Origin of the sequence: Flavobacterium sp. J27, assembly GCF_004303025.1 — a bacterium.
Lineage (GTDB): Bacteria > Bacteroidota > Bacteroidia > Flavobacteriales > Flavobacteriaceae > Flavobacterium.
The window spans coordinates 236,456-294,126 of the sequence record NZ_PJQW01000005.1 but is presented as its reverse complement, the minus strand read 5'-3'; the positions used below and the strand labels follow the sequence as shown (position 1 = coordinate 294,126).

Genomic DNA, 57,671 nt, shown 5'->3' with positions numbered 1-57,671 from the left:
TAAATCTTTTTTATTCTACTTTTTATTTATAAACGGTTCTCGATACATTTTTCACTCCACTTTGTTACGTAAAAACACTCGAACTGACGCTGTTCTATAGGTACTAAAAAGTATTTTTATTATATAATTTTTTATTCAAAGTTTCATTTTGAGAAGGTTTATACTTTTCTCCATAAAAGACTTGTACAATTTTAATTTCTCCAACGATGTTTTCATTGAACGTTTCTAATTCTTCTGATGGAATCCATAATTCGTTATGGTTTTTATCACCTACATTTTGAATTTCGAATTGTTGTAAATACTCACTAACTACTCCAAAAGCCGTTACTATGCCACAATAACTTGAAAATTCATCGGGTGTGTTCCATTCTTTGGCGATTTGTGCTGCATATTCCTGATTCATTACTGGATAAAAAATAGGTTGCCATTCCAAACGAGGTGGAAAAGCTGAGAAATTACTTTCTGCAATTAATTCCATTTCTCTTAAGCCCACTGGTCTGTATAAAGTTGTTGTTTTCATTCAATTCATGTTTTCTATTTAGAGGTCAACGCAATTTTTTTTCCAATTTCATTATCAATAGGATAAACCTTTTCTACAGGTAGAAGCCTTTGTGCTTCAATATATTTCCCATTTTTAATTAGCTCTCTCATTTTTTTTACTAATGGTGTGTAATCTTCAATATCCACAATCCAATCTTCATTATATTCTTGGATTAAAAATCTACTAATTCCTACTTGTATCGATTGATAGTTTAGTTTTACTCCTTTAAAATTTCTTTCTGGATCCCATTGAATATGTGTTTTTGCATTTGCGAACTTTTCTTCCCATTCATAACCTGTCGTGTAAACTTTTGAATCTGGATAAGTTAACACTCCTAAACTAAGAGCTTCTTCCCATTTATTTCGTTTTATTTTAATGGCTAATATATACTCTTGATTTGATTTATTTCCCCAATTACTTCTTTCCATTAACCATAAAAATGAGGGTTTAATCCATGTCATTCTGTTAAAGGAAAATGGTTTTTGGAATTTTTTATTTCTTATTGCTGTTAACGCTATATCCTTCCCATAAGCTTGATAAATTGTAATGGTGTCTTTATTATAAGTTGCTCTAATTTCATTATACGATTTCATTTTAATTCCTCTCTAACCTTCATTAAAATTTTTCCTAATTTATTTTTGCCCTTTCCATTTCCACCGTCTCCCCAGTACGCATCATTTTCAGTATGTTCAACAATAATTGCATTATTAGTTCCAACTAATAAACTTCTTAACTCCTCATGTTGCATAAACTTGGCTTTGATAACCTCATACATGACATTATCTTTCTTTTTATCCCAATTCATTTTTATTTTTTCCTTTCTACTTCTTCCTAATTCTGCAGCTTTCATTGGTGTGAGTGCATTGGCTATCTTATTTTGATACGCTTTATTTTCGAATTTTTGAGCTTGAAAATAATGTTCTGCAGTTTGCCATACCTGACCATTTAGTCTTACAGGATAATTGGCAAAGTTTGAAAATTCACCATAGTATCCTAGTTCACTATAAAACTTTATTTCTTCTTTTGCATTATTCATGATACTATTCTTTCTTCATTTTATACATTACATCGCTACGTATAGCATATTTAAAACCTTTTTCAATTATTTTACCTTCGTGCCTATAAGGATGATAAAAAACTAATGCACTTCCTGTTTTGGGTTGGATAGTAAACAAATCTTCAAATTCGGTTGCTCCACCTTCAAATTCTTCATTGAGATAGATTAGAAAAGTAAAAAAGCTCTTTTCTCTTTCGTTTCTTTTAAAACTTCCGTCTCTATGCATTTTAAAGCGCTGTCCAGGACTGTATTTGTAAAAACGGAACATTTCGTTAAGACCTATTTGATCATAATTCCCAATTTCATTTGATAGAAATGGTAATGCTCTTTGATACAGTTTATTTGCTAGCATCTCATCTTTATATAAAATTCTATCATTGTCCCTAACACTTTTTAATAACGTTTGTGTATTAACTCCAGTTTGAACTTTAGCTTCTTCATATCCTATTGCTTCGCTTTTTTGAATGAGTTCCTCACATTCTTCTTTGGACAAAAAGTTTTCTATTACAAATATGTCTTTGTTGTAAACTATTTTTTTCATTTCCTATCATTCTTAATTCATCCCTTACTTCCATTAAAGCAAAACCTAGTAAATTTAATCCTTTCCATAATTTAGGATTCTTTGAATTTCATGATCAGCTGTTAAACCAATCCCCCAAATTGCATCGACTGGACTGGCTTCTACTAGCACTCTTTCTTTCGTGTTTAATAAAAATTCTTTTAACACTTTATTTTGAGTAAACTTATGAAGATTGCCTTGAATTACTATTTCGCCTCTTTTTTCTAACCATATAGTTTGATTAAAATTATGTACTTGCCTTCCAATTGCTTTAGCTTCTGCAGGTGATTTTGCTTCAATTATTCTTTTGTACTGTTCCAAATCATCGAATAGCATTGCTTTTTGTGCCATCATCCAATGTTCTGCAGAAGGATAAACAACACCTTCAACTTCAAAAGGAGCAATCCACCATTGACTAAAACAACTTGCTGTTATTTCATTATTTTTACTCTTTTGGTGTCCCCAAAAAAAGACATACTTATTTCTTTTTCCTTTTTCAAATTCGGAAATTAATTTTTCAATTGTGTACTTCATATTTCTCACTCATTTGATCACATAAAATTGTGATATCTTCTTTTCTTGCTAAAACGGTTATCCATTCTTGTGGAATACTTTCGTAACCATATAATAATCCAGCTAAACCACCTGCAATAGCAGCTGTAGTATCGGTATCACTTCCTAAATTTACTGCTTTTAAAACTGTTTCAGAATAACTACTAGAGGTAAGCACACACCACAAACTGGCTTCTAAACTATCCAAAACATAACCTCCAGAACTAATCTCTTTTTCTTTTAATTCAGCTAACCAGACTAGTTCATAGTCTCCAATTTGGTTTTCTAAAACTCTATGAAATTTGTCTATTTCTGCTTGCGAACAAATAGGATTATTAAATAGAAAACCATTTACTTTTTCTTTCATTCCTTCGAAAGCTTCTTCTTTATTTTTTCCTTCTAAAAGCAATAAAGCATATTCTATATAGATAAAACAAGCTATTACTGATCTAATGTGAGCATGTGTTATGGAAGAAACTTCTTTTACAGTGTCAAACCTCTTTGTTATACTAAAATCCTTCACATAAAACAACAATGGTAACATTCGCATTAAAGAACCATTACCATTATCTCTTTCCGAAGTTCCTCCTGCTAAAAGAGGTTTTATTCCACTTTCTATTGAATGTATGGCAGAATTTGTTGCTATTCCAATATCAAAAACCCGACCATGTGGTGTCCAAAGCTGTTCTTGGCGCCAAAGCACAAAATTATTGGCAATCTTATTGATATTATACCCATGACATAAACTCTCCGCTAAACAAAACGTTAAGGAACTATCATCGCTCCAAGTTCCAAGAGGTTGATGATGTGTCCCAAATTCTTGCATGTTAATAACAGGATTGTTTTTAAGATACTCCCTAGACTTAAACTCTACTGGAACACCTAAAGCATCTCCTACAGCCACACCAAATAAAGCACTATGTATTGTTGTTGTTTTCATTACATTTCAAATGTTTTTAACAAATCCTCATTCTTAGTATAAATTGCAAAAATGATTTTTTTAAATGCACCCTTGTATTTGCCTCGTAAATGCTCTTTAAATAGTGATGCAATCATTTGAGGTTCATTCCTAAACACACCACAACCCCATGCACCCAAAATCAAGACTTCATTTCCTTTACTTAAGGATAACGCCAACATTTTATCTATTCTTCGCCTCATTACAACTTCAATCTCATTTTCTAATTCAGGTTCTTGCCTTTTAACGACACCAGCATTTACTGCTGCAGAAGTAATGAAATTACAATACATTGGTTGTTTTAATAATTCACCTCTATCCTTTCTAAAAACAGGGGTTTGTGGACTGTAAATCATTCCATCTGTATACATACATGATTTCATATTTCTGTGGGTATCGTAAAAAACTCTTGCTTGTAATTGACTACTATACAATGCAGAAGTTCTAGCTAAACTTTCTTCTTGCGCTTCAGCTCCAGAGATAAAACCACCACCTGGATTCTTTGCTGAGGCAAAATTCAAACACATTACTTTATTTGAACCTTCTGTTTCAACTATTTTTAAAATTGCGGTTAAAGTCGTACTCTTTACTACTTCAAAAACTGTCTCAAATTTCGATTCAATTTCTTGATTTTCTAGAAGTTCCTCTAGTTTATTTGCAGAATAAAAAACCGTATTCTTTAGACAATTATCTAAACTTTTACTTATATTAACTAGGTTTCCTTCTCTATTTTTATATGCTCTTTTTTCTAAAATTGCTAAAGTGTCTTTAGCCATACCTCTATTCGTCATAACATTCTTTCTTTCAAACATTAATTATTATATTCTATTCTGTATTTAATAGGAATTTTTGTTCTAATTTCTCATCCAGTTCCATTAAATACGTTTTTCCAAACTTGCCATTTTCTAATTCGTCAAATAAAAAAGTAGGTAACCTTTTTTCACAATCTTTTTTCTGACTTAAAATGGCCATACACAAAGCTGCCACTGTATCGGTATCTCCACCAAAATCGATTCCATATTTTAAACATTCTTCCATTGAAGTAGCTTCTGACACAATTTTTATTACCGCTTTAGTAGTGGGATAACCGTGCATATCTATTGGCGAAACCACCTCGTAAACTTCATCTTCTTTTAAAGTTTCATTCAAGAAAGAGATTAAATCCGTTTTTTTATCATAATCATATCGATAAAAATGCACGGCTAATGCAATTCTTTTAGCGCATAGAATTCCTTCTTCAGTATTGTGAGATGTTCTTGCTTGAATTTCACAAAAAGATAACATTTTTTCTATATCCTTAATATAACCAATTGGATAAGCTCTCATTGCAGATCCATTACCTGTACTTTGAAAAGTTAGATTACTAATAAACTCATGACCGTTTGTACTCGCATCAAGTGCATTGTAAACCCGATCAGAATACCCTCTTCTCTTGTCTCTATGAAAAGCCGTTACAAACTTATCAGCTACTTTTTCAATACTCCAGTTATCTTCTTCTAGTAACAGTTCTGTAATAGCAATTGCCATTTGAGTATCGTCTGTATACTTTTTATAGATTTCTGAATATAATCCATGTTTATGGTATTGAAGTAATTTGTTGTTTTTTTCAATATAATGTGCGCCTTGAAATTCAAAACCTGCTCCGTAAGCGTCTCCTATTGCTGCTTCTAAAATCATTTTTCCTTTTTTTTATGTGTTCTCGATACATTTTTTACTCCATTTCATTCCATAAAAAACACTCGAACTGACGTGAACTACTATTACTTTACTTCTAATTGAATTACTTCTACTTTTTCGTTTTCGATATCTTTAAAAGAATTGGTTGTAAAAATGCGTTCAAAAACTTGAAGGCTCTCAAAACCTTTATTGAATATCCCATGACTCACTGCTAAGTATAAGCGACCGGCATTTTTATTTTTCAGTTCTTCAGCTAAACCAATAAAAGTGCCTCCACCATCGCATATATCGTCTACAATTAAACAATCTTTCCCTTCCAAATCTTCTGAATACACTTTAAAACCAGATAATTTTCCTGTTTTCACATCTCTACTTTTACTGCATTCCACTACCTCAACACCTCCTAGAAATTCAGATACTTTATAGATTTTCTTTAAAGCGCCACCATCTGGAGAAATCAATAAAACTTCGTTTCCAATTTTCTGAATAACTTCTTGAATAAATTGATAATTAGGAATCACTTTACAGTTGTTTAAAACCGCTGGTGTTACTTCAGAATGAGGATCAAAAACGTGAATACTTTCTAGTTGCAAAGCATTGATAATATCTGCATACACTTTTACAGATAAAGGTTCACCAGGAATCATTACACGATCTTGTCTTGCTGCAGGAAAGTATGGTACTACTGCGGTAATCTTTTGAACACCCATTCTTCGTAAAGCATCTATTGCCAAACAAAACAAACCTAAGTCTGCAAAAGAATTGAGTCTATGCGTAACACAAACGGTTTGCGTAGTGCTAAAATCAGCTGTAATTTTTATATGCGGCTCACCACCAGAAAAAACAAAACTTTGAAATGCAATTGTATTTTGAATGCCAAGTGGTGCAAAATGAGGGTCTAAGTTAAGAATCATAGTATTTGTGTTTATTTTACACAAATGTATGATTTAATTTTTTTCTGACAAAATATTATTTTGTGTTTTTTTTACACTAATTTTATTTCAAAGTGAATTCCCTCTTTTTCAAGGCGTTTATACTCAGAAACATTAAAAGTATATAACTTGGCTGGGCGACCTGTTTTTTTGTTGGCAAATTCATCAGTTTCTATTATAAAACCAAAACTCATCATTTTTTTTCTAAAATTACGACGGTCAATTTCTTTACCAATAATAGTCGTATATAAATTCTCTAGTTGAGAAAATAGAAATTTTTGAGGCAATAAGTCAAAACCAATAGGTTGATAGGTAAGTTTGTTTTTAAGTCTTTGCAAACCCATTTGCACAATTTCGTTATGATCAAAAGCTAAATTAGGCATTTTATCAACTTCCACCCAAGAAACATGATCAGCATCAGTATCGGCAATTAAAGTAAGTTTAGAAGGATCAACCAAAGCAAAATAAGCAACCGAAACAACTCTATTTCTAGGATCGCGAGTTATATCATCACCAAAGGTGTATAATTGTTCCAAATAGTTTACCCCTACATTGGTTTCTTCTTTAAGTTCTCTTTTTACCGCTTCTATAAGCGTTTCATCTTCTTGTACCAAACCTCCTGGCAAAGCCCAATAGGTATTTTGACTCCCAAATTTTTGTTGGATTAATAGTACATATAATTTTGATTTTTGGTAGCCAAAAACAACAGCATCTACTGCTATTCTTATATTTTGATGATTTGCAGACATAAAAACGTGTATATAATACGCAAAGATAGCTTATTTTCTATTTTAAAGTAGTATTTCCGTGTTGGTTTTAGACTTTTATTGAAGATATACTAGAATTTTAATCATATATTATTAGCTATAAGGTTATTATAAAGTTACTATAACCTTACTATAAATTCAACATAAATAAGATATAACTATATTGTATAAATAAAATAAAAACAATTTTAGGTTGTGCTTGTTTCGTTGAAAATGAACGCTATTCTTATTTTTTGATAGCAACCCTGTAGGTAATTAAATAGGCTCTGTTTAATTTAAAATGAAAATCATATTTCCCTTTTAGATGGAAAGTAGTTTTAATTTCCAAAAGGTTTTCTTTTAATCTAGTAACTATAATTTCATTTGATTTTCTATAAGAACCTGAAACTAATTCAGCAGATAATTCATCTGTATTAATAGGTTTATTAGCTTGAAGATAAAAAATCACCTCTTGTCCTTTTTTACATTCCATCTCAAAGGTTTCAGGCTGAACTGGCATTATTCCATAGCGATAAGTACTGTTATAAACTATTGGAGCGCTTAAAAAAAAATCAATTGTAATAGGAGTGTCTAATAATAGCCATTTCTTTTCTAATGGATAATGATCTTTAGCAAAAACTATAGGATCGGATAAAAAATAAGAGTCGTTAAAATCTGAAACAAATTGATTGGTTCCCATGTCATAAAAACCAGCAGACCAAGTGGCGTCGCATAGATACCATTTATCATTTAGAGATACCGCATTCCAAGAGTGATTTGGAACACTTCGCTTTTTAATATTTTTAGTAACGGTCCTTCCGTAACCGTTTATAATTTCGCATTTTAAACCTGCAAATTGGGACATTTCTTTAATAAGATAGGCATAACCTGTACAAACTGTTTTCTTTTTATTTTTTAATTTTTCAAAAGTTTCTTTAGTAAATAATTTATCCCATTTTGCTAATTGTAGACTATCATTATACCATTTCTTCCTTTTACTGCTATTTTTTTCTGACGCATAATAGTCATTTTCAATATTATTACATACCCAAGTATACAACGCTCTAAATTTCTCAACCTCAGTAGTTAAGCTATTGGTTAAGTTATAGGATAAAACAGGCAAACTCTCCAGACTTGCTCCTTGATACTGAGCTGCTACATCATCTGCTTTTGTAAAATCGATAGTTTTAAAATCAGACAACTGCGCAACAAGTATGCAGGGTAGATAAAAAAGAATACCAAACAGCACTTTTTTACTCATTTCTAAACCAGTTACGAATTCTTTGAAAAAAAGAAGGCTTAGAATGGTATTCCCTGGCAACGGCTACTTCACCCATCCAAGCAATTTCTTCATCAAGTAATACAATGGAGAGAGGCTCTTGCGACACCACCACTTCTTTTGTTTTAAATCCAACATAACTTACAATTAAAACATCTCCAATTATTAAAGGTTTTGGAAAAGTAAACTCACCATTAAGGTTTGTTTGAACGCCCTTATATAACCCTTTTACAACAACATTAGCCCCTGGTAAAGGGCCTAACTTATCATAAACAACTCCCCTTACTATTATACCTTCCGTTTGTGGGTTCTGTTTTTGCTGGTTTGGTGTTTGTACGATTTCTGGTTTTCCTTTAGTTTGCGCACTTGCAGTACCAACTGCGAATAAAGACAACAAAGAAAAGCTTGCTAAACCTATATTTAAATAACTTTTTCTCTTAAGTAGCATTTCATTTTTTTCGCGAGAATAGGTTTTCAGTTGGGCTTCTTTAAACAAACCGCAAGTTTTTTGCGTAGTGGTGTTAAAATGATTTGCAATAGCTTCATCAGTCCAATTTCTAAAATCGATTACTTCCTTCTGACAAATAGTACAAAAACCTCCTTTTTCAGTTTGCAAAAAGTTATCGAATTTTTCTACACAAGGAGTATTTATGGAAAGGGTTGTTTTTTGGTGCATAGCAATAGGTCTTATACTATCAAATATAAGGAATTATATTTAAAGACAGTAGTACTTTTCTACTACTATCTTTAAAAAAATATTTTTATCAATAAAATTAGTATATTTGATTTTTGTAAAAAAGAAACTATGAAACACCCCATATCAATAGAAGCATTTTACAACGACATAAATGTAGCCTTACCCCATGATGTTAAGGAAGACATTGGTCATTTTAATGTTTTTGAGATTCCTAAAGTGATGGCCAAATACAAAGAACAAGCTGTTATGCCTTACAATAGAAGATCGTATTATAAAATAAGTTTGATTAGTGGTAAAAACAAGGCTGAATATGCAGATAGAACCTTCAATATAGACACCAACGCTTTGTTGTTTGCAACGCCAAAAATTCCTTATCATTATTATCCATTGGACGAAAATCAAGAAGGTTATTTTTGTGTCTTTACGGAAGATTTTTTGGTTAAAAGCCAAAGTCAGCTTGCTTTGAACAGCTTACCTATTTTTCAACCCAATGGGTATCCAATTTTTGAACTTACAGATGCACAAGTAAAAGAGTTTTCTTATATTTTTGAAAAAATGCAAAAGGAAATCAATTCCGATTATGCCTATAAATATGATTTGTTGCGTATGTATGTGTTAGAATTGATTCATCAAGGTCAGAAATTACAACCTGTAAATGCAACCTATTCGGAAGTGAATGCGACTAGCAGAATTACTTCTCTTTTTATTGAATTATTAGAGCGTCAGTTTCCGATTGAAGCACCGCAGCAACGTTTAGAATTAAAAACTGCCAAAGAATATGCTGATCGATTGTCTATCCATGTGAATCATTTAAACAAAGTACTGAAAGAAAGCACCGGTAAAACTACAACTAGCATCATTAACAATCGCATTCTTAAAGAAGCTAAAATACTCTTGCATCAAACGGATTGGAATATTTCAGATATTTCCTTTGGTTTGGGTTTTGAAGAACTATCTCATTTTTCCAACTTTTTTAAGAAACAAACTTCGCTCACGCCATTAAAATACAGGTCCACCTCAAATTGATTGAAATTTACAATTTTTTACTTGTTAGTTGTAACTCCTAAGGTTTTTCAATAAATACCTTTGTTCCTGTAATCATAATAAGAAATAATCATGAACAAAAACAAAATTGCATTAGTAACAGGTGGTAGCCGTGGTTTAGGAAAAAACATGGTTGTCAGTTTAGCAAAAAAAGGAATCGATGTTATTTTCACCTATCATAGTAATGAAGTAGAAGCTAAAAAAGTAGTTACTGAAATTGAACAATTAGGTCAAAAAGCAGCGAGTATTCAGTTAGACACTTCCAAAAGCAATACTTTTGACACCTTTAAAAACTCTTTGGTTACTGTTTTAAAAGAAAATTTTCAAGCCGAAAAGATTGATTTCTTAATCAATAATGCAGGCATTGGTATACATGCTTCTTTTGAAGAAACAACCGAAGAACAATTTGATTTACTTTTTAATATTCATTTAAAAGGAGTATATTTTCTTTCACAAAAATTAGTTCCAATATTACAAGATGGTGGTGGTATTGTAAATGTTTCAACAGGATTAGCGCGTTTTACCACACCAGGTTATGCAGCATATGCAACCATGAAAGGAGGTATTGAAGTTTTAACACGCTATCAAGCAAAGGAACTTGGAGCGAGAAGAATAAGAGTAAACACAATTGCGCCAGGAGCTATAGAAACCGACTTTGGAGGTGGTGTGGTAAGAGACAATAAAGATTTAAATCAGTTCTTATCCTCTGTAACTGCTCTGGGAAGAGTGGGGCTCCCTGATGATATTGGTGGTATAGTAGCCTTTTTATGTACAGACGAAGCGAGCTGGATTAACGGTCAAAGAATTGAGATTTCTGGTGGTATGATGTTATAAAAATAACTTACCTTATAAAAAAAGAGCCTTTAAAAAGGCTCTTTTTGATTGTTATAAAGTATAAAAATGCATTATTCTATCACTAATTTTGCTGTATACAGTTTTCTAGAATGTATTTTTATGATATAAACTCCTTTAGCTAAATCTTGTGTGATTAAAGAATATTTATTGTTGTTAATATTATTGGTTTTGTATAGCAATTTCCCTTGTAAATCAAACAATTCGATAGCATCTATAGGATAATCACATTGCAAGATGGTTTTATTTTCTTTATTTGTTGGATTAGGAAACATGTTAATACCTTTGTCTATTGCAAATGCTTCTTTATCCAAAGTATCCATCATTTGAAAAGAAACACGATTAGACACTTCGTTGTAAGAATCATTGGTAAACATAACGATATAATAATTTCCAACTGTAGAAGGCATATTTTCAGGTGTAATGGTTGCATTTCCTTCGGCTACACCATTAAAATATTGATAACTTATTAAAGGATCACTATTTGGATCGTCTCCTTCATTATAAATACCCAACCAATCCTTTACAATTCCTGGGGCATCTGTCCAAGAGGCATTAATTTGTTCCCCTAAATCATATACTGGACTATCAATCCATAATTCGGTTACCAAATCACCAACTTTAAAAAAGACTTTTTCTCCAATAGCATTATAGCTATCTTGAATATAATACTGAGCATAATAATACCCTTTTGGTAAATTGGTAAAGGTCTTACTACCATTAGATGTCGTTACATATTGCCAAGCTGCTGAAGGCGCATCACCTGCTTCAATACCCATTTTATAAATAGCAATCCAATCGTTTGCTAGGTTTGGTCCATTGGTAAACGAAATAATAACTTCTTCACCGACAGCATATTCACTTGAATTAGAAGTTAAAACAGGTATAGCTCCTACGTAGAAGTAAACTCTATCGGCCACTTCCGAATAGCCATCATTTTCAAAAACAGCAGCAAAATAACGACCACTTTGCGCTAATCCAGAAGTAAAATTGACAGTACCTGTAGCAGTACCATTAGTATATTGCCATATTTGAGACGCAGGCCCACCTGGTGTTTGACCGTCTTTATATATACCAATCCAAGTATCATTAGCAGCAGGTACATTTACATAATTAACAGCAATTGCTTGATTATTTGCATAGGTAAATGTTGGACTATCGATTGTAATCTCAGGGTTAGCCACATTACTATTAATTACTTCAAAAGATACAACATCACTCCATGAAGACCATTCTAAATTTCTATCACGATAACGAAGTCTTGCGTAGTGTGTTCCATTATCTAAAGAATTTGACACAATATTTATTTTGGTGATATCCACACCTAAATTAACATTTACAGTAGAATCGGTTTGCGTTGCATATTTACCAAACAAATTTTCATAATCGCGGTAGTATTCTTTTTCTAAAGTATTAAAATCATTAAATTTAGATATTTGAAACTGAGAAGTGTTTAATAATTCGTTTTCAGTGGTTGTAAAACTAGTTCCTTCTAATAAAATAGGCAATTCTACAGGTTGAGAAAAAACATTTGTTATCGCAGGTTTTACAGGAGCATTTTTATTTTTATAGCGATGGAACGAATCCATTAACTGATTGTTTTTCCATTTAAAAATACTTCCTATAGAATAACTTTCTACGTCCATTTTTCCATTAACAACATCGATATCTACTATTTGATACATCCAATTGCTGATGGTTTTTTGTACATCTTCAAAATCTTGTTCTGTAGACATAGACCAATATTGATCCCAAGCCGTTCCACCTGAGATAATCTGATAAGCCTGTGCGTTTTTTAATTGCCCTCTATGATACAAATGATGATGTGCACCAATGTGCATGATGTATTTATCCGAAGTAGTTAAAAGAGGTACCGCAGTTTGTCTTACCCAGTTTGAAATATCCCCTACATATTGTTCCGCTTGATATGGACGATGACTTAAAGAAAAGATCCAATCTACGGTCGGGTCATTCTCAGCTGCGGTTAGCACTTGTTGTAACCAAGCATACTGTGCAGAACCAGTATGTTCTGAACTCATACTAATAAACAACACATTTCCTGCTTGTTGCGCATAATAATTCTCGGTATTAGAGGAAATACCTTGATAAGACAATTCACTCATAAAAAAATGGCTATAATAGGAATTCATACCTAATGTTCCATAGGTCTCGTGATTACCAACAGTTGTTTGAATAGGAATATTTCCAGACAACCCCCTATTCTTTTTGAAATGTACATGCTCATAATGGTCTAACGTTCCTACATCTACTTGATCACCCACCATAAATGTCATGGCAATATTATCATCAGGAGATAATGTATTACCCCATTTTTCTTTAATTTTTCTTTTGGCAGCCGATACTAATGAATCATAACGAGGCTCGTTTTTTAATTGGTTATCCCCCATAATTAGGAAACGAATGTGTCCGTCTGCTGTAGCGGCTTCACCAGGATTTGGCAATGTTTTAAAAGAATATACAGCCGACTCGTTTGTTCCAGTTCTAATTTTATAATAATATTTTGTATTAGCTGTTAAATTTGTCAGTTTAGCAGAATGATAATAGTAATTTCCAGGATAGCCAGAATCGGTAAAAATGTTAGTATTTCCAGTTAAAGTAATATTTAAATTACTAGCATCTAGTCCATATTCAACAATAGTTTCAGAGTTGGCATCGGTTTTCCAACTCACATAAATAGAATTAGGAGTCACATTTTGCAGATACGGATACAATATTTGAGAGAACCCTGAAAAAGTGATCAAAAAAAAGAATAAGAAGGTAGTTTTTTTCATAATAGTTTGCTTTTTAGCTATTGCAAAACTAAATCCATCCTTCTTTTTGATTGTTTTTAAAAAGTTATCTAATAATAAAACTTAGATTAGAAAATAGTTAAGATTGTTAAGTGTAAGTTAAACCAAAACTTAAAAAAAAACTTTAATTTCACTTAAGACCTCATCTAAAACACTGTTGAGTGTGTCATTTTTCCGTGACAATAAAAAAACTTTTGTGTTAGGCATCTTAGGACTATTCCAGAGTAATTGTATTTTACCTTCTTCCAAGAATGTTTTGGCATTACTATCCCAAACTACAGCTAAACCAGAATTTTTAGACAAGGTATTAATCATCTCATTTTCGGAAGGAATAATATAATTAGAAATCATGGAAGGTCTTTTCTTATCAAAAACATGAAGCCAAAACAACTTTACATGAGGAATTCTAGCATCGTAACTATACCATTTTTGTTGGTTTAACCAATGTTCTACTGCCATTAAATTCTCATTTTCTATTTCTTTGAGACAATCTGTAATATCCAAATCATTACTCGCTATCATAATTTGTTTGATAGTTCCTACCTCCTTTTGAATGGTATCAAAAGTATCGTATTTACGAGTTACAACGGCAAAATCAATTTTTTTGGAGTCTACCAATTGAAATAGGGTGTCATTTTCGGCAAAGGTAAAATCGATAAAATCAAATTTAGACAATAATAAATTACCAATACTTGAGAATAGATGTTTGGAAATCCCAACAGAAACTAGCTTGTTTGAACTGAAGGCTTTTTCTCTAAATCCGTTTTCAACATTCTCTAAACGATCTAAAGCTTCGATGATTAAATTATTAAGCAATTTAGCATATTCTGTGGGTTCAACTCCTTTTGATTTTCTATTAAATAATTTATAACCTACGTGTGCCTCCAACATACTAATTTGCTGGCTTACAGCCGGCTGACTAATAAACAATTCTTTGGCAGCATTTGAAAAATTGCCATTTTTATAAACTGCTTTAAAAGTGCGATACCATTCTAAATTAACCATATAAATAAATTCTAAAATTAATTTGTGATAAATATATTTATCACAAACATAATTTAAATTATTTTTACTAATACCACATATGTAGTAATTTTGACAAAAAAATAAAATACATGAAACAAATTGCATTCTCACTAGCCCTTATTTTAACGCTCAGTTGTAAAGAAAAAGAAAACACAATGGAAACTACTCCACAAAACGATTCTGAAACTGTTACGGCAACTCCTACAAAAAAAGTCTTATTTGTAGTTACCAGTCATGATCAATTAGGTGATACCAGAGAAAAAACTGGTTTTTGGATTGAAGAATTTGTAGCACCTTATTATGAATTAACGGATCAAGGTGTTCTTATAACTATTGCTTCACCAAAAGGAGGACAACCTCCTATTGACCCTAGAAGTTCAGATCCTTCTAATGCTACAGATGACACCAAACGATTTGATAAAGATATTGCTTTACAAGAAAAATTAGCACACACTATTCCATTAGCTGAAGTAAACCAAAGTGATTATGATGCTGTGTTCTACCCTGGTGGTCACGGACCTTTATGGGATTTAGCTGTAAGTGAGACCTCTCAAAACCTAATTGTTTCATTTTACAATAACAATAAACCTATTGCTTTTGTTTGTCACGCACCAGCAGTTCTAAAAGAGGTAATAATTAATGGTGAGCATTTAGTAAAAGGTAAAAAACTAACTGGTTTTACAAATACTGAAGAAGAAGCGGTAGGTTTAACGAAAGTAGTTCCTTTCCTTTTAGAAGATGCACTTCAAGCAAATGGGGCACAATTTAGCAAAGGAGAAAACTGGGCACCTTACGCAGTAGAAGATGGCTTATTAATTACAGGTCAAAACCCTGCTTCTTCAAAATTAGTGGCGCAAAAATTACTACATCAATTAAATTAATTAGACATGTTAAATTTTGAATTATATAATCCTGTAAATTATGTTTTTGGTAAAGGACAAATTGAAAAGTTAAAAAATTTAGTACCAGAAAACACAAAAATACTTATTGCTTATGGTGGTGGAAGTATTTTTAAAAATGGCGTTTATGATCAGGTAAAAACGGCCTTATTAAAACAGTTTGAATCCAATCAGATTGTTGAATTTGGAGGTATTGAACCCAATCCTAGATATGAAACTTTAATGAAAGCTGTAACCCTCATTAAAGAAGAAAAAATTGGTTTTATTTTAGCTGTAGGTGGAGGAAGTGTTATAGACGGAGTGAAATTTATTTCAGCTGCAGTAAATTATGAAGGAGATGCAGCAGATATTTTAAGAAAACGCATTCTATTTAAAGAGGGGTCCAAAGTGGTTCCATTTGGAACAGTATTAACCTTGCCTGCAACAGGTTCGGAAATGAACTCAGGAGCAGTAGTTACTATTGAAGCAACACAAGAAAAATTAACTTTAGGAGGAAGTGCTTTATTTCCAGTATTTTCTATTGTTGATCCTACAGTAATTATTTCGTTACCAAAAAAACAATTACAAAATGGGGTAATTGATGCTTTTACTCATGTTATGGAACAATATTTAACTTATCCACATGATGCGATGCTTCAAGACCGTATTGCAGAAGGTATTTTACAAACTTTAATAGAAATTGGACCTGACGTGGTTGAAAACCCATCCGACTACAAATTAGCTTCTAATTTTGTATGGAGTGCTACTATGGCATTAAATGGTTTGATTCAAAAAGGTGTCCCTTCGGATTGGGCTACTCATATGATTGGACATGAATTAACCGCTTTATATGAAATAGATCACGCGAGAACATTAGCCATCATTGGTCCTAATTTATATCGTGTGATGTTTGACACTAAAAAAGATAAATTAGCCCAATATGGTAAACGCGTATGGAATCTTACAGGAAATTCAACAGAAGCTATTGCTGAAGAAGCTATTGAAAAGACAGTTGCTTTTTTCCATACTATGGGAATGAAAACTAAAATTTCTGAAAACACCAATAATTATGAAAATACAGCCGATTTTATCGTGAATCGTTTTGAAGAAAGAGGTTGGAAAGCTTTGGGAGAAAAGCAAAATATTACCCCTGAAAAAGTTAGAGAAATTGTAGAAATGAGTTACTAAATAAAATTCTTAATTCGTTAAAAAGCCAGATAAGTTATTTATCTGGCTTTTTATTTCCTAAAAAAACTTAAAAAAATCATAAATACTTAAAAATGAGTATTTTTAAATTAATGTCATTCTTTATATTTGTTTCACGCGATTCAAATTGGTTACCCTTTACAACAAAAAAACAAATAAACAATTATGACAAATTCATTAAGTTATGACAAAACTTTGATGACTTCTTTGGAGACTAAGATTAAAGTCGAAAAATGGAAGGAATCATTAGATGCTTATAAAGCAGATCAATACAAAGATTCATTTCTAACACTTTTAGATTATATTGATTCTGATATAAGAAAACAATATGGAAATGCAACTGAAACTTCTTTTAAAATTCCACACGGCTCTATAATTGTTGAAATTGAAATTTCCGAAACCTTACTAAAAATAAAGGCACCTTTCTTAAAAGTAGGAAATACGCATAAAATTCCAGTATTTAGAAGAATTGCTGAACTTAATTTTTCTCCATTAAATCTTGCCCAGATTAGATTTAATAATAATGAATTAGACTTCTATTATGAAGCACCCTTAGATTTATGCGAACCATACAAAATTTATTATGTTTTAGAAGAAATTTGCCATAAGGCAGATAATTATGACGATGAATTTAAAGCATCTTTTGATGTTACTTCGTTGTACGAACCTAAAGTAACTCCTTATAACGCAACTGATTTAGAAATCATTTGGAATAAATTTAATGGTTTTATAGCTGAAGCATATGAATATTTTGAGTATTTTGATAAAGAAAGACTTAGTTTTTTCAATTGGGATGTGATTAATATTACCCTTAAAAAAATAGATTACTGTATGTCGCCTCAAGGTAAATTAAGAACAGACATTGAGAGAGAAATCTCTAATCTTGGTTCACAGGACAATATTAATATTCGCATTCAAAAAGGAAAACAATTTTTACAAACATTACAAGCTATACCAAAAGATGAATTACTAGAAAACTTCTATGTGGCCGAAACTTTTATTCCAATAAAATCGAGGAGTGAAATTGAGCATTTGAAGAAAAATTTGGAACATACTTTAAAAATTGCTAACGATGAAATTGTTAAAGCAGATTTTATTGGAGCAACTTTTACGTTACTGTTGAGTTTCTATGATATGCTGTATTATAATATGGTACCTAAAGAAGTAGCTCAGAAAACGCAAGCCACTCTTGAACAGGCCTCTAAACAACCTTGGAAAGAAGCTTCCAGTATATTATTTAAAGGAATGACTGCTATTATGAACGAGCAAGAGTTATTATTTCAAACAGAACAACCAAAAAAGAAAGGTTTTTTTTCAAATTTATTTAAATAAAAAAATATGCACACTTTAGATACTCTCAAAAATGCCACATTTAAAATATTAACTTCGTCTTCAACAGGAAGTGGTTTTTATTTTAAAAACGAAGATGTAATTATTACCAACCATCATGTGGTACAAGGCTATAAAAAAGTAGCCATTGAAGATGTAAATCAAAACAGGGTAATTGCAAATGTTATCCTGATTAATCCAGATATTGACATTGCAGTCCTTAAAACAGAAACACCATTGCTTATTGATCCTTCTTTTTCTATTAACGATTCTTTACATGTTTCCACTCGTCAAAAAGTATATGCTTTAGGGTATCCCTTCGGAATGCCTTTTACTATTACAGAAGGAATTGTGTCCAACCCTGAACAGCATATGAATGGAAAACATTTTGTACAAACAGATGCGGCTATTAATCCAGGAAATAGTGGTGGTCCATTAGTTACAGAAGACGGTATTTTAGTAGGAGTTAATTCTTCAAAATTTAACAATGCAGACAATATGGGGTTTGCTATACCTGTAAAAGAAATCACAGCGGCTATTGAAAGTGTAAGTACTAATACAAAACATCAATTTTCATTACAATGCTCTTCATGTCATGCATTGGCTTACGACCCTTTAGATTATTGTAACAATTGCGGAGCACAATTACAAAAAGATGAATTCATAGAAGAAGAACTTGGCGATTTAAGTACTTTTATTGAAAGTGCAATTTCAGAATTAGGCATTAACCCTATTTTAACCAGAGCTGGTTATGAATACTGGAATTATCATCAAGGGAGTTCAGAAATACGGATTTTTATTTACAAAAGAGATTATCTTTATGTAACTTCTCCCATAAATAGTATACCAAAAGAGAACTTATTAGACTTATATACCTATCTTGTTTCAAGTAATCAAAGTCCTTTTAAATTAGGAATTTATCAAAACAATATTTTTATTTCTTATCGTGTACACATTTCTGACATTTTCAAAAACCAAGAAAGTCAAAATCACGTTAAAGAACAAATTAAAAACTTAGCTTTAAAAGCAGATGAAATGGATGATTACTTAGTGGATGAATTTGGTTGTCCGATGTCTACTTATTCTAAAAAAGATTTAAGAAGATAAAAAAATTGATTATTCTTTGCTCACTTTAAAAGTAGCAACAGTAGTCTTAGATTCCAAATTAAGAAAGTAAATTCCCTTTTCAAATGTTGAAAAGTCAACCAAAACTCTTTCTTGATTTGGAATTATTTTTTTTACAACTTGTCCAACGGCATTAAAAACCGTTATTTTTTTTATATCTTCTTTGGAATTGATAGTTAGTTTATCTAAAATAGGATTTGGGTACAACTGAAAAGTAGCGTCAGAAAATGATACTTCAGACAAGGAACCAACTTCGATACTTACAACAAAAGAACTTGAACCAGAAGCATTACTTACCGAAACTGTATAATCAGTCATAGGACTTGGTGTTGTGGGGGTTCCCGAAATTTCTCCTGTTAGTTCATTCAACGATAGTCCAATAGGTAGATTAGGCGAAACACTATATTTATACGTAATAATTTTACGAATTTTATGATTGCCATAGTCTGCTATGATAAGGGTATCATTATGCATGGCTATCCCTGTCGGATTTTTAAATGTAGCCATTGAAGCAATAGCATCGTTGGCTCCTTCCATTCCTGTTCCAGCAAAAGTACTTACCATTCCAGAAGGGGTTATTTTACGAATTTTATGATTGCCTTCATCGGTAACATATAAATTGTTTTGTGTATCGATAACAACAACCGCAGGGTGATTAAAACGAGCCAAAGTACCATAATCGTCAATAGCACCTGCTATTCCTGAACCCGCAACAGTACTTACTTGTCCATTTGTATCTATTTTACGAATTTTATGATTGCCATAATCAGCCACGTATACATTTCCTGATACATCCAAACACAAACCTGTAGGCCCATTAAACTTTGCAATAGAAATAGCTCCATCTGTAGCACCAGCACTACCTAAACCTGCTATTGTAGAAACCATTCCTGATGGGGTAATTTTTCGAATACGATGATTACTATAGTCTGCAATAAATAAATTATCATTTGCATCAATAGCCATGGCAGCAGGATAATAAAATTGAGCATTTACAGCCATCCCATCTTGAAAACCAGCTATTCCAGAACCGGCAAAGGTAGTTACTAGGCTATTTATGTCAATTTTACGTATAATATGATTGCTTTGATCTGTCACAAAAACATTTCCTTGGCTATCCATTATTGCTCCATCTGGATAATTAAAAGTAGCCGTTGTAGTGGTGCCATTTTGAGCACCTAAAGAACCAGTTCCTGCAAGTGTTGATACTGTTACAAAATTTGAAATCACTCTTATCTTATGATTGCTCCTGTCTACTACAATAATATCATTTTGATTATTTGAAGTAACCACTGTTGGATAATTAAATGAAGCTGATGTAATCGTTCCATCTAAAGCGCCTGCTAATCCAGTTCCTGCTAACGTACTCACAACTGGTTCACTAGGAATAGAACCTCCAGAATTTGAAGGCATCAAAGGAGTAATTGTTTCATTTACAAAAAAGGTGTTTGGAGTAGGATAACTAATGATAGGTGCTTGTGCTATCAGCAACCCACATTTAAAAAAGAAGACAAATAAAATGGATTTCTCTTTCATAACCTATTTGTAATGAAACAAAAATAAAACAAAAAAGCGTTCAAAATTGTGTTTTGAACGCTTTTAACTAACCAACCAAAAACTAAATAATTTAACCCAAATTATTTAAAAATATATCTATAGAACGCCACTATGATAAGATAAATTGCATTGAAAAAATTAAAAAAATGTTAAAGTTAATAAACCAAGAAAAACACTAGTCTTTTTAAGACTTTCAATATTAAAAGGAATTCTTTACCTTTGAATTTCCTAAAATAAAAATAAATGGAAAAACCAAAATTTGCTGTCATTGGAGGAGGAAGTTGGGCAACAGCTATAGCGAAAATGTTATGTGCAAATCAGGATAAAATTGCATGGTACATGAGAAACACTTATGCATTAGAATGCATCAAGCATCAAAAACACAATCCAAATTATTTAAGCTCGGTTGAATTTGACAACAACAAATTATTCCTTACCAATGATATTAATGAAGCGATTACCTTTGCCGATTATATCATTTTTGCCATTCCGTCTGCATTTTTAAGCGACGAATTAGAAAAGTTAACCGTATCTCTTTCCGATAAAATTATCTTTTCGGCCATTAAAGGAATTGTTCCAGAATCTAGTTTAATTGTAGGAGAACATTTTAACACAAAATACAAAATCCCTTTTAATAATATAGGAGTTATCACAGGGCCGTGTCATGCGGAAGAAGTAGCCATGGAGCGATTATCTTACTTAACCATAGCTTGTAACGACAGAACAAAAGCTAAATATGTAGCGAAAAATTTAAGTTCATACTACATCAAAGCCAAAACTACAGATGATATTATTGGAACAGAATATGCAGCAGTTTTAAAAAACATATACTCTATTGCGGCTGGAATTGCTCATGGATTAGGTTATGGAGATAATTTTCAAGCCGTTTTAATGAGTAATGCCATTCGAGAAATGAAAAAATTTATTCGAAAAGTACATCGAATGAAGCGAAACATTAATAATTCTGCTTATTTAGGAGATTTATTAGTAACGGGATATTCGGTTTTCTCAAGAAATAGAATGTTTGGAAATATGATTGGTAAAGGATATACTGTAAAATCAGCCCAAATGGAAATGAGTATGGTTGCTGAAGGTTACTATGCTGCAAAAAGTGCTTACTTGCTAAATAAAGAATATAAAGCTGATACACCTATTATAGATGCTGTTTACCGTGTATTATATGAAGGTAAAGAAGCAAAAGCAGAATTTAGAAAATTAACTGAAAAATTAAATTAAACTTTAACTTTTCATTAGATTATTAAAAAACAAAACCTATGTTGTTGTAAATCAATTATATAGGTTTTTTATTTATAAAAAATAAAAATACAAAATATTGATTAACAGTACTTTACAACAAATCCCCTTGGAATAGAAATTCTAAATTATTTTCGCAAACAAATTTAAAACATGGACTCATTAATTAATCATCCCGTTATATTAACTGTTTTTTCTATACTTATAATAGGCATGTTACTACTAGATTTAGGAGTGCTAAATAAGAAGAGCCATGCTATAACCAGTAAAGAAGCTGCTTATTGGTCCATTTTATGGATTTCTTTATCTATGGGATTTAGTGCGATTATTTACCATTATTTAGGATTTGAAAAATTTTCTCAATTTCAGGGCGCTTATTGGATTGAAAAAGCCTTATCAGTTGACAACCTTTTTGTTTTTATTTTAGTATTTGGTTATTTTAATGTAGCTAAAGAATTACAACATAAAGTATTGTTTTGGGGAGTACTTGGAGCCTTATTTTTTAGAGCCATTTTTATTTTTTCGGGAGTTTGGATATTAAACTACACCTATCTTCCAGAAATGGAACTATTTGGCAAAACAGTTACCATTAATTATTTATTAACGATTTTCGGAATAATTCTTATAGTAGCAGGAGTTAAATCTTGGTTTAGTACCAATTCCGATGATGGTGATCAGGATTTTTCAAAAAGCCCTGGAGCAAAATTAGTACGTCGTTTTTTTAAAGTGAGTTCTCAGTTTGATGGTGATCAATTCTTTACCATTCAAAATGGTTTAAAAATGGCAACCCCATTATTTATGGTGCTTGTGATTATTGAATTCACTGATTTACTATTTGCTGTTGATAGTATACCTGCTATATTTGCTATAGCACCAGATGACCCTTTTATTCTATACACTTCTAATATTTTTGCCATCTTAGGATTACGATCCCTATATTTCTTGTTGGCAAATTTTATGTATATGTTTAGCAAGCTTCATTACGGTTTGGCTATAATTTTGGCTTTTATAGGTGTAAAAATGATTATAGCACCATTTATTCATATTTCTTCTCTAGTCTCACTAAGTGTTGTAGGAGGTGTTTTATTAATTTCTGTAATGTGGTCATTACTTTTCCCTAGCAAAGAATAGTACTATTATGTAACTTTTTTACACATATTTTTTGTTCTAAAATTATTTTTACACAACTTCTATTTTTGGCACAAAAACACAAAGTCTTAATTATCAATATTTTACATTAAAGTCTAGTTTTGTTTTTTCAATGGCACACTTTTTTCAATTAACTAATCAACTAATAAATAATTAAATTAAAAAAAGTAAGTTATGAAAAAAGTAATTTTAACAGCCGTATTCGCATTTGCAACATTCACTACGTTTGCAACAACAGCAATCCATTCAAATCCTGCTCAAAAAGTAATTCTTGTACAAGAGTATAAAGAACTTCCTGTAGAAGAGTTACCTAGTGCGATACAAGAGGCTGTAAAAAGAGATTTTAAAGATGCTAAAATTCAAAAAGCATTTGTAAATGAAAGTAAAGAGTTTAAGTTAGAGTTACTAGTTGGTCAAGCTACTCAAACCGTCTATGCTGATGCCAACGGAAATTGGTTGAAAAAGGAGTAATATAAATTCACTTTCCTTTCACGAAGATGCTATCTCAATTGAGATAGCATTTTTTTATATTATTTTTAAGAACATTATTAATAGAATTCTCTATTTTTATTTAAAAAAAGAATGCCTAAGATATTAATTGTTGAAGACGACACTACATTTAACCAAATGCTTTTACAATTTTTAAAGCGAAATAATTATGAAGCTACGCCCACTTTTTCTGTAAAAGAAGCTCTAGAACAATTAAACACCTCAACTTTTGATATTATACTTTCCGATTTACGATTACCAGATCAAGATGGACTTACCTTGCTTTCAATTTTAAATGAACAACACAATACAACACCATTCGTATTGATGACTGCTTATGCCGATGTTAAAACAGCTGTTAAAGCTATGAAAACGGGTGCTGCAGATTATATTTCAAAACCGTTTGTTCCAGAGGAAGCTTTATTGGTTTTACAAAAAATTATTACATCCGATAAGAAACCGCCAGTTATTCCCAAAAAAGAAATACAAACAACTATAAAATCTGAGTTTTATTGGGGCAAAGGAATTGCTTCCATAAAATTAAAAAAACATATCGATTTAGTTGCACCAACACCACTTTCTGTATTAATAACAGGAGAAAATGGAACAGGAAAAGAAGTAGCTGCAAAAACAATTCATCAAAAAAGCAATCGAGATAAAGCTCCATTTGTAGCTGTTGATTGTGGAGCTATTCCAAAGGATATCGCTGGAAGTGAATTTTTTGGTCATATTAAAGGCTCTTTTACAGGTGCAATAAATGACAAAATAGGTTGTTTTGAAGCCGCTTCTGGTGGTACCTTATTTTTAGATGAAATTGGAAATTTATCCTATGAAAATCAGGTGTTATTACTTCGCGCCATCCAAGAACGTAAAATTAAACCCATAGGATCCAACAAAGAAATTGAAATCGACATCCGACTTATTTGTGCTACCAATGAAGATTTAAAAACAGCAGTAAGCAATGGCAATTTTAGAGAAGATTTGTACCACAGAATCAATGAGTTTTCCATTTCCATTCCTTCCTTACGAGATCGAAAAGAAGACATAGAAGCCTTTGCGTATCTTTTTTTAGAAAAAGCCAGTAACCAATTAAATAAAAGTGTTGACACCATTACAAAAGAAGCATTACAAGCACTACTCCAGTATTCTTGGCCTGGTAATTTAAGAGAATTACAAAATTATATCAAAAGAGCTACCTTATTAAGTAGCAACGAAGGTATAGCTGTAAGTGATCTACCTGAAGAGATAACAAGTGTAAATGAAAACAATATAGATTTAGGTTTACGAGATGAAGCTGAAAAAAAAGCAATCCTAGATGCTTTAGCTATGACTAATGGTAATAAAAGTAGAGCTGCAGAAATTTTAGGAATTTCTAGAAAAACAATGTATAATAAGATTACACAATACGACTTATAAGTAACGCTTCTTTAAAAAGTATTAGTTTTTCGATTAATGTATTAAAATCAAGAGTAACATTACTTTTTTTTGCCTGTAGTTCTACATTTTGCAAACTAGCAAATAGTTCCTCTTCCTCAAGTTGTCCTATCATTGTTTGCATTTTATGACTTGTAATAGCAAGTTGTTTCCAATTTTTACTTATAAAAGCTTTTTTTAGACTCGCAATATCTAAAGCTAAATCATTTGTATATTTAGCAATAAATTGCTGAATTTCATCGGGATTGTTCCCAATATATCGTTCTAAAATTTTACGATAAGAAGTTTCCTTATTCTTTTCAATTAAAGCCATTTTTTTTCCGCTTATTTTAGACAGTAATCCTAAAAGTTGGTTTGGCGTATATGGTTTTAATAAAAAATCATGATATAACTTACTGATAAATTCATTTTCATCAGGCACTTGTCCACTAATAAAAATGACGGGCAGTTTTGCTGTATTCGGAAGTTTCTTCAATTGAGACACAAATGTATAGCCATCCATTTGTGGCATTTGAATATCAGTAAAAATAAGTGATGGTAATTGTTTTTCACAAAATGCTAATGCTTCTTGTCCTGATGTAAAAGTAAAAATCTCTTCAAAATAAGGCTCTAGAAATGATCTTGTTAAAGCAATTTGAGAAGCATCATCATCTAGCAACAAAATACTTTTTAAATCTATAGTATCTTGTGGCTCTTTCTCAGGTGTTGTTTGAAAAGGTAATTCTACTGTAAAAACAGAACCTTCTCCTAACTGACTTTCTAAAGTAATTTTTCCATCTAATAACTGCACTAATCTTTTACAAATAGACAAACCTAATCCTGTTCCTCCATATAAAATTTCAATACTATCGTTTTCTTGCGTAAAGGATTCAAATATTTTTTCAAAAGCATCAGAAGCAATTCCAGCACCAGTGTCTTTTATAGCAATAGCTACCATTTTATTTTCAATTTTGGTTTGAATCGTAACGCTTCCTTTTGTGGTAAATTTAAAAGCATTGCCAATTAAATTATACAGAATTTGTCTAATCTTATTGTAATCACCATAATACAAAACCCCTTCTGTTTCCTGAATGTCATAATGTAAAACTACTTCTTTTTCTTGATGCAAATCGGCTATACTTTGAGCGGTTTCTTCCAATAATTCATTCCATTCAAACTCTTGAGAAAAGACTTTAATCTTTCCTTTTTCCATTCGTACATAATCTAATAAATCTAAAACCAATTGCTCAATATAGTGTGTTGCCGATTTAATTTTGATAAGCTTCTCTCTATTTTGTAACGTATTTTCTTTTTCTAACAATTGCGCACTATAGCCAATAACCGATTGTAAAGGTGTTCTAATATCGTGACTTACAGCAGCCATTAATTGCTCTCTGGATTCGAGTAACACTTCTGTTTTTTGTTTTTGCAACTCTAATTCTTGCCTATAATTTTTATTTTTGAGAAAATCAGTAGACAATAAGACAAAGAAGAAAACAACTAATAGTAAACAAACAATAGCAGCAATACTTAATAGCTGCAACGATTTTTGTTGATTATCAATTTTAGTCTTTTTAATTTTTTCCTGTTCGGTTGTTATTTTTTCTCTTAGCTTCAGGATAATGTCGGATAGTTTTTGCGCGATGAACAATTCATTTTTAAGCAATTCCACTTCCTTGTTTTTAATTGCCATGGTTTGCTCATTACTTTTCTTCTGCGATTCTATCAAAATATTTTTGGAAGCAGTCAATATTGAATCGGCTTCCTGAATGGAAATAGTATTACTGCTATCTTTAGGAACATTTTTATTCAAATAATCAACATAATCTTGGGCTACTCGTTTTTCATACGGATTTAAATCTTTAGCGTTTTTAAATAAATGTTCAATCTTTAATTTTCCTTTAATCTTTTCGATATTCTCTATTTTTGAGACAATTTGCTCAATAGGTAAAGTGGTATTTGTTTTATTTTGCAACTTTAACAAGCCTAAAACATTTTCTCTTTTATAATCTAAGAATTGTTTTAAGCTATCTATGATTTGGGTGTCAAAAGCAATAACTTTTGCTTTTAAACTATCTAGCTTTAGAATAATTTTATCATTTTTCTCTAAAAAAGCATTTACATTCTTTTTGCTTTTGGTTTGAAGGGCAATTCGCGATCGATTATCCGTTTCGTATAAATCTCGAATTAATTCAGTATATACCAATTGACTTTCATCATTTGTGTCTGATTTAAATAATTGATTTAATTTGGATTGCTGATGTAACAAATACCAAACGGCAAAAGCCATCAAGCCCAGCAATAAAAAATAGCTGAGTAAGAGCTTGAAAGAAGTATATTTTGATTCTTGTGCCAAAAAATGTTGGATTTAAAACCTACTATTGAAACGCAATTAATTGACGGTTATTTCATCAATAAAAATAAAAGCATCACCATCATAAGGGTGTCCTTGATGCCATTCTGGTAGTTTTCCAAAGTTTTTAGCAACCACTTTTAAATATTTAGCTTTGGTTTGAACCGAAGCCGTAAATTCTTTCAAAACCACTTCATATTCTTTTGGATCTACACTATTCTGTATTGTAGCCACTTTAGTGAAATTTTTAGCATCGTTTGAGGTATAAAATTCCACTTCAGTTGGCATCAAAATCCATGCTCGAGTGTCTTGTAGAAAATGGGCACTTATTTTTTTGATTTTTGTTTCCTTTTGCAAGTCAATAACCGCTTCAAAATCCTGAGATTGATACCCTTGCCAATCTCCTTTTCTCCAATTTTCGGAACCCAAAATACCGTCTAACAAACCTTCTGGTCCACCTGCATGGTATTGCGGATTGTATTTGGAGATAATGTTAATTGCATAATTATTTGGTTTTTTGAAGAAAGTTGCGGAAATAGTGTTGCTTTGTCCTTGATTCGTTTTTACATAAGCTTCAACAGTTGAAGTTTGCAATATTTCAAAAGGTTTTGTGTATTTAACGAACATTTTCTTTGCCAAATAGTCATCTTTATTATTAATTATAAAATAAATCTCATCATTTGAATTTTGAGATTTCATTTCAATTTTCAATTTATCCTTAAACGATTTACTTTCGGCTTCAATTACTGGAACTGGGATAATTGGAAATACATTTTTGCTTTCAGCTTTAGCCAAAACTTCTTTTAAATAACCTTTAAATCCTTTTTTGGTAATGGCAAGTTGCTCTTTATTTTCGAAATTAATAGTTACTTTTTCAAAATAAGGAGTTGTTTTTGCCCATTCTGCGTTTCCTGGTGTAACTGTATAAATACCCATTGAACTCAACACATACCAAGCACTCATTTGTCCGCAATCTTCGTTTCCAATTAAACCATCAGGAGTATTTTTGTAAAAATTATCTAAGATGTATTTTACTTTTTCATTCGTTTTTTCGGGTTTTCCAATATAATTGTACAAATACGCCATATGATGACTCGGTTCGTTACCGTGTGCATATTGCCCAATTAAACCGGTTACATCCACTTGTTCGCGACCTGTGGTTTTGCTTTCGCTGTTGAACATTGCGTCTAACTTGGCTTCAAATTTTTCTGGTCCGCCATAGGCTTCAATCATTCCTTGAATATCTTGTGGTACAAAAAAAGTATATTGCCATGCATTGCCTTCGGTAAAATTATTGTTCACTTCACGAGGATCAAAAGGTTTGTCCCAACCACCATTTTTCTTTGGTCGGATAAAGCCTATTTCCCAATCGAACAAATTTTTCCAATTTTGCGAACGTTTCATGAAATACTGATAGTCTTCTTGTTTTCCTAAAAGTAGCGCCATTTGTGCAATACACCAATCGTCATAGGCATATTCCACGGTTTTAGAAACACTTTCATGATCGTCATCAATGGAAATAAATCCATTTTTCTTGTAGGCTTCTAAACCTAACACATCACGCATTGCGGAAGCTTTACTTGCTTCAAAAGCTTTTTCATAATCAAAACCTTCGATGCCTTTTACCATTGCATCGGCAATTACCGAAACTGAATGATAACCAATCATACAATCGGTTTCATTGGAAGCCAATTCCCAAACCGGCAACCTACCACCTTGTTCGTATTGTTTAAGAAACGTATTAATATAATCTGAAGTACGTTTTTTATCAATTAACGTGTACAACGGATGTGCGCCTCTAAAGGTATCCCAAAGAGAGAAAACCGTGTAATAATCAAATCCTTCCGCTTGATGGATTTGGTTATCCCGACCGCGATATTTCCCATCAATATCTTGTGCAATATTCGGTTGCATCATGGTGTGATACAAAGCCGTGTAAAAAATGGCCAACTTATCTTTATCATCTGAAGACACTTCAATTTTTGACAATTCATTATTCCAAAGTTGTACAGCGTCTTGATGCACTTTTTCAAAATCCCAATGTTTGATTTCGGAACTGTTTAATTGGGCTCCTTCATAACTCGTTGGCGAAAGCGATACTTTTACAAGGATTTTTTCTCCTTTTTTGATTTGTTTTGAGAAAATAATAGCTTTAGTTTCAATATCCTTTTCTCCACTATTAGATCTTTTATTCGCTAATACTTTATCAATAGAAACATTAAACTCAATTCGTGCATACACATATTGATTGGTTGCCCAAGCTTCGCTTCTTCTTAAGACTTCAATGGTTTTGTCATCAATTACACGAACTTTCCCTTCCAATAATTTATCCCGATGATTCAAATCCAAAATAATATTGGCTTGACCGTCTTGATTAAAGGTATATTCATGAAAACCTATGCGTGTTGAAGCCGTTAATCGAACATCAATGTTGTGTTTGTCCAATGTTACGCTGTAAAAACCCGCGGAAGCTTTTTCATTTGCATGAGAGAAAGCCGAAGAATAGCTTTTATTATCAAAAGAAGGTTCGCCCATGGTTGGCATTAACATGATATCACCATAATCGGAAACGCCTGTTCCGTTCAAGTGCGTGTGTGAAAATCCATAAATGATACTATCTGAATAATGATATCCAGAACAACCATCCCAACTACCATCAATTCGAGTATCTGGAGATAATTGCACCATTCCATAAGGTGTTGTGGCTCCAGGAAAAGTATGTCCATGACCTCCTGTACCTATAAAAGGATTAACATGTTTGGCATAATCTTGTGACCATGCAAGATTGACAAAGAAAAACAGTGATAAAAGAAAATTCCTCATTTTAAAGCTAAAATTAGACTATAAAATTGAGGAATTTCTGTAAAAATTACAATTAAAAAAGATAAAATAACATAAATTGTGATCTTTTCTTTATCAATTTTCACAAAACGTTTTAAAAATATATTTATCTAATGATGTTCTTTATAAATTCCATTGTATTTTTAGAATCTTCTTGAAAAGGTATGTTAAATAATAAATATGAGAAAAACAACATCGCATAAGGAATTAAAATCATAAAGTTTTTTGTCTCAAATTTGAATTCGTCAAATGGTAGTTTTAAAGGTAAAACAAAACAAACAAATACTAATGGAATAGTATAAATAAACATAAAAATATACACTGGCCATTTAAGTCTAGCTTTTATTTTAATTATACTTTTATTGTTTTTTGTTTCAATCTTTCCAGAAAATATTGCTCTAAAACTATCTTTTCTTCTATCTATTTTACGACATATTATAAAACTATCACTTTTTATAATACCTTGAAAAAAATAGTCATCATCATTTTGAAAAACGGATAAGTTAGAAAATTTTACCACTTCTGAAACACTTTTTACTAGTCTATCTTTTATTTCTCTTGGAGTTAAATTACTTTCAAACTCATAATAATTATAGGGTAAATATTTCATTTTTAATTGTTTAACTAAAAATTAAACACCCATTACACCACGCTTATCAATTACTGGTAAATCGGTTTGAGCTCTTTCATTAATACTATTCACTTTAAACATGAATTTTTTATCAAACATTTGGTTTCCAACAAAATAAGACAACATAAATTCGTTGTTCAATTGCAACACATTATTTTCTAAAAATTCTATTTTTACAGCCGATTTTGGTTCTACTTTAGCAAATGCATGGCGTAGTTGCATGGTGTTTCTGTTTTCACCATTAATAAGTCCATAAGCACGAGAAACAATCATGGCCATTTCTAATGTTTCATTAGTAGCATTTAATAAATAAGCATACCAACAATTTTCTTGAAAATCATCGCTCCATTCTTGAATAGCAACAATGTGAACATTTTCTACTTTTGGAATTACTATATCTTTTTTCATTACTAAGTCTTAAAGTTTGAAAGTCGAAAGTCTTAAAGTAAAAGAGTTTAACGCTCTCAACTTTAAGACTTTCTAATTTTTTTATTTATTTTAAATCGATGATTTGAATTGCTCTAAGAAACGCACGTCATTTTCATAAAACATACGAATATCGCCAATTTGATACAACAACATAGCAATACGTTCGATTCCCATACCGAATGCGAAACCTGTATATTCATCTGGATTGATATTACAGTTTTTCAACACATTTGGGTCTACCATTCCACATCCCATAATTTCTAACCATCCCGTACCTTTGGTAATACGATAATCAATTTCATTATTCAATCCCCAATAAATATCTACCTCAGCACTTGGCTCGGTAAATGGGAAATAAGAAGGACGCAAACGAATTTTAGATTTACCAAACATTTCCTTAGTAAAATACAACAACGTTTGTTTTAAGTCGGCAAAAGAAACATCCTTGTCGATATATAATCCTTCTACTTGATGGAAAATACAGTGCGAACGAGAAGAAATATCTTCGTTACGGAAAACGCGACCAGGAGAAATCGTTCTGATAGGTGGTTGATTGTTTTCCATATAACGCACTTGCACAGAAGACGTGTGTGTACGCAATAAAATATCAGGATTTGTCTGAATGAAAAAGGTATCCTGCATGTCTCTTGCTGGATGATATTCTGGTAAATTTAAAGCGGTAAAGTTGTGCCAATCGTCTTCGATTTCTGGACCTTCAGAAACATTAAAACCAACGTTAGAAAAGATGTCAATAATTTGATTTTTTACAATTGAAATTGGATGACGAGAACCAATGTTAATTGGCTCACCAGGTCTTGTAACGTCTCCGTAAATCCCTTTTACCTCTTCTTTACTTTCTAAAAGGTCTTGAATACTCGCCACTTTTTCTTCAGCCGTATTTTTTAACTGATTAATTACCTGTCCAAATTCTTTTTTCATTTCATTGGGAACGTTCTTTAAATCAGCATATAACTCTTTTAATAAGCCTTTGCTTCCTAAGTATTTGATCCGGAATTCTTCTAATCTTTCTTTATTGTCAGCATGAAAAGCCTTTGCTTCTTCAATATGACCTTTAATCTTGTCTATCATTGCAAACTTAAAATGGTCAGCAAATTTACAAATTATATTTTTTTGTTCTAGTGTAATTCCAAAGTTTATCGATTAAACAGAAAAATCTCTGTTATTTAGCTATAGTTTGGTTCCCTAATTTTGAAGCAATAAAGCTAATTACAAAAATTTGCATAGCATGAAACAACATAAGAGGCAATAAAATAACTCCTGTTGCAATTGCAGAAGGGAAAAGAATTTTAGAAAATACTGTTCCATGAACCAATGATTTTTTAGTACCACAAAATTGTGCTGTAATTTGATCTTCTTTTGCAAACTGAAGTTTTTTGGAAACAAGACCAATTATTTGGTAAACAATAAAAAAAAGCAACACATCACATATAAAGATAAAAAACAAATCCATTAAGTTCACTGTTGAAAATACTTTTTCTTCAAAAGATTCTGAAAAACTTTTATAAATAATTATTAAGATAATTGATTTGTCAAATAATGTTAATTGCTTATTATATTGCGTAGCATATTTTCCTAAAAATCGTTGTAACAGCATTCCAAACAGAACTGGCAAAAGGATTTCCGTTACTAATTTGATATAAACACTTCCTAAATCGAAAGCAACTGCATTTTGTTGTAAAAAAAGACCCATCCAAAGCGGTGTAATCAAAATACCAATTAAACCTGAAATACTGGCATTAAAAATGGCCGCTGGAATATTACCATTAGCAATAGAAACCATTACAACAGAAGAGGAAACAGTTGAAGGTAAGGCTGCTAAAAAAAGAAAGGCTAGCCAAATTAATTCTTGTTCTTCTGAGACCACAAAAGGTTTTGTTAACAACACTATTATAGGAAACACTAAAAAAGTGGAAAACTGAACTAAAAGATGTAATTTCCAATTCTTCAACCCACTTTTAATTTTATCTGGGTGCAATTTTAATCCGTAAAAAAAGAATATCAAGGCTACTCCAATACTTCCTATTAAAGATAAAGGAATTGGACTATTTTTGGATCCAAATTGAGGAAAAATATAAGCTAAAAGGACGGTTCCTAAAATAGCTATTACAAATTTATCTATTTTTAATTTCATCTTTTCTAGGAGAAAAATTTATTCTTTTATTTCCTTTACAAAATTGAAAAAAATAAAAGAATAAATTGAATATGAATACATTTTTAATTAACCAAAAAAGATTTATTTTTTAATTTTTTCTTTCTTTAATGCATAATAATATACTTGCGGTAAAACTGTAATTGATAATATCATACAGACTATCAATCCACCCACAATCATAATGGCTAAAGGTCTTTGTACTTCAGATCCCATTCCTGTTGATAAAGCTGCCGGAAGCAATCCCATAGAACCCATTAAAGCAATCATTAAAACCGGTCGAATTCTTGCATAAACGCCTTTTGAAATCGCTTCTTTCAACAACATTTTCTCATTCAGATTTTGCCTAATGTTTCCGATTAATACAATTCCGTCTATGGTGGCTACACCAAAAAGAATGATAAATCCAATTCCTGATGAAATTCCGAAAGTAGTATTGGTCACAAATAAAGAAAAATAACCTCCGATAAACGCAAATGGCAATACGATAAACGAAACCAACGTGTCTTTTTTATTCCCTTGAAAATTCATCCACAACAAAAACATGACTAATAACAACGACACCGGAACAATTGTAATTAACTGTTTAGTTGCTCTTTCTTTGGATTCAAATTCTCCTGCCCATTCCATTTTATACGAATTAGGTAATTGAACTGCTTGCTCCACTTTTTGTTTGGCTTCGGTAATGGTACTTCCTAAATCGCGTCCTTCTATACTAAAACCAACAGCAATGTAACGACTGCTTCCTTCACGGTAAATAAATGTTGGTCCTGTTAAATAAGAGATAGTTGAAATTTCTTTTAATGGTATTTTACGATTGTCTTTAGTAGGAATTAAAATTTCGCCAATTTTCTCTTCATCATCTCGGTATTCTTTAGCAAAGCGAATGCGCACATCAAACATTCGTTCATTTTCATAAAAAGTGGTAGCCTCTCTACCTCCAATAGCCATTTCTACAACCGCTTGTGCATCGCTTTTGTCAATTCCGTAGCGTGCTAGTAAATGATCGTGCAACTGAATTCTCAACTCGGGTAAACCAATGTTTCGGTAAACATTCAAATCTTGAATACCTTCCACATCTTTGATGCTTCCCGCAACTTGATTGGCATATTCTTCCAATTGGAACAAATCGTCACCAAAAATTTTAACGACCAACGAACTTTTTACTCCAGCTACGTATTCTTCCACATTATCTTGAATTGGCTGGCTAAATCCAAAGACAATTCCGGGATAGGTTTGTAAAGACGAACGCATTTCTTCGATTAATTCGTCTTTCGAAATTTTCTTTTTCCAATCGCCTTCTGGTTTCAACTGAATGTGAAATTCGATATTGAAAAAACCTGTTGGATCGGTTCCGTCATTTGGTCGCCCAACTTGATTCAATACAAATTTTACTTCTTCAAAATCGAGTAATTTGGTTTTCATTTCGAGTGCCAAACGTTTCGATTCTTCCAAATTGACACTATTAGGCAAAGTGGCGCGAACGTAAATAGCTCCTTCGTTTAACTTTGGTAAAAATTCCGTTCCGTGATTTAAAATCCCGATAACACTCGCAACAAAAATTACAATAAACGTAATAATAGTTCCTTTTTTATGGCGTGCCGTAAATTCATATAACTTAAACAAGCCGTTGCGGAAACTTCGCGTGATAAAATTCTCTTTTTCGACAATATTTTTGGTCAACAACACTTTACACATTGCCGGAACATAGGTCAAACTCAGCAACAACGAACCTAGTAACGCAAAACCTAAGGTGTAAGCCAAAGGCGAAAACATTTTACCTTCTACTTTTTGGAACGAGAAAATAGGCAACAACGCAATAATCAAAATGAATAAAGCAAAAAAGATGTACGAAGCTACGCTAGTGGCACTCTTTTTAATGATACCAGATTTTGAAATTCGATTGAATTTTTCCATTCCGAGTTCATGAGCTTTTTGTTCGAGCCCTACAAAGACGACTTCGGAAATAACCAAAGCACCTTCGAGCAACAAACCAAAATCGAGTGAACCCATTGAAATTAAGTTAGCCGGCATTCCTTTGATGCGCAACATCACAATGGCAAACAAAAACGCTAATGGAATAACTGAAGAAACGATTAAAGTGAGTCGCCAATTGTTCAAAAAGATAAATACAATAAGTGATACTAAAATTACGCCTTCAACCAAGTTTTTAGTTACCGTATGAACCGTAGTTTCCACTAATTCTGTTCGATCGATGAACGGCTCAATTTTTACATCTTTGGGTAAAATTCGCGTGTTGAGTTCTTCGATTTTATCTTTTAAAGCACCAATAACATCAGCTGGATTTTCACCTCGCAACATTACGACGATACCTTCCACCAAATCATCTTTATCTTGTAAACCTACAGAACCTAATCTTGGTTTTGCCGAAATTTTGACTTCAGCAACGTGTTTTACCAAAATAGGCGTAGTTCCTTTTACTTCGATTAAAATGTTTTCGATGTCTTCGATTTTATCCAATAAACCAACTCCTCGCACAACATAAGCTTGGCTTCCTCTTTCAATGACATCACCACCCACGTTAATATTACTTTTGGAAACCGCCTCATAAACATCAAGTGGCGACAAATCGTAATTGGCTAACTCCGTTGGATTAATTTTTATCTCATACGTTTTTTCTTCTCCACCAAAACTTACCACATCGGCAACTCCAGGAACAGAAACCAATTCTCTTTCGATAACCCAATCGTGAAGTGCGGTTAATTCTTTTATTGGTCGGTCGCTTTTTAAAACATAACGAAAAATTTCTCCTGTTGCACCATAAGGCGGTTCAATTCCTGCATCGGCACCTTCGGGTAAATCCACATTTTGCAAACGATTTGAAGCATATTGTTGCGCGTAAAAATCTTCTACATCATCATTAAAAATAACTGTTACAACTGATAATCCAAACAAGGAAATCGATCGAACTTGTGCTTTTTTAGGAATGGTATTCATTTGCTTCATAATGGGAAGCGTAATGAATTTTTCTACTTCTTCGGCACTTCTTCCGGGCCATTGCGTAATCACTCGTGCACGCGTATTGGTCACATCGGGGAAAGCTTCAATTGGTGCATGAATGTAACTGATGATTCCCGCGATTAACAATACCGCAGTGAGAAAGAAAACGACAATGTGATTCTTTAGTGAAAAAGCAACTATTTTTTGTACTAACTTTTGCATTGTTTCTTAGTTTTGGAAATTCTTAAGTTGTTCAAAAATCAAAAGCTGATTCTTAGCGATTATTTTTTGTCCTTCCTGAAAATTATTGGCTACATAAATCATTTTTTCATGTTTTGAAATGACATCAATTTTCACAATTTTCACATCGCAATCGTCATTATAAAGAACTACAAAATTTTCATTATTATCGAAAATAATAGCGTCTGTAGGCACACTTAAAGCTTCGATATCTTTGAGTTCTATAGCAATAACATCAACAAGCATTCCCGGTTTCAAACGACCATCAGCATTATTCAAAATCACTCGCGCTTTTAATACGCGCTCTTCGTTGTCATAGACTTGCGAAACCACTTTTATTGTTCCTTTAAAAATTTCTCTCGGATACGACAATGTTTTAATATTAACCGGCATTCCTTCTTTGATATTCTGAACATTGCTAGCATGAATGTTCACCATTGCCCAAACTTCGTTTAAATTTGAAATGGTAAATAACGGTTCGCCTTCCGCGGTGATTTGGGTTCCGGCAGAAATGGTTTTATCAGTTATAATTCCAGAAGTTGGTGCTTTGATTTGGAACACACCTTTTTCGGCACTTGCGCTATACAATTGAAGATTGGAACTTATTTTAATTTTGTCTGTTTTTAAAATTGCTAATTCGCTTTGTGCTTGCAATAATTCTTTTTCCGAAGAAATTCCGTCGTTAAACATAGATTGAACTGCTTGCAAATTCTTTTCGGAAACTTTAATTTGAGATTCTGCCGTTTTTAATTCGGCTTGCATGCCAATCAATTCTGTACTTCTCAATTCGGCTAAAACCTGACCTTTTTGAACTTTGTCGCCCAATGTAAAATAGGTTTTGGAAATCACTCCGTTTACCAAACTGATAAAATGCACGACTTGATCTGGATTGGCTTCAACAGCGCCCGTTAGATGAATGGCATCAGTAACTTTCTTTTTAACAATAGTATCAAATGCAATTTTAGATTTTAAACTGCCGCTGATGCAATATTCTTTGGATACCGATTCGTCTGCTTTTGCTACTTGTTTGGTACAACTTACGGTAAACAATAAACCTATGGCAAATGCTCCGATTTTCTTGATATGAAACATGTTATTCATTTTTTTAATTAATAATATCTTTTCCAACCGCAAAATTGAGTTCTTCTGCTTTTTCGTTCACTTCTTTAACCGCTTCTAAAATGGCTTGTTTGTTTTCCAAATACGTATCAAAAAAGTCGAGAAATTCTAGTAAACTGATGTTGCGTAATCTGAAGTTTTGCATGTAACTCGTTAACATCGCATCGATTGTTTTTTCGTAATCGGGTTCGATGTGCGTTAAGAATTCGAACGAACGATTGATGTTTTGGAAAGCCAAAATCACTTCGTTTTCCACGGACAATTCTTTTTCCTGAAATTGAAATTTAGCTTGTTCCTGACCAATTTGCGCCATTTTGATGTTTCCTTGATTTCTATTGAAAAAAGGCAAATCGAACGACAACCCAAAACCAACGAAGTTGATCATGGTACTTCCGTTTCTGTCGTACAACGCTTTGAACGTAACATCTGGTGTTTTTTGAGTGCGTTCGTACGCAACCATTTTATCGTAATAGGTTTGTTCCAGTTCGGCAAATTTAAAATCGGGACGAGATTCTTTAGCTTGATTAACTAAATCTTTCACATCTAAAAAGCCAATGTTTTCGTTACTTTTTTCGAAACCTTCCGGATTGAGTTCCAAAACGACGGTTGGATTGAGTTTCATTAAATTTTTCAACTCTTTTTGCGATTCGTGCAGTTCTTTATCAATCGAATTGATGCTTTTAAAAACTTCAATTTGAAGCGCTTTCAACCGAATGTATTCGCTTTTAGAAACATTGCCTTGCGTTACTTGATTTTGGTAAGCTGCAATCAACTTATTTAGTGATTCTACTTGGTTTACATACACTTTTCGGTACAACTGCAAGTATTGTAAATTGGTTAATTGATTACGAAATTCAACTTTTAAACCTCGTAATAAATCTTCGAAATATTGTTTGGATTTTTCCACGCCTACTTGCTCAATAGCAACTCGTTTTTTTCGTTTTCCAGCGGTGTAAATCAACTGTTCTAGTTCAGCACTAAATTGTAGGTTTCGCCCAAAATCGCCAACCAATGGCGGTACCACTTCTTGATGTTGACGTTGTGATGGTGTTGCCCATAAATTCACTTGATCTAATGTAAAAGTAGGATTGGGCCACAGTTTAGCCTGAATTACCTGAGCTTCGGCTTTATTGATTTCTAATTTTTCGGAAATTAACGTTAGATTCTCTTTTAGAAAAATAGCTTCACAATCTATTCTGCTTAAACGAAGCGTGTCTTGCGCAGTGATAGACGAGATGAAAAAACAGTAAATCCATACGATTTTCCAATATTTTAAAGTCATTTTTGTTGCATTTAAAATTGAGTAGCAAAAATGATTATAATGACCTTAAAATAACCTTAATAGAAATAAAATTTAGCTTAAAGGAAGTTTTATAGTAAAAATATTAGTTTGATTTTCAATGAATTGATATTCAATTTTTCCTTTATGCAATTGCATAATTTTATACACAAAAAACAATCCTAAACCTAAACCAGAAGCTTTGTTGCTGTTTTTTCCTCTAAAATAATGCTGAAACATTACCTTTTGTTCTCCTTCGGTTAAACTATTGCCTTTATTGGAAAAAGTAAGTGCTAATTCATTTTCGTTTGAAGTTGAAATACTGATATTCGCTTTGCTTTCGCTTGCATATTTAACCGCATTTACCATCAAATTAGTCAACATTAACTTGATTAAGTTTTGATTAGCTTCCAGATTTAAAACATTTTCGCCTTCAATGGCAACATACTCGACTGCAAAAACAAAATCAGGATATAGCAAATTCAAATCGGCAATGGTATCGTAAATTAAATCGTCGATTCTAAACTTAGTTATCGCTCTTTTTTGATTGCTTTCTGACTTAGAAATTTCGAGTAAAACCGAAATAATTTCGCTTAGTTTTTTAGTATTGTCTTTTTGTTCCTGAATCAACTTTTGGAGTGAAGTAACATTTTGCTCTTTTTCCATTTGTTCAAAATTGGAAACCAAAATGGCAATAGGCGTTTTGAGTTCGTGCGAAATATGTTGGACTGCATTTTTTTGAAAAGCAAACGATTGATGCAAACGATTCGTCATTTCTTCAAACTGTTGTTTTAGCACGCTCACTTCAGCAATTGAAGAATCGGTAGTGGAAAAATCAATATTGGAATCCAAATTAAAATTGCTGATTTTTTTGGTCATTTCAACCAAAGGAAAAGAGACCTTTTTAGAAACATAATTCACGACCAAAATGACAACAATAGAGATAAAAATAAAAGTTGCCAACAGAATGTATTTCAAGAAATTCAGTTTGGTATACCCATACGTATCATAGGCTTTTGAAATTCCGTAGTAAGAAGCATTCCCTTTTTTTAGATAAACACCCACAACATCGTACAAGTTGTCTTTTCCTTCGTACCAATTCTTGTTTTCGGAAAGTGTTTCTAAGATTTTAGCGGAATAATCGATAGGAGTATCATCAATACTGGAGTAGACCAACTTTTTATTGGCGTCAAAAATCAACAGTTTTTCATCATACATTTGATCGACATCCGTTTTTCCGAGTTTTTCCAAAATCGTATTGTCGATATCTTGAAATTCACTCAAAAAACGAAGTGTAATGTAGATTTTATCTTTTTGGCGTTGCTGAAAATCTTCTTCGCGATAGGCAGCAAACAAAAAATAAATAACTGCAAGCGTGAAAGCAAGCAACAAAATTGTTACTGCCGAAAAGTACGTTTGCATTTTATTTACAATTTTCATCTTTCTAGATAGTAGCCAAAACCAACTTTTGTTTTAATGGTATTTTTATCGAAAGGTTTGTCTATTTTTTTTCGTAAAAAATTGATATACACTTCAATAGTATTCGTATTTGCATCGAATGATTTTCCCCAAATAGTTTCGATTAAATCGGTTTTAGAAACAAAATCGCCATTAGCTTCAATCAATTTGACCAAAATTTGGTATTCTCGGAATGTTAATTCAATGGTAACTGAATTTCTAAAAACAGTTTTGGATTGCAAATCAATTACAATGTCATCAAAAAATATCTTGGTTTCTTGATTTTTTTTGGACAAATTTGACTTTCTTTTTACCAACGCATTTAGACGCAAAATAAGTTCGCGCATTAAAAACGGTTTTGTCAAATAATCATCAGCTCCAGCATTGTAACCATGCACTTTATCTTCAATATCATCAAAAGCAGTAAGTAATAAAACAGGTGTTTGAGTGTTCCACAAACGGAAACTTTTACACACTTCGAAACCATTTTTACCAGGAAGATTAACGTCTAAAACGACAACATCAAATGTATTATTTTTAAGTAGTTTTTCAGCTAAAATTCCATCATAAACCACTTTTACTAAAAGCCCTTCAGCTTGAAGTACTTCGCTAATATTTTTATTTAATGTAGGATCATCCTCAACCAGTAGAATTTTCATTTTCTATTTTTTAATCTATCAATTCCTTTTCTAAAAAGTAGTTTACGATGGCATCTTTCATTAAAACGGCTTGTTCACCAGCTTTTAAAGAAGGTAATTCTTCTTTTATTTTGTAATGTGGCCAACCGTCATTATCAAAATACTCAAATTCATAGTAACCATAAGGTTCTAATAAGCGACAAATAGCAATATGCATGAGATTTACTTTTTCGTCCTTTTTAAATTCTTGTTTGAATTTTCCTAATTCCTGAACACCTATTAAATAAATAATGGATTCTAAATCGAGCTCATCACCATCAGCGAACTTATCGGATAATATTTTGACTACACTTTCCCAGCGTTCTTTTAATTGTTCGTCTCTTGACATTTTTTATAGATGAAAGAAAAAAGAGAAAAGATTTTCTCAACTTTCTAAATTAATTCTGCAAAGATAAAGCTGAAATTTGGTTTTAAATAATTTCTAGTATCTTTATTCTTTTGAACGCTTTTTTAAATTAGAATGAATTTTATCGATATCGTATTTGCTGTTTTATTATGTTATGCATTATACAAAGGAATTAAGAACGGGCTGTTTGTGGAATTGGCTTCCTTAATTGCTTTAGTAGCTGGAATTTTTGTAGCTATTAAATTTTCTTATGTTATTAAAAATAGCTTAGAACCAAAGGTGGATTGGGAACCCAAATATATAGAAATAACAGCCTTTGCTTTAACTTTTATACTAGTCGTAGTCTTGATTCATCTTTCTGCAAGATTATTGACTAAAATAGCTGATTTTGCTTATTTAGGTTGGATGAACAAATTAGCTGGAGCAGTTTTTAGTAGTTTAAAAACCATTTTATTGTTAAGTATTGTGATTTTATTATTTGAAAAAGTAAATAGTAATAATATCTTAGTGAAGCAAGAAACATTAGACGAATCTATATTTTATTATCCTACCAAAGAGATTGCCGCTTTTATATATCCTAAAATTGAAGAATGGTACACTGATTTTAGTGAAAAGAAGAAAAGGGAAAATGAAAATACAGAAAAAAATGAGGCAGAAGAATAGTTGCTTTTAATTATAACTTTATTAAATGATAATTCGTAAAACAAAATGAGATAGATAATTTAAAAAGGGAAACTAAGAAATTTTTATTCTTTTAATTCTTGGATAGCCTCTTTTTTAATCCAACCTTCCGATTTGTCTGTAAGTTCAATTCGCTTCCAGTTATCTAACGTTTCTTTTACAAAAACTTTTGTGCCTTCATGAAGCATGAACGCATTTTCAGCAGTTGTTTTAGGCTCAGTTTTTACATTTACTAATTCTTCAAAAACAATAGCGGGACGAATGGTTTTGTTTTGTCTATTTAAAATATAGGCAAACAATAGACTTGAAAACATAAAACTCAAAAGAAAAAACATACCTACAAAAAATATTCTTTTTATTACAGTTGTAGCGGAAAAATAATACCCAATAAAAAACAATAAAAAGACTAATGAAAAAGTAATCGCTAGCCAAGACCAAGCAGTAACACTACAAACCGATATGGTTTCATATAAAAAATTAGAAAATCCTACTTTAGGAATAACCTTTATGTCATCAATTGCCATTTTTTGAGCAAAAGTAAGGTTCGTTTTTATAGCCTCATCTTTGGGATTAAGTAATAATGCTTTTTCAAAATTATATATAGCAGGAGCTACTTTTCCTAATTTATAATAGCAATTTCCTAAATTATAGTATAATTCTGCAGATTCAACTTTCTTTTGATTAAGAATGGTTTCATACTTCTCGATTGCTTCAGTATATTTTTCTTTCCTATATAAATCATTAGCTGCATCAAAAAGTGTTGTGGTTGTTTTTTGGGCAAACAACAAATTGGTAACAATTAAAAAAACGATATAAATTACTTTCTTTATCTTCATTACAATTGTTTTTCTAGTTCAGAAATTAAGGTAACTGCTTTTTCAAAATCTTGTTGCATTGCCACATGAGTAGCTGGTGCATATCGGGCAAACTCACAATCGTTCATTAATTGAATAAACTGGGTAATTGTTTCTGTTTGTGCTTGTTTACTTTCTAAAATTTCCTGAATATTTTCCTTACTCATTTCAGAAGTTTCAATATGTAATTTCGCTTTTAAGAAATTATGTAATGCTCTTTCCATTGCCATATAAAACGGAATTTTATTGCCCATTTGTTTTTTAGCTTCTGAAAGATACTTTTTAGCCAATTTATTGTTTCTTCTAATTTTATTGCCAAATTCATCTGCATCAATTGCTTCTTTTTTCTTCCTAGCTAATACAATTATTGGAATACATAAAAAAGGAGCTAAAAGCAATCCATAAAACAAGTTAGTTCCAAAGAAATTTTCTTTGTTTTTGGGTACAAAGTCAGATTTTAGTTTTATAAATTGAAAGGAATTATTTTTTATTAATTGTTGTTTATTTGCTTCATTTGTAGCTACTTCCTGTCTTGAAGAAGTAAAATTAGGATTATCTAATACTGTAATAGTAATTTCCTTTGAGGTTAATGTTTTATAGGATTTCGAAGTTAAATCGAAATAAGAAAATTCTATAGGTTTGAGTGTATATTTTCCTTTAAATTGTGGTATAATGGTATATTTATCTGCTATTTTACCAGTCATTCCAGATAAAGGTGTTGTCACTTCTTCCTTATGTTCAGGATCAAATACTTCAAATGCACTAGGAAATTCTGTTTTTGGTAATGTAAATAATTTTAAATTTCCAATTCCAGAAACACTGATTTCTAAATCCAAAGATTCTCCACTTCTAAGTTCTGTTTTAGAAGGAGTTACTTCAAAGTTAAATTTCCCTACTGCGCCACTAAAATTAAGTGGTTTTCCTGTTTCTGGTAACGGCTTTACCTGAATGGTTTTGGCTCCAGCCGAAATAGTTTTGGTTACCGATTTATACTCAGGTTCTAAGAAAAAGTTTCTTCTTCCTGTAGGAACATCAATATCTAAACTAATGGTTAAAGGCTCTAACGGTTTTGCACCTGATTCTTGTGGATAGAGAATTACTTTTCTCCACACAACGAGTGCATAGTCTTGACCGTTATATTTTCCTTGAACTGCTTGCAATTTATCAATATTTATTTGCTGACTCCAAAAACCATTGTATTTTGGATTATCGACTTCTTGCACATTTCTTACTTGAAATCTTGGGTTAAAATATAATTTATAAACCACCGTTACGGGTTCGTTTAAATAAGGATTATCATTTGACACCTCAGCGACTAAATGTACCCCTTCTCCAACTTTGTAATCGGGATCATTTGGGTCTTTTGGTAATTCTATTGCATCCGTGACAGTAATTTTTACGGGTACAGTTTTATACGTTTGCCCCTCATATTCAATAATTCCTTGTTTAATGGTTAAAACCCCTTTTTGTGTGGGCTGTAAAACATAGCTATAACTTCTACTGAATGATTTAACTCCATTTATCCAGGAAAAACTTGTTGATTGTGAAGGCCCACCAACAACTCTAAACCCTTCAAAATTAGGCGCTTGAAAATTATCCCCATCTTGATTAATGGTAAAAGAAACTTGAACTCTTTCATTTAAACCAATAGTAGTTCTACTCAGTTTAGCTTCAAAGTTAATTTCTTGTGCTAATAGAGCTGTTTGAATAAAAAGTAAAAGTATTACGAAAGACTTTTTCATTTTACCAATCTTTTTCATTAGTTGCAGGGCTTGGCTTCACTTTTTTTGCGTTCAATTTATCTTGAATTTTCTTTTCAGCATTGTTTACTGCATCTAATAAATTTTCAATTTGCTGTTTGTTTACGCCTGAAGGTTTTGGGTTTCCTTTATCATCTTCTTTTTTATCACCGTTTTGGTTATCTTTTTTATCATCACCTTCCTTTTTCTTATCATTTTCATCTCCTTTGTCGGAATCTTTTTTGTCTTTATCTTGTCCGTTATCCTGCTTATCTTTTTTATCTTTTCCGTCTCCTTGGTCTTCTTTTTTATCTTGATTTTTTTGATTCTGATCTTGATTTTTGTCTTTATCCTTATCTTTATTTTTATCGTCTTTTGGTGGATTTTCTTTCTGCTTTTTCTTAGCTAAAGCATAATTGTATCTAGTTTCCTCATCAAAAGGATTGTTTCTCAAAGCATTTTTATAGGCTTCAACTGCTCCTGCATAGTTTTTTTCTAACATTAAAGAATTACCCAAATTGTGGAAAGCTTTGTGCTTCTCTTCTTTCGTTTTGGCATTTTCAATAGCATTTAAAAATTTATATTTTGCTTCACTAGGTTGATTTTGTCTGTAAATGCTGTTTCCTAAATTATAATTAGCTACTGCTTTTTTATCCTCATTTGTAGCTTGAGAAATTCTAAAATCGCTTTCCGCTGCTGTATAATTTTTGCTTCCAAAAAAAGTAGTTCCTTCGTATAAGTTTTGGTCTTTATTTTGACTAAAAAGTAGAGAAGAAATACATAATGCTATTCCTACGATTATCCTTTGCATACTATCTTTCATTAAATAAGTTTAATTTTTGTAACCAAGCAGTTTTTCTTTCTAAGAAAAAAACGTCTAGTAATAACAGAAAAAAAGCGACACCAATGAACCATTGATATTGTGTTTGATATTCCGCTATTTCTTGTGACTCAAATTCTGTTTTTTCAATCGTATCTAATACTTGTTTTATTTGTTCCAATACTTGTTTCGTATTATTTCCCTCAATATAAGCTGATTTTGTGTTTTTTGCAATATTTTGAAGGGTAACAGGGTTTAATTTAGTAACCACTACTTGTCCTTCATTATCTTTTTTGTATTCTGCAATTACGCCGTTATCTCCTTTAATAGGAATTGGACCGCCATCTAACGTTCCTACACCAATTGTTGCTATTTTAATTCCTTTTTCTTTAGCTATTTCACTAGCTTCTTCTGCTCCATCACCATGATCTTCTCCATCAGAAACCAAAATGATTAATTTACTTGTATCTACGGCATCAAAATAAGTTGTTGCCAAATTAATAGCATCATTAAGGGCTGTTCCTTGTGATGAAACCATATTGGTATTCATATTTTGCAAATACATTTTCGCAATACTATAGTCTGTAGTCATAGGCAAAACAGGGTAAGCACTTCCTGCATAACCTACAATTCCTATTCTGTCGCTTCCTAAATTATTAATAATTTGACTGATTAATTGCTTTGATTTTTCTAAACGACTCGGTGCAATATCTTCTGCCAACATACTTTTCGATATATCAAGAGCAAAAACAATATCGATTCCTTGTCGTTTCACTGTTTCCATTTTAGTTCCAATCTTTGGATTTACCAAAGCTAAAATAAGACCTGTTAAAGCTAATAAAACGGTAATAAATTTTAAAACTGGTTTAAAAGTAGATTTTTCTGGACTTAATTTTTTTATTAATTCTAAATTACCAAATTCTTTTTGTTTTCTCTTTTTCCAATAGATTTGAAACAAGAAAATAAGTACCAATATGGGTAATATTAGTAACAAATACAGCAATACAGGTTCTTCTAACTTATGATACATTTTCTATTCTTTTAAACAAATCCTTTAAAAATGGTATTTCTTAAGATTATTTCAATTAAAATTAAAGCAAAAGCTAACCAAACTAAAGGCTTAAATTTTTCATCATAATTAAAATATTTTTTTTCCTCTATTTCAGTAGTTTCTAACTTATTTATTTCTGCATAAATCGCTTCTAACTTTTTATTATTAGTCGCTCTAAAATATTTCCCTTCAGTTGTTTTTGCAATTTCTTTCATTAAATCCTCATCGATTTCAACTTTCATATTTCTAAATAGGATTTGACCATTAAGTGTTTTTGTATAAGGAAATGGTGCCATACCGTTAGTTCCTATTCCTATTGTATATACTTTAATTCCATATTGTTCTGCTATATTTGCTGCCATTCGTGGATCTATGGTTCCAGCATTATTTACTCCATCGGTTAATAAGATAATAATTCTGCTTTTTGCTTTACTGTCTTTAAGTCGATTAATTGCTGTAGCCAAACCAACACCAATACCTGTTCCATCTGCTATAATTGAATCGTCATAATCTACTGTTCTAAGAGATTGTAATACTACTGTTTTATCTGAAGTTACTGGTGTTCTGGTGTAACTTTCTCCAGCATAAACTACAAGTCCAATTCTATCATTAACACGATCCTCAATAAACTTTGCAGCCACTCTCTTTAATGCCTCCAATCGATTTGGTTTTAAATCTTTGGCAAGCATACTTCCTGAAACATCTATTGCCATTACAATATCAATACCTCTTGTCGTTTTTGATTTTTGAGTTACGTCTACACTTCTTGGTCTTGCTAATGCTACAATAATTGTAGCTAAAGCTAAAAGGCGTAATATAAATAATGCAGGTTTTACTTTAGACAAAATCGTTTTCCCAGTTGCAAAAGGAGCTAAAGAACTCATTTTTAAGGTTGCTCTATTTTTCTTTCTAGAATAGATATACCAAGCAATTGCAATTGGTAGAGTCAAAAACAGCCAGAAAAATTCAGGATGCAAAAAGGTTACATTTTTCATTTTTCAGCAGTTTTTCTTAGTTCAACAGATGCAATTACTCTTTCCATTATTTGTTTTGCATATTCATCATCATTTCTGTAAATTAGGAATAATTCTTGTGCTCCACCAGGTTGAGAAAAAACATATAATTCATAACTCATTAGTTGTGTATCTTTATTTAAAGGATTTATTACAGAAAAGTTTCCATATGCTTTTTTTCCCTTTAATCCTTTTGGATCTTCATAATCTTCCTCCTTTACAGTAATATTTTGAGCACCTAAAGTCTGCATATTTTTCAAATCATACTCTACAATTTGATTTAAATCTACAACGGTTGTGTCTTTAAAAGCAGTTGTATTTAAAATAATTGAAAAATTATCTAATAAACTACCATACATAAATTTAGCATTTGCTTTTACATGTGATGGCAAATTATTTTGAATACGTTCATCTGAAATACGTTTTAGTACTTTTGGTGTTGAGATGATAATGGCAGGGTCACCGTATTCAGAAATAATCCATTCTTCATTTAAAAGCGATTTTGCGTTATGTCCTAACCAGTTATTTCTAATATAGTCTGTTCCTTTGGTTACTCCAATAAATACACCTCCTATAATCAGTAAGAAAAAAACAAAAGTAAGAGGGATACCAATGCGTTTCATTTTTTGAGAACGGTTTCTTTTCCTTTTTAACTCTTCGGTAAATAAATTTTCTTTTTCTTCATCTGTTCGTGGTATGGCTTTGTCAATGGATATCAAGAAAGAATCAATCATTTTTTTGTCATTTTCAATCTCAAAATCCAATGGTTTTGATTTAGCAAATTTTACTAAATCGGCATTTGCCATTACCTTTTTAAATTTATCTAGAATGTCTTGACTTATTTTTATTTTCTTTTTCTTGATTGTCGTTCTTAAGGTATCAAATAATTCATTTGAAGTACTTTCCATTGCAGGAATTGCTACAGCTTCTTCTAAATAATATCTAGTAATATCTGTTAGTTCAGAATAATAGGCTTTAGTTTCTCCTTTTTGCCAAAGTTCTTTACCTTCTAAATTTTGTAGTTGTGATAATGCTTTTTCGATTGGTGAAGCGAAGAGAATTTCATCTTCTTCATTCTTTTTTATTTGTTTTTTCTTGATGAAATAATATAAAAGAAATCCAACTCCTAAAATGGCAATAATTCCTAATAAAACATACAACCAAAAATAATCAGTAGGTTTATTTACTGTTATAATAGATTTGATATCATACATTTGCTGTTTTAGAGTATCAACTACTACTGGATTAACCATAACAGCAAAAGAATCAGTTCTAACTGTTTTATTATTAATAATAACTTGCAAGGGAGGAATTACATATCTTCCAGAATCAAATTGGGTTAATCCATATTTTTTTATTAATTCTAATTTATTCTCATTTTTTATGGAATCTATTGGGTATGACTCTAAAATCTCTAATTGTCCAAAAAACTGACCTTCAGGAAAAACAACTTTATCATTTTGGGTCACATTTGCTTTAATGGTTAAGTTAAATTGAGAACCAATTTTTATTTGAGTAGAATCTATAGTAGTTTGTATTGTTTGAGAAAAAACAATTGACGTGAATAAAAAACAAAATACTAATATTACTTTTTTTAACATCTTAATTTCTAGCTTTAAAATACCCCAACAATTTGGTTACATAACTCTCATCTACTCTTGCACTTACTGTTCCAGCACCACATTTTGAAAACATCTCGGTGAAATACTTTACATTTTCTTTATAGTATTTCTCATAATTCAAACGCACTTGTTTTGAACTCGTATCTACTAAAAAAGTGTCACCTGTTTCTGCATCTAACATATTAACAATACCAAGATTAGGGATGGATTGCTCTCTTCTATCGTATACTCTAATCCCTGTTAAATCGTGTTTTTTTGACGCTATTTTTAAGGTATGTTCATATTCTTTTACCATAAAATCGGAGATTAAAAATACGATGGCTTTTTTCTTCATCACACTGGATAAAAATTTTAGCGCTTGTGCTAAATCAGTTTTTTTACTTTTAGGTTTAAATTCGATAAGTTCTCGAATAATTCTCAAAACATGAGATTTTCCTTTTTTAGGAGGAATAAACAATTCTATTTCATCTGAAAAGAGAATTAAACCTACTTTATCGTTGTTCTGAGTAGACGAAAAAGCTAAAGTAGCGGCAATTTCGGTAACAATTTCATTTTTAAAATGATTAACAGAACCAAAAGATTCAGAACCACTACAGTCTACCATTAACATCATGGTTAGTTCACGTTCTTCTTCAAAAACCTTAACATAAGGTTCATTGTATCTAGCCGTAACATTCCAATCAATAGCTCTTACATCGTCTCCGTATTGATATTGACGTACTTCAGAAAAAGTCATTCCTCTTCCTTTAAAAGATGTATGATATTCACCAGAAAAGATATGATCGCTCAATCTTCTGGTCTTAATTTCTATTTTTCTAACTTTTTTGAGTATTTCTTTCGTTTCCATTTTTTTAGTATTCAGTGTTCAGTTAAAAGTGTTCAGTATTAAAGCAAAACTGCATACTGTTACTGTTTACTGCCTACTAATCTTAAGGCACTTCAACTTCATTAACAATTTTATTAATGATATCTACCGAAGTAATATTTTCAGCTTCAGCTTCATATGTAATTCCAATTCTATGACGTAAAACATCATGCACTACTGCTCTAACATCTTCTGGAATTACATATCCTCTTCGTTTGATAAAAGCATAACATTTTGCTGCAGTAGCTAGATTGATACTACCCCTTGGAGAAGAGCCAAAGCTAATTAGTGGTTTTAAACTTTCTAATTTATATTTTTCTGGATATCGTGTAGCAAAAATAATATCTAAAATATATTTTTCAATTTTTTCATCCATATAAACTTCTCTAACTGCTTGTTGTGCTCTTAATATTTGTTCTAAAGTAACCACTTGATTTACTTTTTCAAAAGCGCCAGATAAATTTTGACGAATAACTAATCTTTCGTCTTCCATTTTTGGATAATCTATAACTGTTTTTAGCATAAAACGGTCTACTTGTGCTTCAGGCAATGGATATGTACCTTCTTGCTCAACTGGGTTTTGCGTTGCCATTACTAGAAAAGGTTTATCTAGTTTGAAACTATTTTCACCTATCGTTACTTGTTTTTCTTGCATGGCTTCTAATAAAGCTGATTGCACTTTTGCTGGAGCACGATTAATCTCATCTGCTAATACAAAATTGGCAAAAATAGGTCCTTTTTTAATAGTAAAATCGTTTTCTTTAATATTGTAAATCATAGTACCTACAACGTCTGCAGGTAATAAATCTGGTGTAAATTGAATTCTGCTAAAGCTACCATGTACTGCTTGTGAAAGTGTATTAATTGCTAATGTTTTAGCTAATCCAGGAACACCTTCTAGTAAAATATGTCCTTGCCCTAAAAGTCCAATTAACAGTCTTTCAATCATGTGTTTTTGACCAACAATTACTTTATTCATTTCCATTGTTAGCAAATCAACAAAAGCACTTTCTCTTTCTATTTTTTCATTAATTGCTCTAATATCTAGAGTGGCAGTATTTTCTTCCATTTTGAGTTTATTTTGGTTCAAATTTTCAAAAAAAATTTAACAATTCAAAATTGAAAATTTATTTAGGACTACGATGTTAATATACCGTTAAAAAAATTACGCTTAAGCATTATTTAAGCGTAATTTATGATTTTGTTTTTATTGTTTTAAGAATTTTTATTAGAAAAAAGCGTTTTTACACAATAAAATGTTCCTAATCAATACTTTCTGTTTTTTTTAAATAGAACAAAAAAAGCACATTTAAGTAATGTGCTTTTCAAGATTAAATTTATTTTCTATAAGGTTTCGAAAGAATAGGTTATTGCTGCATTGTTACTAGCACCACTTTTTAATTGGGTCACATTTTGTTTTCTAATGATATAATATTGATCTATTTCATCATCAGAATCGGTAGACCAACTTCCTTTTATTTCATCTAGAACAGCCGTAACTGTATTTACTACAAATGGTGTCCAAACAGCGTCTCCTGTTCCTAATGTTACACCTGTTCCAATAGCTTGTACGACAATGTTAATAACTCCTGCATAATCAAAGCCAGAATCCTCTTCCATAATAATCATGGTAGCTGCATTTCGAGTGTGTTCATTCCAAAAAACAAAAGGTTGTTCTGGAGTATATAATACATTTTTCTTTTTGATATAAGGCATTTGTAACACTCTTAAAGGCGGTACACTGGGCTCATTAAAATTTTGATCAAAGTTAAATACAATGGCATAAATTTCTGGGTTTCCTTTAAACCAAGGTTCTTGTACGTCTGATAACTTTATTGAATCTATTTTATTAAAATCTACAGCTGTTGCTTTTCCCGAAATGTTTGCTGTTGTCATTTGAGTATCAAACCCTCTTTTCTTTAATTCTTCATTCAACGAATTCATGTTTTTTTGAAATTCATATTTACCATGTTGATCAATAAAAAGAATTGGTTTGTTACTTGGTTGAGAGGCATCAACGAATACTATATTTCCATTAATATCAATACCTTCCAGCGTTTTAGTATTATCGTCTACTGGGGCAAAAAGGATTTGCAAATCCTTTAACGTAGTTGCATTCATTTTTTCCTGATTATATACAAAACACTCTAAAATACCCTCTTTTTTAATTTCAGAAGAAAAAAATTCTTCATTATTATTCATTTTTAAATCGGTTAAAATTTCAGAAAGTAATATTTCATTGAGGTTTTGAAATTTACTATTACTTAATAACTCAGCTCCATTGTTTGTTTTTAAGGCATTGGCAACATACTTTGCTAATTCTATTTTTTCTTGAGTTACATAATTAAGTTCTTGACTGTTATTATCAAGATTTGTATCATTACTACAAGAAAAAAATAGACTTGATACGACAAAAAGTGAAGCGATTCTTCTGAAATTAGTTTTCATCATTTTCATGTTTTAAAAAAATTTTATTGTTTGTTTGATTTTTTATCGTAGTAAAACTACAACAGATACACAGGTTGTATTTACATGTTTTTTGCCTTTAATGTTAAAATTTAACCTTGAAAATATGGTAAAACATTGTGTTATATTTAACAGATTGTCAAGAAATTAATTTAGTTGCAAAACATTTTTGAATGAGCTGAAATAAAACTGTAAATTAGTAGCAAATATTTTCTAAAAGATGCTGAATAAAAGATTACTGATTAAAAATTTATTAGCTCATAATGATGAAAGTAGCTTTTATGATAAAAAAAGGCAATTAAACTTACATACCAAAGAAGGTAAGGCAAAGTTCTTAAAACATATTTGTGCTTTATCGAATTCTAATCCAGCCAATAATTCATATATTATTGTGGGTGTGGAAGACGAAAATAATGAAATTGTAGGCGATGATTTTTTTGACGATAGTAAAATTCAAAATTTGGTAAACGCTTACATTGATAACCCTCCTAGAATTCAATATGAAAACGTTCCTTTTCCTAACTTACCTAAAGAAAAAGTAGTAGGGTTAGTAACTATAAAACCTAAAAGTAAAATTTCTTCGTTTAAAAAAGGAATATATACTATTCTTGCAAACACTGTTTTTGTAAGAAGAGGCAGTAATTCTATTCCTACAGAAGAAAAAATTCCTTTTTCAAAAGTAAATACAGAAACGGTTATTAGTATTGAGAATAATTCGAGAAACAGTATAGAACATACCTTAGATGGTGTACAAGATTTTATAAATAACAAACACAAAGATTTGTTTAGTAAATATAAGGTATTCAAAGAATTATTTGTTGTTTGTTGGGCTGGAATAAAAAAGAATATACGGAATACCGTATTTTACTCTAGAGTAGATATAGAATTAATTAATGAGCAAATAAAATTGTTTTATTCTGCTCAAGATGATGTAACGATTTCTTATGATGAAAGCTCGTTTACTATAACTGAACATATTGTTTTAGGAATAAATGACAAGACTAGTTATTATCCTTTAGAGAGACTTACCATAACTTTTTTTGACAATGGATATTATAAAATGACAACTCAAATGCTTTTTGAACCGCCACAATACAATAGAAAAATGCTGCATCATATTTATAATTCCAACATAAGTTTATTAAAAAAATTGGAAAAAGAAATCCGCTTAACTGAAAGAGAAAAGAAAGATGTTTTAAAAGTTCCTTCCGCTTTAATGATATGTTATTTAAATGGTTTTGAAGAAGCAAAGCATAAACTTATCGAAGGAAAAAATTCCTTCAAAAAGTTTTATAATCCAAAAGTATATGTTGAATTCAAAGAAGCAATACGTGTTTTGCGAAAAATGAAATACAATTAATTTTTACACAAAACCTTGTCTCTTTGCTTCTCTAACAATATCTTCATCTGTTCCTCCTTTAACACAAAAATAATCTTTAATTTGTGCTTTTCTTTTATCGATTGAACTTTGAGCTAAATTGATATAATTTGGCAAGTTTTTAGAAAGTACACCTTGCGCAAGTAATGAAATAATAGTGCGATTATTTTCATCAAGAAACACATTATTTTTAACTTCTAGCATTTCTTGAATACTTTCTTTTACTGTTTTACTTACATACTTTTCTTTATTAATAATTACTTCGAAAGCTCTTAAGAATTCTTCAGCAGTAAAATCACTTTTCACTAAAAGACCATCAGGTTCAATATTTGTTTGAATATCATACAAAATAAAAGCTTCAGCATGAGAAGTTAATATTACAATTTTTGCAAATGGATATTTTTTCTTAGCTAAAAGTGCTAAATCTTGTCCAGAATTAATATTTTTTTCTTCATAAGGAGGAAGGCTTAAATCTAGAAAGACCATATCAAATTCATATAAATCTTCTGATTTCATCATTCTTTTGTAGGCAGATTCACAGTCAAAAGCTGACGTTACGATAATTTCATATCCTAAATCATTATAAGATAAAATGCTTTTATAACCTTCAATCATTGAAGGGTGATCGTCAATCATGAAAATATTTACTTTCTTAGATCCCATTGTATAGTATAATTTTTAATTGATTGGTAATTTTATTATTATAGTTGTTCCTTTTCCAATTTCAGAAGTAATACTAAATTCTCCTTTAACGGCTTCTGTGCGTTGAAGCATGTTTTTCATCCCAATTCCTTTTCTGGCTTTACTGGTATTAAAGCCTTCCCCGTCATCAGTTATTTGTAAAGTTACAATTTTTTCTTGTTTATCAATGTTAACATAAATATTTTCTGCATTTGCATATTTATTACAGTTGTTCAGTGCTTCTTGTAATATTCTATACAAATTCATTTTTATTTCGATATCTATATTTTCCCAAACAATATCTTTATCTACATCATAAATACAAGTAGCACTATATAATTCATTTTGTTCAGACAATAATTCGGTTAAGATAGTTTTAAAATTACCTTTTTCAGAAAAAGTATCATTGCTTAATTCATGAGCAATAACTCTAACTTCTTTCTCAATATTTTGAATTTCGTTAATATGACCAATACATTTTTTAATGGTTTCCTCGTCATTTCTTTTAGTAAGAATAAATAAATTAAGTCTTGTACTTGCCAATTTATTCATAATTCCATCATGAAGTTCTCTTGCTATTCTATTTTTTTCAATGTTTTTAACCTCATCAATCTTTGCTTGTTGGTCTAGCATTAACTGATAAATTTCTTCATTGGCTTTTTGCTGTTCTTGCGTAAATAATAACTCTTTTTGTTTGGCTCTCTGGAAAAGTATAATGAATAATAAGCCTCCAATGAATGCTACTAAAATCGAAACAGTAAGAATAGTCTTCTTTTGACTTGATATTTCTTGATTTTCATGAATTATTTCATCTGTTTCATATTCAATTCTAGCTAATTTATTTCTTGTTGCTCTTTCTAGATCATATAAGCTATCACTAAGTTTAATATATTTTTTAGCATAACTTAATCCGTTAGAAGGATTAATTTTAGTATATAATTCTAATGTTTTTAAAATCTCACTATTATAATTAGATTCTTTAGCTAATGTATAGGCTTCATTATTTAATTGTAATGCCTTAGAAGTATTTGATTTTGATAGATAATATTCTGTTAAATGAATTTTACTTTTTATAATTCCAGCTATATTATTAATACTGTCTCTAATAAATAAGGCCCTGCTTAACTCTTCAAATCCTTTATTGTTATTAAGTTTAAATTTTGAATAGGCATAATTATCTAAAAGTGCTGAATACAAAACAGGTTGTTTTCTAAGTAGATTATTTATTCTTAGCCCTTGTGAAAAATTTTCCAAGGCTTTTTCATCCTGATTGTTACTTTGATAGACTAAGCCTATATTATGAAACGTTTGCGCTTTAAAATCTTCATACAAGTAATTATCTTTTAATTTTTCAATTTGAAGCAACGCTTTTTCATGATAATAAAGTGCTTTTTCATAGTTTCCTAGTCCAGCAAGTGCTATTCCTAAATTCCCATAACATTGATATATAAGTAGTTTATCTGATATTTTTTCAGATATGTCTAATGCTTTTATGGTAGCAGTTTCACTACCTAAAAAATCTTTTTCAAATCGTAAAACATACGCTTTATGCAATACTGTATTGGCTAGGTTTTCTTTATCATCAATTTTGTTATAAATTTTCTCTGCGTTATTATAATACCAATAAGCACTGTCATTCTTTGCATTTTCGAAAAAATAATCTCCTAAATAATACAACGCTTTTGCTATAGTAGCAGAATCTTTACTTTCTCTTCCAAGTTTAAGAACTTCTGTGGTTACTTTCTTATATTTTTCAAGTTCATAAAGAGGAAAATAACGATTGGCTACTTTAAAATAATTTCTTCTAGTAATAGAATCATTTTTCTGAACCTTAATACTTTCATACGCTAAGTCTCCAAATCGAATTCTCATTTCTTTGGAAATAGTCTCTTTTTGTGCTAAAGAAAGGTAGTTGTTAATCCTTTGATTTTGTATATCAAGTTTTTGTTCTTGCTTATTATTTTCAGAACAACTTATTAAATTAAAAACAAAAATAAGTAAAGCAAAATATTTCAAAATTCAAGAATTAATCTGTATAGAATAACAAATTTAATGATTTTCTTACACAATTTAATCGTTTTTAACGATAAGTATTGGGTTATAAGAATTACTATCTCCTAATAATACAATATTATTAACTTGACTTTCTTGAGCAATTTCCTGACGTTCAGAATTAAAATCGACGGTTAAGTATGAAATTATAGAGGATGAAATTACTAATAAAATACTTAAAGAAAATAGTGCTTTTTTCATAATAATAAATTTTAAATGCTATAGTTATTTTAAAAGATTAGTCTTTTTTAGGAATAATAACAGGGTCCGTTTGTGTCGTAGTACTAGTATCGTCTAATTGAATGGAAGCTGAATTGTTTTCCATATCCGAATCATACGCATCTGTAGTACAAGAAACATTTAAAAACGAAACGGTTATAATAATTACCAGAGATAATAAAAATCTTTTCATAAGGTTTAATTTTAGTATTATATTTGGGATTAGTCTTTTTTAGGAATAATAACAGGGTCCGTTTGTGTCGTAGTACTAGTATCGTCTAATTGAATGGAAGCTGAATTGTTTTCCATATCCGAATCATACGCATCTGTAGTACAAGAAACATTTAAAAACGAAACGGTTATAATAATTACCAGAAATAATAAAAATCTTTTCATAAGGTTTAATTTTAGTATTATATTTGAGATTAGTCTTTTTTAGGAATAATAACAGGGTCCGTTTGTGTCGTAGTACTAGTATCGTCTAATTGAATGGAAGCTGAATTGTTTTCCATATCCGAATCATACGCATCTGTAGTACAAGAAACATTTAAAAATGAAACGGTTATAATAATTAT

53 protein-coding genes are annotated in these 57,671 nt (G+C 31.2%); 12 read left to right on the top strand and 41 right to left on the bottom strand.

Going from position 1 to position 57,671, the window contains the following annotated elements:
* Positions 1-103 precede the first annotated feature (103 nt).
* The 12 genes from CX675_RS09255 to CX675_RS09200 form a co-directional block, all read right to left on the bottom strand.
* On the bottom strand, positions 104-520 hold the full coding sequence (locus CX675_RS09255) for an ADP-ribosylation/crystallin J1 (protein WP_130734954.1): 417 nt from the start codon (positions 518-520) through the stop codon (positions 104-106).
* Between the two features lie 14 nt (positions 521-534).
* Positions 535-1,134, bottom strand: a complete 600-nt coding sequence (locus CX675_RS09250; RefSeq protein WP_130734953.1) for a DUF4291 domain-containing protein — start codon at positions 1,132-1,134, stop codon at positions 535-537.
* Positions 1,131-1,577, bottom strand: coding sequence for an NADAR family protein (locus tag CX675_RS09245; RefSeq protein ID WP_130734952.1), 447 nt, complete (start codon positions 1,575-1,577; stop codon positions 1,131-1,133). Before CX675_RS09245 ends, CX675_RS09250 begins: the two co-directional genes overlap by 4 nt.
* 4 nt (positions 1,578-1,581) lie before the next feature.
* On the bottom strand, positions 1,582-2,139 hold the full coding sequence (locus CX675_RS09240; RefSeq protein ID WP_130734951.1) for a 2OG-Fe(II) oxygenase: 558 nt from the start codon (positions 2,137-2,139) through the stop codon (positions 1,582-1,584).
* 54 nt (positions 2,140-2,193) lie between these two features.
* The gene (locus CX675_RS09235; RefSeq protein ID WP_370277665.1) at positions 2,194-2,691 is read right to left on the bottom strand and encodes an NADAR family protein; all 498 of its coding nucleotides are present in this window, start codon (positions 2,689-2,691) and stop codon (positions 2,194-2,196) included.
* Positions 2,675-3,649, bottom strand: coding sequence for an ADP-ribosylglycohydrolase family protein (locus CX675_RS09230; protein ID WP_130734950.1), 975 nt, complete (start codon positions 3,647-3,649; stop codon positions 2,675-2,677). Before CX675_RS09230 ends, CX675_RS09235 begins: the two co-directional genes overlap by 17 nt.
* On the bottom strand, positions 3,649-4,479 hold the full coding sequence (locus tag CX675_RS09225) for a TIGR02452 family protein (RefSeq protein WP_130734949.1): 831 nt from the start codon (positions 4,477-4,479) through the stop codon (positions 3,649-3,651). The genes CX675_RS09230 and CX675_RS09225 overlap by 1 nt, the downstream gene beginning before the upstream one ends.
* A 13-nt stretch (positions 4,480-4,492) precedes the next feature.
* Entirely contained in the window at positions 4,493-5,344 is an 852-nt protein-coding gene (locus CX675_RS09220; protein WP_130734948.1) for an ADP-ribosylglycohydrolase family protein, read from the bottom strand.
* Between the two features lie 83 nt (positions 5,345-5,427).
* On the bottom strand, positions 5,428-6,258 hold the full coding sequence (gene prs / locus CX675_RS09215) for a ribose-phosphate diphosphokinase (protein WP_130734947.1): 831 nt from the start codon (positions 6,256-6,258) through the stop codon (positions 5,428-5,430).
* 71 nt (positions 6,259-6,329) lie between these two features.
* The gene (locus CX675_RS09210; RefSeq protein ID WP_130734946.1) at positions 6,330-7,025 is read right to left on the bottom strand and encodes an NUDIX domain-containing protein; all 696 of its coding nucleotides are present in this window, start codon (positions 7,023-7,025) and stop codon (positions 6,330-6,332) included.
* Positions 7,026-7,269: 244 nt separating this feature from the next.
* The gene (locus CX675_RS09205) at positions 7,270-8,283 is read right to left on the bottom strand and encodes a transglutaminase domain-containing protein (protein ID WP_130734945.1); all 1,014 of its coding nucleotides are present in this window, start codon (positions 8,281-8,283) and stop codon (positions 7,270-7,272) included.
* A complete protein-coding gene (locus CX675_RS09200; protein ID WP_130734944.1) occupies positions 8,276-8,977 on the bottom strand; it encodes a carboxypeptidase-like regulatory domain-containing protein in 702 nt (233 codons plus the stop codon). The genes CX675_RS09205 and CX675_RS09200 overlap by 8 nt, the downstream gene beginning before the upstream one ends.
* Before the next feature lie 129 nt (positions 8,978-9,106).
* Between CX675_RS09200 and CX675_RS09195 the strand changes: the two genes are divergently transcribed.
* Positions 9,107-10,024: an AraC family transcriptional regulator gene (locus tag CX675_RS09195; protein WP_130734943.1), complete on the top strand. Its 918-nt coding sequence runs from the start codon at positions 9,107-9,109 to the stop codon at positions 10,022-10,024.
* 90 nt (positions 10,025-10,114) lie between these two features.
* Positions 10,115-10,876 carry an SDR family NAD(P)-dependent oxidoreductase gene (locus CX675_RS09190; RefSeq protein ID WP_130734942.1) on the top strand — a complete coding sequence of 254 codons (762 nt, stop codon included), beginning with the start codon at positions 10,115-10,117 and terminating at the stop codon, positions 10,874-10,876.
* Positions 10,877-10,947: 71 nt separating this feature from the next.
* On the opposite strand, the gene CX675_RS09185 is transcribed toward CX675_RS09190, so the two are convergent.
* Positions 10,948-13,686: a fibronectin type III domain-containing protein gene (locus tag CX675_RS09185; RefSeq protein ID WP_130734941.1), complete on the bottom strand. Its 2,739-nt coding sequence runs from the start codon at positions 13,684-13,686 to the stop codon at positions 10,948-10,950.
* A 129-nt stretch (positions 13,687-13,815) separates the two neighbouring features.
* Complete coding sequence (locus CX675_RS09180; protein ID WP_130734940.1) at positions 13,816-14,709, bottom strand: LysR family transcriptional regulator; 894 nt, start codon at positions 14,707-14,709, stop codon at positions 13,816-13,818.
* Between the two features lie 110 nt (positions 14,710-14,819).
* Here CX675_RS09180 and CX675_RS09175 point away from each other — a divergent pair, with 110 nt between their 5' ends.
* From CX675_RS09175 to CX675_RS09160, 4 genes are all read left to right on the top strand, one after another.
* On the top strand, positions 14,820-15,611 hold the full coding sequence (locus CX675_RS09175) for a type 1 glutamine amidotransferase domain-containing protein (RefSeq protein WP_370277663.1): 792 nt from the start codon (positions 14,820-14,822) through the stop codon (positions 15,609-15,611).
* A 6-nt stretch (positions 15,612-15,617) separates the two neighbouring features.
* Positions 15,618-16,796, top strand: a complete 1,179-nt coding sequence (locus tag CX675_RS09170; protein ID WP_130734939.1) for an iron-containing alcohol dehydrogenase — start codon at positions 15,618-15,620, stop codon at positions 16,794-16,796.
* Positions 16,797-16,979: 183 nt separating this feature from the next.
* On the top strand, positions 16,980-18,146 hold the full coding sequence (locus CX675_RS09165; protein ID WP_130734938.1) for a hypothetical protein: 1,167 nt from the start codon (positions 16,980-16,982) through the stop codon (positions 18,144-18,146).
* A gap of 6 nt (positions 18,147-18,152) precedes the next feature.
* The gene (locus CX675_RS09160) at positions 18,153-19,250 is read left to right on the top strand and encodes a trypsin-like peptidase domain-containing protein (RefSeq protein WP_130734937.1); all 1,098 of its coding nucleotides are present in this window, start codon (positions 18,153-18,155) and stop codon (positions 19,248-19,250) included.
* Positions 19,251-19,259: 9 nt separating this feature from the next.
* On the opposite strand, the gene CX675_RS09155 is transcribed toward CX675_RS09160, so the two are convergent.
* Positions 19,260-20,804 (bottom strand): T9SS type A sorting domain-containing protein, encoded by a 1,545-nt coding sequence (locus CX675_RS09155; RefSeq protein ID WP_130734936.1) that lies wholly within the window; start codon positions 20,802-20,804, stop codon positions 19,260-19,262.
* Between the two features lie 264 nt (positions 20,805-21,068).
* Here CX675_RS09155 and CX675_RS09150 point away from each other — a divergent pair, with 264 nt between their 5' ends.
* From CX675_RS09150 to CX675_RS09135, 4 genes are all read left to right on the top strand, one after another.
* Positions 21,069-22,061, top strand: coding sequence for an NAD(P)H-dependent glycerol-3-phosphate dehydrogenase (locus CX675_RS09150; protein ID WP_130734935.1), 993 nt, complete (start codon positions 21,069-21,071; stop codon positions 22,059-22,061).
* Positions 22,062-22,232: 171 nt separating this feature from the next.
* Positions 22,233-23,210 (top strand): TerC/Alx family metal homeostasis membrane protein, encoded by a 978-nt coding sequence (locus CX675_RS09145; RefSeq protein WP_130734934.1) that lies wholly within the window; start codon positions 22,233-22,235, stop codon positions 23,208-23,210.
* A gap of 192 nt (positions 23,211-23,402) precedes the next feature.
* Complete coding sequence (locus CX675_RS09140) at positions 23,403-23,699, top strand: hypothetical protein (protein ID WP_130734933.1); 297 nt, start codon at positions 23,403-23,405, stop codon at positions 23,697-23,699.
* Between the two features lie 111 nt (positions 23,700-23,810).
* A complete protein-coding gene (locus tag CX675_RS09135; protein WP_130734932.1) occupies positions 23,811-25,133 on the top strand; it encodes a sigma-54 dependent transcriptional regulator in 1,323 nt (440 codons plus the stop codon).
* Here the strand turns inward: CX675_RS09135 and CX675_RS09130 are convergent.
* The 12 genes from CX675_RS09130 to CX675_RS09075 form a co-directional block, all read right to left on the bottom strand.
* Entirely contained in the window at positions 25,114-27,486 is a 2,373-nt protein-coding gene (locus CX675_RS09130) for an ATP-binding protein (protein WP_130734931.1), read from the bottom strand. The genes CX675_RS09135 and CX675_RS09130 overlap by 20 nt on opposite strands.
* A gap of 36 nt (positions 27,487-27,522) precedes the next feature.
* A complete protein-coding gene (locus CX675_RS09125) occupies positions 27,523-30,306 on the bottom strand; it encodes a GH92 family glycosyl hydrolase (protein ID WP_130734930.1) in 2,784 nt (927 codons plus the stop codon).
* A gap of 124 nt (positions 30,307-30,430) precedes the next feature.
* Complete coding sequence (locus tag CX675_RS09120) at positions 30,431-30,934, bottom strand: hypothetical protein (protein ID WP_130734929.1); 504 nt, start codon at positions 30,932-30,934, stop codon at positions 30,431-30,433.
* 21 nt (positions 30,935-30,955) lie between these two features.
* Positions 30,956-31,363, bottom strand: a complete 408-nt coding sequence (locus CX675_RS09115) for a hypothetical protein (protein WP_130734928.1) — start codon at positions 31,361-31,363, stop codon at positions 30,956-30,958.
* 90 nt (positions 31,364-31,453) lie between these two features.
* The gene (gene pheS, locus CX675_RS09110) at positions 31,454-32,473 is read right to left on the bottom strand and encodes a phenylalanine--tRNA ligase subunit alpha (protein ID WP_130734927.1); all 1,020 of its coding nucleotides are present in this window, start codon (positions 32,471-32,473) and stop codon (positions 31,454-31,456) included.
* A 91-nt stretch (positions 32,474-32,564) separates the two neighbouring features.
* Entirely contained in the window at positions 32,565-33,536 is a 972-nt protein-coding gene (locus CX675_RS09105; protein WP_130734926.1) for a bile acid:sodium symporter family protein, read from the bottom strand.
* Between the two features lie 102 nt (positions 33,537-33,638).
* The gene (locus tag CX675_RS09100; protein WP_130734925.1) at positions 33,639-36,737 is read right to left on the bottom strand and encodes an efflux RND transporter permease subunit; all 3,099 of its coding nucleotides are present in this window, start codon (positions 36,735-36,737) and stop codon (positions 33,639-33,641) included.
* A 6-nt stretch (positions 36,738-36,743) separates the two neighbouring features.
* A complete protein-coding gene (locus CX675_RS09095; protein ID WP_130734924.1) occupies positions 36,744-37,856 on the bottom strand; it encodes an efflux RND transporter periplasmic adaptor subunit in 1,113 nt (370 codons plus the stop codon).
* Positions 37,857-37,860: 4 nt separating this feature from the next.
* The gene (locus CX675_RS09090; RefSeq protein WP_130734923.1) at positions 37,861-39,156 is read right to left on the bottom strand and encodes a TolC family protein; all 1,296 of its coding nucleotides are present in this window, start codon (positions 39,154-39,156) and stop codon (positions 37,861-37,863) included.
* 72 nt (positions 39,157-39,228) lie between these two features.
* Positions 39,229-40,575, bottom strand: a complete 1,347-nt coding sequence (locus CX675_RS09085; RefSeq protein ID WP_205728618.1) for a sensor histidine kinase KdpD — start codon at positions 40,573-40,575, stop codon at positions 39,229-39,231.
* A 14-nt stretch (positions 40,576-40,589) separates the two neighbouring features.
* Positions 40,590-41,270, bottom strand: a complete 681-nt coding sequence (locus tag CX675_RS09080; protein WP_130734921.1) for a response regulator transcription factor — start codon at positions 41,268-41,270, stop codon at positions 40,590-40,592.
* 10 nt (positions 41,271-41,280) lie between these two features.
* Entirely contained in the window at positions 41,281-41,637 is a 357-nt protein-coding gene (locus CX675_RS09075) for a hypothetical protein (protein WP_130734920.1), read from the bottom strand.
* A gap of 132 nt (positions 41,638-41,769) precedes the next feature.
* On the opposite strand from CX675_RS09075, the gene CX675_RS09070 reads away from it, so the two are divergent.
* A complete protein-coding gene (locus CX675_RS09070; RefSeq protein WP_130734919.1) occupies positions 41,770-42,318 on the top strand; it encodes a CvpA family protein in 549 nt (182 codons plus the stop codon).
* Between the two features lie 83 nt (positions 42,319-42,401).
* On the opposite strand, the gene CX675_RS09065 is transcribed toward CX675_RS09070, so the two are convergent.
* The 9 genes from CX675_RS09065 to CX675_RS09025 form a co-directional block, all read right to left on the bottom strand.
* Entirely contained in the window at positions 42,402-43,172 is a 771-nt protein-coding gene (locus CX675_RS09065; RefSeq protein WP_130734918.1) for a tetratricopeptide repeat protein, read from the bottom strand.
* Positions 43,172-44,932 carry a BatD family protein gene (locus CX675_RS09060; RefSeq protein WP_130734917.1) on the bottom strand — a complete coding sequence of 587 codons (1,761 nt, stop codon included), beginning with the start codon at positions 44,930-44,932 and terminating at the stop codon, positions 43,172-43,174. The genes CX675_RS09065 and CX675_RS09060 overlap by 1 nt, the downstream gene beginning before the upstream one ends.
* A 1-nt stretch (position 44,933) precedes the next feature.
* Positions 44,934-45,752 carry a tetratricopeptide repeat protein gene (locus CX675_RS09055; protein WP_240723614.1) on the bottom strand — a complete coding sequence of 273 codons (819 nt, stop codon included), beginning with the start codon at positions 45,750-45,752 and terminating at the stop codon, positions 44,934-44,936.
* Entirely contained in the window at positions 45,742-46,779 is a 1,038-nt protein-coding gene (locus tag CX675_RS09050) for a VWA domain-containing protein (RefSeq protein WP_130734916.1), read from the bottom strand. The genes CX675_RS09055 and CX675_RS09050 overlap by 11 nt, the downstream gene beginning before the upstream one ends.
* 11 nt (positions 46,780-46,790) lie before the next feature.
* Complete coding sequence (locus CX675_RS09045; protein WP_130734915.1) at positions 46,791-47,795, bottom strand: VWA domain-containing protein; 1,005 nt, start codon at positions 47,793-47,795, stop codon at positions 46,791-46,793.
* Positions 47,792-49,414: a BatD family protein gene (locus CX675_RS09040; RefSeq protein ID WP_130734914.1), complete on the bottom strand. Its 1,623-nt coding sequence runs from the start codon at positions 49,412-49,414 to the stop codon at positions 47,792-47,794. Before CX675_RS09040 ends, CX675_RS09045 begins: the two co-directional genes overlap by 4 nt.
* A 1-nt stretch (position 49,415) precedes the next feature.
* Positions 49,416-50,282, bottom strand: a complete 867-nt coding sequence (locus CX675_RS09035) for a DUF58 domain-containing protein (protein ID WP_130734913.1) — start codon at positions 50,280-50,282, stop codon at positions 49,416-49,418.
* An 82-nt stretch (positions 50,283-50,364) separates the two neighbouring features.
* Positions 50,365-51,369, bottom strand: coding sequence for a MoxR family ATPase (locus CX675_RS09030; protein ID WP_130734912.1), 1,005 nt, complete (start codon positions 51,367-51,369; stop codon positions 50,365-50,367).
* A gap of 275 nt (positions 51,370-51,644) precedes the next feature.
* The gene (locus tag CX675_RS09025; RefSeq protein WP_165396012.1) at positions 51,645-52,751 is read right to left on the bottom strand and encodes a DUF3103 family protein; all 1,107 of its coding nucleotides are present in this window, start codon (positions 52,749-52,751) and stop codon (positions 51,645-51,647) included.
* A gap of 235 nt (positions 52,752-52,986) precedes the next feature.
* Here CX675_RS09025 and CX675_RS09020 point away from each other — a divergent pair, with 235 nt between their 5' ends.
* A complete protein-coding gene (locus CX675_RS09020; protein WP_130734910.1) occupies positions 52,987-54,126 on the top strand; it encodes an ATP-binding protein in 1,140 nt (379 codons plus the stop codon).
* Positions 54,127-54,129: 3 nt separating this feature from the next.
* Here the strand turns inward: CX675_RS09020 and CX675_RS09015 are convergent, their stop codons facing one another.
* From CX675_RS09015 to CX675_RS19770, 5 genes are read right to left on the bottom strand one after another with little or no spacing between them, the layout of a single operon-like run.
* On the bottom strand, positions 54,130-54,807 hold the full coding sequence (locus tag CX675_RS09015) for a response regulator (RefSeq protein ID WP_130734909.1): 678 nt from the start codon (positions 54,805-54,807) through the stop codon (positions 54,130-54,132).
* 15 nt (positions 54,808-54,822) lie between these two features.
* The gene (locus tag CX675_RS09010; protein WP_130734908.1) at positions 54,823-56,841 is read right to left on the bottom strand and encodes a sensor histidine kinase; all 2,019 of its coding nucleotides are present in this window, start codon (positions 56,839-56,841) and stop codon (positions 54,823-54,825) included.
* Positions 56,842-56,895: 54 nt separating this feature from the next.
* Positions 56,896-57,078 (bottom strand): hypothetical protein, encoded by a 183-nt coding sequence (locus CX675_RS09005; RefSeq protein WP_130734907.1) that lies wholly within the window; start codon positions 57,076-57,078, stop codon positions 56,896-56,898.
* Positions 57,079-57,115: 37 nt separating this feature from the next.
* A complete protein-coding gene (locus CX675_RS19775; RefSeq protein WP_165396011.1) occupies positions 57,116-57,289 on the bottom strand; it encodes a hypothetical protein in 174 nt (57 codons plus the stop codon).
* A 29-nt stretch (positions 57,290-57,318) separates the two neighbouring features.
* Positions 57,319-57,492 carry a hypothetical protein gene (locus CX675_RS19770; protein ID WP_165396010.1) on the bottom strand — a complete coding sequence of 58 codons (174 nt, stop codon included), beginning with the start codon at positions 57,490-57,492 and terminating at the stop codon, positions 57,319-57,321.
* Positions 57,493-57,671 lie beyond the last annotated feature (179 nt).

Bases quoted from the DNA above. Each gene is read 5' to 3' on its own strand.
- CX675_RS09060 (WP_130734917.1), bottom strand. From the start codon at position 44,932: ATGAAAAAGTCTTTCGTAATACTTTTACTTTTTATTCAAACAGCTCTA.
- CX675_RS09250 (WP_130734953.1), bottom strand. From the start codon at position 1,134: ATGAAATCGTATAATGAAATTAGAGCAACTTATAATAAAGACACCATT.
- CX675_RS09020 (WP_130734910.1), top strand. From the start codon at position 52,987: ATGCTGAATAAAAGATTACTGATTAAAAATTTATTAGCTCATAATGAT.
- CX675_RS09030 (WP_130734912.1), bottom strand. From the start codon at position 51,369: ATGGAAGAAAATACTGCCACTCTAGATATTAGAGCAATTAATGAAAAA.
- CX675_RS09180 (WP_130734940.1), bottom strand. From the start codon at position 14,709: ATGGTTAATTTAGAATGGTATCGCACTTTTAAAGCAGTTTATAAAAAT.
- CX675_RS09075 (WP_130734920.1), bottom strand. From the start codon at position 41,637: ATGTCAAGAGACGAACAATTAAAAGAACGCTGGGAAAGTGTAGTCAAA.
- CX675_RS09160 (WP_130734937.1), top strand. From the start codon at position 18,153: ATGCACACTTTAGATACTCTCAAAAATGCCACATTTAAAATATTAACT.
- CX675_RS09115 (WP_130734928.1), bottom strand. From the start codon at position 31,363: ATGAAAAAAGATATAGTAATTCCAAAAGTAGAAAATGTTCACATTGTT.
- CX675_RS09105 (WP_130734926.1), bottom strand. From the start codon at position 33,536: ATGAAATTAAAAATAGATAAATTTGTAATAGCTATTTTAGGAACCGTC.
- CX675_RS09200 (WP_130734944.1), bottom strand. From the start codon at position 8,977: ATGCACCAAAAAACAACCCTTTCCATAAATACTCCTTGTGTAGAAAAA.
- CX675_RS09175 (WP_370277663.1), top strand. From the start codon at position 14,820: ATGAAACAAATTGCATTCTCACTAGCCCTTATTTTAACGCTCAGTTGT.
- CX675_RS09225 (WP_130734949.1), bottom strand. From the start codon at position 4,479: ATGTTTGAAAGAAAGAATGTTATGACGAATAGAGGTATGGCTAAAGAC.
- CX675_RS09205 (WP_130734945.1), bottom strand. From the start codon at position 8,283: ATGAGTAAAAAAGTGCTGTTTGGTATTCTTTTTTATCTACCCTGCATA.
- CX675_RS09065 (WP_130734918.1), bottom strand. From the start codon at position 43,172: ATGAAGATAAAGAAAGTAATTTATATCGTTTTTTTAATTGTTACCAAT.
- CX675_RS09185 (WP_130734941.1), bottom strand. From the start codon at position 13,686: ATGAAAAAAACTACCTTCTTATTCTTTTTTTTGATCACTTTTTCAGGG.
- pheS (WP_130734927.1), bottom strand. From the start codon at position 32,473: ATGATAGACAAGATTAAAGGTCATATTGAAGAAGCAAAGGCTTTTCAT.
- CX675_RS09025 (WP_165396012.1), bottom strand. From the start codon at position 52,751: ATGATGAAAACTAATTTCAGAAGAATCGCTTCACTTTTTGTCGTATCA.
- CX675_RS09210 (WP_130734946.1), bottom strand. From the start codon at position 7,025: ATGTCTGCAAATCATCAAAATATAAGAATAGCAGTAGATGCTGTTGTT.
- CX675_RS09090 (WP_130734923.1), bottom strand. From the start codon at position 39,156: ATGACTTTAAAATATTGGAAAATCGTATGGATTTACTGTTTTTTCATC.
- CX675_RS09240 (WP_130734951.1), bottom strand. From the start codon at position 2,139: ATGAAAAAAATAGTTTACAACAAAGACATATTTGTAATAGAAAACTTT.
- CX675_RS09140 (WP_130734933.1), top strand. From the start codon at position 23,403: ATGAAAAAAGTAATTTTAACAGCCGTATTCGCATTTGCAACATTCACT.
- CX675_RS09045 (WP_130734915.1), bottom strand. From the start codon at position 47,795: ATGAAAAATGTAACCTTTTTGCATCCTGAATTTTTCTGGCTGTTTTTG.
- CX675_RS09220 (WP_130734948.1), bottom strand. From the start codon at position 5,344: ATGATTTTAGAAGCAGCAATAGGAGACGCTTACGGAGCAGGTTTTGAA.
- prs (WP_130734947.1), bottom strand. From the start codon at position 6,258: ATGATTCTTAACTTAGACCCTCATTTTGCACCACTTGGCATTCAAAAT.
- CX675_RS19775 (WP_165396011.1), bottom strand. From the start codon at position 57,289: ATGAAAAGATTTTTATTATCTCTGGTAATTATTATAACCGTTTCGTTT.
- CX675_RS09085 (WP_205728618.1), bottom strand. From the start codon at position 40,575: ATGCAAACGTACTTTTCGGCAGTAACAATTTTGTTGCTTGCTTTCACG.
- CX675_RS09050 (WP_130734916.1), bottom strand. From the start codon at position 46,779: ATGTATCATAAGTTAGAAGAACCTGTATTGCTGTATTTGTTACTAATA.
- CX675_RS09195 (WP_130734943.1), top strand. From the start codon at position 9,107: ATGAAACACCCCATATCAATAGAAGCATTTTACAACGACATAAATGTA.
- CX675_RS09255 (WP_130734954.1), bottom strand. From the start codon at position 520: ATGAAAACAACAACTTTATACAGACCAGTGGGCTTAAGAGAAATGGAA.
- CX675_RS09165 (WP_130734938.1), top strand. From the start codon at position 16,980: ATGACAAATTCATTAAGTTATGACAAAACTTTGATGACTTCTTTGGAG.
- CX675_RS09150 (WP_130734935.1), top strand. From the start codon at position 21,069: ATGGAAAAACCAAAATTTGCTGTCATTGGAGGAGGAAGTTGGGCAACA.
- CX675_RS09135 (WP_130734932.1), top strand. From the start codon at position 23,811: ATGCCTAAGATATTAATTGTTGAAGACGACACTACATTTAACCAAATG.
- CX675_RS09235 (WP_370277665.1), bottom strand. From the start codon at position 2,691: ATGAAGTACACAATTGAAAAATTAATTTCCGAATTTGAAAAAGGAAAA.
- CX675_RS19770 (WP_165396010.1), bottom strand. From the start codon at position 57,492: ATGAAAAGATTTTTATTATTTCTGGTAATTATTATAACCGTTTCGTTT.
- CX675_RS09095 (WP_130734924.1), bottom strand. From the start codon at position 37,856: ATGAATAACATGTTTCATATCAAGAAAATCGGAGCATTTGCCATAGGT.
- CX675_RS09155 (WP_130734936.1), bottom strand. From the start codon at position 20,804: ATGAAAGAGAAATCCATTTTATTTGTCTTCTTTTTTAAATGTGGGTTG.
- CX675_RS09055 (WP_240723614.1), bottom strand. From the start codon at position 45,752: ATGAAAGATAGTATGCAAAGGATAATCGTAGGAATAGCATTATGTATT.
- CX675_RS09015 (WP_130734909.1), bottom strand. From the start codon at position 54,807: ATGGGATCTAAGAAAGTAAATATTTTCATGATTGACGATCACCCTTCA.
- CX675_RS09230 (WP_130734950.1), bottom strand. From the start codon at position 3,649: ATGAAAACAACAACAATACATAGTGCTTTATTTGGTGTGGCTGTAGGA.
- CX675_RS09080 (WP_130734921.1), bottom strand. From the start codon at position 41,270: ATGAAAATTCTACTGGTTGAGGATGATCCTACATTAAATAAAAATATT.
- CX675_RS09170 (WP_130734939.1), top strand. From the start codon at position 15,618: ATGTTAAATTTTGAATTATATAATCCTGTAAATTATGTTTTTGGTAAA.
- CX675_RS09040 (WP_130734914.1), bottom strand. From the start codon at position 49,414: ATGTTAAAAAAAGTAATATTAGTATTTTGTTTTTTATTCACGTCAATT.
- CX675_RS09245 (WP_130734952.1), bottom strand. From the start codon at position 1,577: ATGAATAATGCAAAAGAAGAAATAAAGTTTTATAGTGAACTAGGATAC.
- CX675_RS09190 (WP_130734942.1), top strand. From the start codon at position 10,115: ATGAACAAAAACAAAATTGCATTAGTAACAGGTGGTAGCCGTGGTTTA.
- CX675_RS09120 (WP_130734929.1), bottom strand. From the start codon at position 30,934: ATGAAATATTTACCCTATAATTATTATGAGTTTGAAAGTAATTTAACT.
- CX675_RS09145 (WP_130734934.1), top strand. From the start codon at position 22,233: ATGGACTCATTAATTAATCATCCCGTTATATTAACTGTTTTTTCTATA.
- CX675_RS09035 (WP_130734913.1), bottom strand. From the start codon at position 50,282: ATGGAAACGAAAGAAATACTCAAAAAAGTTAGAAAAATAGAAATTAAG.
- CX675_RS09100 (WP_130734925.1), bottom strand. From the start codon at position 36,737: ATGCAAAAGTTAGTACAAAAAATAGTTGCTTTTTCACTAAAGAATCAC.
- CX675_RS09070 (WP_130734919.1), top strand. From the start codon at position 41,770: ATGAATTTTATCGATATCGTATTTGCTGTTTTATTATGTTATGCATTA.
- CX675_RS09005 (WP_130734907.1), bottom strand. From the start codon at position 57,078: ATGAAAAAAGCACTATTTTCTTTAAGTATTTTATTAGTAATTTCATCC.
- CX675_RS09125 (WP_130734930.1), bottom strand. From the start codon at position 30,306: ATGAGGAATTTTCTTTTATCACTGTTTTTCTTTGTCAATCTTGCATGG.